The organism is Citrobacter sp. wls710 (assembly GCF_005281115.1).
GTDB classification, from domain to species: domain Bacteria; phylum Pseudomonadota; class Gammaproteobacteria; order Enterobacterales; family Enterobacteriaceae; genus Citrobacter; species Citrobacter werkmanii.
In genome coordinates, this window is sequence record NZ_SZXD01000034.1 from 112,982 (window position 1) to 170,652 (window position 57,671).

The 57,671-nt window shown below is 51.2% G+C and carries 54 protein-coding genes, 2 tRNA genes and 1 pseudogene (2 of these 57 running past the window's edge); 31 read left to right on the forward strand and 26 right to left on the reverse strand.

Annotation, left to right across the window (positions count from 1 at the left end; all coding sequences use genetic code 11):
- Both FDX14_RS15845 and sodB read left to right on the forward strand, forming a co-directional pair.
- Positions 1 to 254: the 3' end of a C40 family peptidase gene (locus FDX14_RS15845; protein ID WP_061381405.1), read on the forward strand. It extends 574 nt beyond the left edge of the window; 254 of the gene's 828 nt are visible here — the last part of the coding sequence; the start codon falls outside the window, past its left edge; the stop codon is at positions 252 to 254.
- Positions 255 to 381: 127 nt separating this feature from the next.
- Positions 382 to 963 carry a superoxide dismutase [Fe] gene (gene sodB, locus FDX14_RS15850; protein WP_003029205.1) on the forward strand — a complete coding sequence of 194 codons (582 nt, stop codon included), beginning with the start codon at positions 382 to 384 and terminating at the stop codon, positions 961 to 963.
- A 39-nt stretch (positions 964 to 1,002) separates the two neighbouring features.
- Here sodB and FDX14_RS15855 read toward each other — a convergent pair whose 3' ends face one another.
- Positions 1,003 to 2,172, reverse strand: coding sequence for an MFS transporter (locus FDX14_RS15855; protein WP_137349812.1), 1,170 nt, complete (start codon positions 2,170 to 2,172; stop codon positions 1,003 to 1,005).
- Positions 2,173 to 2,347: 175 nt separating this feature from the next.
- Entirely contained in the window at positions 2,348 to 2,437 is a 90-nt protein-coding gene (gene cydH / locus FDX14_RS15860) for a cytochrome bd-I accessory subunit CydH (RefSeq protein ID WP_003029209.1), read from the reverse strand.
- A gap of 297 nt (positions 2,438 to 2,734) precedes the next feature.
- Between cydH and purR the strand changes: the two genes are divergently transcribed.
- Complete coding sequence (purR, locus tag FDX14_RS15865; protein WP_038640368.1) at positions 2,735 to 3,760, forward strand: HTH-type transcriptional repressor PurR; 1,026 nt, start codon at positions 2,735 to 2,737, stop codon at positions 3,758 to 3,760.
- Here the strand turns inward: purR and punR are convergent.
- Positions 3,757 to 4,689 (reverse strand): DNA-binding transcriptional activator PunR, encoded by a 933-nt coding sequence (gene punR / locus FDX14_RS15870; protein WP_038640367.1) that lies wholly within the window; start codon positions 4,687 to 4,689, stop codon positions 3,757 to 3,759. The two genes, purR and punR, sit on opposite strands and share 4 nt — an antisense overlap.
- Positions 4,690 to 4,802: 113 nt before the next feature.
- Between punR and punC the strand changes: the two genes are divergently transcribed.
- Together punC and cfa are read left to right on the forward strand one after the other, a co-directional pair.
- Positions 4,803 to 6,008, forward strand: coding sequence for a purine nucleoside transporter PunC (gene punC / locus FDX14_RS15875; protein ID WP_137349889.1), 1,206 nt, complete (start codon positions 4,803 to 4,805; stop codon positions 6,006 to 6,008).
- 291 nt (positions 6,009 to 6,299) lie between these two features.
- Positions 6,300 to 7,448 carry a cyclopropane fatty acyl phospholipid synthase gene (gene cfa / locus FDX14_RS15880; RefSeq protein WP_137349813.1) on the forward strand — a complete coding sequence of 383 codons (1,149 nt, stop codon included), beginning with the start codon at positions 6,300 to 6,302 and terminating at the stop codon, positions 7,446 to 7,448.
- 37 nt (positions 7,449 to 7,485) lie between these two features.
- On the opposite strand, the gene FDX14_RS15885 is transcribed toward cfa, so the two are convergent.
- A complete protein-coding gene (locus tag FDX14_RS15885) occupies positions 7,486 to 8,127 on the reverse strand; it encodes a riboflavin synthase subunit alpha (protein ID WP_137349814.1) in 642 nt (213 codons plus the stop codon).
- A gap of 217 nt (positions 8,128 to 8,344) precedes the next feature.
- Here FDX14_RS15885 and mdtK point away from each other — a divergent pair, with 217 nt between their 5' ends.
- A complete protein-coding gene (mdtK, locus tag FDX14_RS15890) occupies positions 8,345 to 9,718 on the forward strand; it encodes a multidrug efflux MATE transporter MdtK (protein WP_042308660.1) in 1,374 nt (457 codons plus the stop codon).
- Positions 9,719 to 9,756: 38 nt separating this feature from the next.
- Here the strand turns inward: mdtK and FDX14_RS15895 are convergent, their stop codons facing one another.
- Entirely contained in the window at positions 9,757 to 10,455 is a 699-nt protein-coding gene (locus tag FDX14_RS15895) for an RluA family pseudouridine synthase (protein ID WP_137349815.1), read from the reverse strand.
- Between the two features lie 134 nt (positions 10,456 to 10,589).
- On the opposite strand from FDX14_RS15895, the gene FDX14_RS15900 reads away from it, so the two are divergent.
- The 7 genes from FDX14_RS15900 (at position 10,590) to FDX14_RS15930 (ending at position 16,909) form a co-directional block, all read left to right on the forward strand.
- Positions 10,590 to 11,381, forward strand: coding sequence for a PhzF family phenazine biosynthesis protein (locus FDX14_RS15900; protein WP_042308665.1), 792 nt, complete (start codon positions 10,590 to 10,592; stop codon positions 11,379 to 11,381).
- 39 nt (positions 11,382 to 11,420) lie between these two features.
- A complete protein-coding gene (locus tag FDX14_RS15905) occupies positions 11,421 to 11,729 on the forward strand; it encodes a monooxygenase (RefSeq protein WP_061381411.1) in 309 nt (102 codons plus the stop codon).
- Between the two features lie 178 nt (positions 11,730 to 11,907).
- The gene (locus FDX14_RS15910) at positions 11,908 to 12,303 is read left to right on the forward strand and encodes a RidA family protein (protein WP_137349816.1); all 396 of its coding nucleotides are present in this window, start codon (positions 11,908 to 11,910) and stop codon (positions 12,301 to 12,303) included.
- A 27-nt stretch (positions 12,304 to 12,330) separates the two neighbouring features.
- Positions 12,331 to 13,299, forward strand: a complete 969-nt coding sequence (locus tag FDX14_RS15915) for a threo-3-hydroxy-L-aspartate ammonia-lyase (protein ID WP_042308671.1) — start codon at positions 12,331 to 12,333, stop codon at positions 13,297 to 13,299.
- 124 nt (positions 13,300 to 13,423) lie between these two features.
- On the forward strand, positions 13,424 to 14,065 hold the full coding sequence (locus FDX14_RS15920) for a helix-turn-helix transcriptional regulator (protein ID WP_137349817.1): 642 nt from the start codon (positions 13,424 to 13,426) through the stop codon (positions 14,063 to 14,065).
- A 403-nt stretch (positions 14,066 to 14,468) separates the two neighbouring features.
- Entirely contained in the window at positions 14,469 to 14,963 is a 495-nt protein-coding gene (locus tag FDX14_RS15925; protein WP_042308675.1) for a putative pterin-binding protein, read from the forward strand.
- A 17-nt stretch (positions 14,964 to 14,980) separates the two neighbouring features.
- Entirely contained in the window at positions 14,981 to 16,909 is a 1,929-nt protein-coding gene (locus tag FDX14_RS15930; RefSeq protein ID WP_061381413.1) for a putative bifunctional diguanylate cyclase/phosphodiesterase, read from the forward strand.
- An 88-nt stretch (positions 16,910 to 16,997) separates the two neighbouring features.
- Here FDX14_RS15930 and FDX14_RS15935 read toward each other — a convergent pair whose 3' ends face one another.
- Together FDX14_RS15935 and FDX14_RS15940 are read right to left on the reverse strand one after the other, a co-directional pair.
- Positions 16,998 to 18,200 (reverse strand): glycoside hydrolase family 88 protein, encoded by a 1,203-nt coding sequence (locus tag FDX14_RS15935; protein ID WP_042308679.1) that lies wholly within the window; start codon positions 18,198 to 18,200, stop codon positions 16,998 to 17,000.
- A 16-nt stretch (positions 18,201 to 18,216) separates the two neighbouring features.
- Complete coding sequence (locus tag FDX14_RS15940; RefSeq protein ID WP_061381414.1) at positions 18,217 to 19,494, reverse strand: oligosaccharide MFS transporter; 1,278 nt, start codon at positions 19,492 to 19,494, stop codon at positions 18,217 to 18,219.
- Positions 19,495 to 19,779: 285 nt separating this feature from the next.
- Here FDX14_RS15940 and FDX14_RS15945 point away from each other — a divergent pair, with 285 nt between their 5' ends.
- The 8 genes from FDX14_RS15945 to FDX14_RS15980 all read left to right on the forward strand — a co-directional run bounded on the left by FDX14_RS15945 (position 19,780) and on the right by FDX14_RS15980 (position 28,137).
- The gene (locus tag FDX14_RS15945) at positions 19,780 to 20,643 is read left to right on the forward strand and encodes an AraC family transcriptional regulator (RefSeq protein WP_042308683.1); all 864 of its coding nucleotides are present in this window, start codon (positions 19,780 to 19,782) and stop codon (positions 20,641 to 20,643) included.
- Between the two features lie 149 nt (positions 20,644 to 20,792).
- Positions 20,793 to 21,902: an AI-2E family transporter gene (locus FDX14_RS15950; protein ID WP_042308685.1), complete on the forward strand. Its 1,110-nt coding sequence runs from the start codon at positions 20,793 to 20,795 to the stop codon at positions 21,900 to 21,902.
- 118 nt (positions 21,903 to 22,020) lie between these two features.
- Positions 22,021 to 23,805: a diguanylate cyclase gene (locus FDX14_RS15955; protein WP_137349818.1), complete on the forward strand. Its 1,785-nt coding sequence runs from the start codon at positions 22,021 to 22,023 to the stop codon at positions 23,803 to 23,805.
- 218 nt (positions 23,806 to 24,023) lie between these two features.
- Complete coding sequence (gene trpS, locus FDX14_RS15960) at positions 24,024 to 25,028, forward strand: tryptophan--tRNA ligase (protein WP_061381415.1); 1,005 nt, start codon at positions 24,024 to 24,026, stop codon at positions 25,026 to 25,028.
- Between the two features lie 401 nt (positions 25,029 to 25,429).
- A tRNA-Val gene (locus FDX14_RS15965) sits at positions 25,430 to 25,506 on the forward strand.
- A 4-nt stretch (positions 25,507 to 25,510) separates the two neighbouring features.
- Positions 25,511 to 25,587: transfer RNA gene (locus FDX14_RS15970), tRNA-Val, on the forward strand.
- Between the two features lie 215 nt (positions 25,588 to 25,802).
- On the forward strand, positions 25,803 to 27,410 hold the full coding sequence (locus FDX14_RS15975; protein WP_137349819.1) for an FAD-NAD(P)-binding protein: 1,608 nt from the start codon (positions 25,803 to 25,805) through the stop codon (positions 27,408 to 27,410).
- A 4-nt stretch (positions 27,411 to 27,414) separates the two neighbouring features.
- Positions 27,415 to 28,137, forward strand: coding sequence for a substrate-binding domain-containing protein (locus FDX14_RS15980; protein WP_042308694.1), 723 nt, complete (start codon positions 27,415 to 27,417; stop codon positions 28,135 to 28,137).
- Here FDX14_RS15980 and FDX14_RS15985 read toward each other — a convergent pair.
- From FDX14_RS15985 to puuE, 4 genes are all read right to left on the reverse strand, one after another.
- Positions 28,124 to 28,876: an ABC transporter ATP-binding protein gene (locus FDX14_RS15985; protein WP_137349820.1), complete on the reverse strand. Its 753-nt coding sequence runs from the start codon at positions 28,874 to 28,876 to the stop codon at positions 28,124 to 28,126. The two genes, FDX14_RS15980 and FDX14_RS15985, sit on opposite strands and share 14 nt — an antisense overlap.
- Entirely contained in the window at positions 28,873 to 29,877 is a 1,005-nt protein-coding gene (locus FDX14_RS15990) for a FecCD family ABC transporter permease (RefSeq protein WP_137349821.1), read from the reverse strand. The genes FDX14_RS15985 and FDX14_RS15990 overlap by 4 nt, the downstream gene beginning before the upstream one ends.
- Positions 29,864 to 30,919, reverse strand: coding sequence for an ABC transporter substrate-binding protein (locus FDX14_RS15995; RefSeq protein ID WP_137349822.1), 1,056 nt, complete (start codon positions 30,917 to 30,919; stop codon positions 29,864 to 29,866). Before FDX14_RS15995 ends, FDX14_RS15990 begins: the two co-directional genes overlap by 14 nt.
- Positions 30,920 to 31,095: 176 nt before the next feature.
- Positions 31,096 to 32,358, reverse strand: a complete 1,263-nt coding sequence (gene puuE / locus FDX14_RS16000; protein WP_042308703.1) for a 4-aminobutyrate transaminase — start codon at positions 32,356 to 32,358, stop codon at positions 31,096 to 31,098.
- A 106-nt stretch (positions 32,359 to 32,464) separates the two neighbouring features.
- Between puuE and pdxR the strand changes: the two genes are divergently transcribed.
- A complete protein-coding gene (gene pdxR, locus FDX14_RS16005; protein ID WP_137349823.1) occupies positions 32,465 to 33,940 on the forward strand; it encodes a MocR-like pyridoxine biosynthesis transcription factor PdxR in 1,476 nt (491 codons plus the stop codon).
- A 36-nt stretch (positions 33,941 to 33,976) separates the two neighbouring features.
- Here the strand turns inward: pdxR and FDX14_RS16010 are convergent, their stop codons facing one another.
- The 4 genes from FDX14_RS16010 to FDX14_RS16025 all read right to left on the reverse strand — a co-directional run bounded on the left by FDX14_RS16010 (position 33,977) and on the right by FDX14_RS16025 (position 39,077).
- Positions 33,977 to 35,185, reverse strand: a complete 1,209-nt coding sequence (locus tag FDX14_RS16010; RefSeq protein ID WP_137349824.1) for a cytochrome c — start codon at positions 35,183 to 35,185, stop codon at positions 33,977 to 33,979.
- A gap of 3 nt (positions 35,186 to 35,188) precedes the next feature.
- Positions 35,189 to 37,081, reverse strand: coding sequence for an NAD(P)-binding protein (locus tag FDX14_RS16015; RefSeq protein ID WP_137349825.1), 1,893 nt, complete (start codon positions 37,079 to 37,081; stop codon positions 35,189 to 35,191).
- Between the two features lie 83 nt (positions 37,082 to 37,164).
- Positions 37,165 to 37,638: an ester cyclase gene (locus tag FDX14_RS16020; RefSeq protein ID WP_137349826.1), complete on the reverse strand. Its 474-nt coding sequence runs from the start codon at positions 37,636 to 37,638 to the stop codon at positions 37,165 to 37,167.
- 11 nt (positions 37,639 to 37,649) lie between these two features.
- A complete protein-coding gene (locus FDX14_RS16025) occupies positions 37,650 to 39,077 on the reverse strand; it encodes a gamma-aminobutyraldehyde dehydrogenase (protein ID WP_137349827.1) in 1,428 nt (475 codons plus the stop codon).
- Positions 39,078 to 39,391: 314 nt separating this feature from the next.
- Here FDX14_RS16025 and FDX14_RS16030 point away from each other — a divergent pair, with 314 nt between their 5' ends.
- Positions 39,392 to 40,117, forward strand: a complete 726-nt coding sequence (locus FDX14_RS16030; RefSeq protein ID WP_042308714.1) for a FadR/GntR family transcriptional regulator — start codon at positions 39,392 to 39,394, stop codon at positions 40,115 to 40,117.
- 24 nt (positions 40,118 to 40,141) lie between these two features.
- Positions 40,142 to 40,840 carry a cache domain-containing protein gene (locus FDX14_RS16035; protein ID WP_042308717.1) on the forward strand — a complete coding sequence of 233 codons (699 nt, stop codon included), beginning with the start codon at positions 40,142 to 40,144 and terminating at the stop codon, positions 40,838 to 40,840.
- Between the two features lie 19 nt (positions 40,841 to 40,859).
- On the opposite strand, the gene FDX14_RS16040 is transcribed toward FDX14_RS16035, so the two are convergent.
- Complete coding sequence (locus tag FDX14_RS16040; RefSeq protein WP_042308718.1) at positions 40,860 to 42,341, reverse strand: APC family permease; 1,482 nt, start codon at positions 42,339 to 42,341, stop codon at positions 40,860 to 40,862.
- 332 nt (positions 42,342 to 42,673) lie between these two features.
- On the opposite strand from FDX14_RS16040, the gene FDX14_RS16045 reads away from it, so the two are divergent.
- Positions 42,674 to 42,814, forward strand: a complete 141-nt coding sequence (locus FDX14_RS16045; protein WP_003832695.1) for a hypothetical protein — start codon at positions 42,674 to 42,676, stop codon at positions 42,812 to 42,814.
- Between the two features lie 53 nt (positions 42,815 to 42,867).
- On the opposite strand, the gene FDX14_RS16050 is transcribed toward FDX14_RS16045, so the two are convergent.
- Positions 42,868 to 43,761, reverse strand: coding sequence for a LysR family transcriptional regulator (locus FDX14_RS16050; protein WP_042308719.1), 894 nt, complete (start codon positions 43,759 to 43,761; stop codon positions 42,868 to 42,870).
- Positions 43,762 to 43,973: 212 nt separating this feature from the next.
- Between FDX14_RS16050 and FDX14_RS16055 the strand changes: the two genes are divergently transcribed.
- From FDX14_RS16055 to FDX14_RS16070, 4 genes are read left to right on the forward strand one after another with little or no spacing between them, the layout of a single operon-like run.
- The gene (locus FDX14_RS16055) at positions 43,974 to 44,807 is read left to right on the forward strand and encodes an ABC transporter substrate-binding protein (RefSeq protein WP_061381427.1); all 834 of its coding nucleotides are present in this window, start codon (positions 43,974 to 43,976) and stop codon (positions 44,805 to 44,807) included.
- Between the two features lies 1 nt (position 44,808).
- Entirely contained in the window at positions 44,809 to 45,627 is an 819-nt protein-coding gene (locus tag FDX14_RS16060) for an amino acid ABC transporter ATP-binding protein (RefSeq protein WP_137349828.1), read from the forward strand.
- Complete coding sequence (locus tag FDX14_RS16065; RefSeq protein ID WP_137349829.1) at positions 45,627 to 46,412, forward strand: amino acid ABC transporter permease; 786 nt, start codon at positions 45,627 to 45,629, stop codon at positions 46,410 to 46,412. Before FDX14_RS16060 ends, FDX14_RS16065 begins: the two co-directional genes overlap by 1 nt.
- The gene (locus FDX14_RS16070; RefSeq protein ID WP_061381430.1) at positions 46,402 to 47,079 is read left to right on the forward strand and encodes an amino acid ABC transporter permease; all 678 of its coding nucleotides are present in this window, start codon (positions 46,402 to 46,404) and stop codon (positions 47,077 to 47,079) included. The genes FDX14_RS16065 and FDX14_RS16070 overlap by 11 nt, the downstream gene beginning before the upstream one ends.
- A gap of 9 nt (positions 47,080 to 47,088) precedes the next feature.
- Here the strand turns inward: FDX14_RS16070 and ydhT are convergent, their stop codons facing one another.
- The 9 genes and pseudogenes from ydhT to ttrS all read right to left on the reverse strand — a co-directional run bounded on the left by ydhT (position 47,089) and on the right by ttrS (position 55,998).
- Positions 47,089 to 47,901 (reverse strand): protein YdhT, encoded by an 813-nt coding sequence (ydhT, locus tag FDX14_RS16075; protein WP_137349830.1) that lies wholly within the window; start codon positions 47,899 to 47,901, stop codon positions 47,089 to 47,091.
- 3 nt (positions 47,902 to 47,904) lie between these two features.
- Positions 47,905 to 48,690 (reverse strand): thiosulfate reductase cytochrome B subunit, encoded by a 786-nt coding sequence (gene phsC / locus FDX14_RS16080; RefSeq protein WP_137349831.1) that lies wholly within the window; start codon positions 48,688 to 48,690, stop codon positions 47,905 to 47,907.
- A complete protein-coding gene (locus tag FDX14_RS16085) occupies positions 48,687 to 49,355 on the reverse strand; it encodes a 4Fe-4S dicluster domain-containing protein (RefSeq protein WP_042308731.1) in 669 nt (222 codons plus the stop codon). The genes phsC and FDX14_RS16085 overlap by 4 nt, the downstream gene beginning before the upstream one ends.
- Before the next feature lie 64 nt (positions 49,356 to 49,419).
- Positions 49,420 to 50,085, reverse strand: a complete 666-nt coding sequence (locus FDX14_RS16090; protein ID WP_042308733.1) for a YdhW family putative oxidoreductase system protein — start codon at positions 50,083 to 50,085, stop codon at positions 49,420 to 49,422.
- Positions 50,086 to 50,095: 10 nt separating this feature from the next.
- A pseudogene (locus FDX14_RS16095) lies at positions 50,096 to 52,188 on the reverse strand (aldehyde ferredoxin oxidoreductase).
- Positions 52,189 to 52,301: 113 nt separating this feature from the next.
- Complete coding sequence (locus FDX14_RS16100; RefSeq protein ID WP_038640293.1) at positions 52,302 to 52,928, reverse strand: ferredoxin-like protein; 627 nt, start codon at positions 52,926 to 52,928, stop codon at positions 52,302 to 52,304.
- Between the two features lie 475 nt (positions 52,929 to 53,403).
- Positions 53,404 to 53,613: a fumarate hydratase FumD gene (fumD, locus tag FDX14_RS16105; protein WP_137349832.1), complete on the reverse strand. Its 210-nt coding sequence runs from the start codon at positions 53,611 to 53,613 to the stop codon at positions 53,404 to 53,406.
- Between the two features lie 92 nt (positions 53,614 to 53,705).
- Positions 53,706 to 54,290, reverse strand: coding sequence for a tetrathionate respiration response regulator TtrR (ttrR, locus tag FDX14_RS16110; RefSeq protein ID WP_079224388.1), 585 nt, complete (start codon positions 54,288 to 54,290; stop codon positions 53,706 to 53,708).
- A complete protein-coding gene (ttrS, locus tag FDX14_RS16115; RefSeq protein ID WP_137349890.1) occupies positions 54,265 to 55,998 on the reverse strand; it encodes a tetrathionate respiration histidine kinase TtrS in 1,734 nt (577 codons plus the stop codon). The genes ttrR and ttrS overlap by 26 nt, the downstream gene beginning before the upstream one ends.
- Before the next feature lie 227 nt (positions 55,999 to 56,225).
- On the opposite strand from ttrS, the gene ttrB reads away from it, so the two are divergent.
- Entirely contained in the window at positions 56,226 to 56,960 is a 735-nt protein-coding gene (ttrB, locus tag FDX14_RS16120) for a tetrathionate reductase subunit TtrB (RefSeq protein ID WP_042308740.1), read from the forward strand.
- A protein-coding gene (gene ttrC / locus FDX14_RS16125; protein ID WP_137349833.1) for a tetrathionate reductase subunit TtrC crosses the window boundary here: on the forward strand, positions 56,961 to 57,671 show its 5' portion. The gene runs 312 nt beyond the window's last position; 711 of the gene's 1,023 nt are visible here — the first part of the coding sequence; the start codon lies at positions 56,961 to 56,963; its stop codon lies beyond the right edge, outside the window.

The following is a 57,671-nucleotide window of genomic DNA, read 5'->3' on the forward strand; positions in this document are numbered from 1 at the left end:
CGGCGAATGAAATGTACCACCTGCGCGACGCCGCACCGATTGAACGTGGCGAGCTGAAAAACGGTGATTTGGTTTTCTTCCGCACGCAAGGTCGCGGCACAGCCGATCACGTTGGTGTTTACGTTGGAAACGGTAAATTTATTCAGTCACCACGCAGCGGTCAGGAAATTCAAATCACCTCTCTGAGCGAAGATTACTGGCAGCGCCACTATGTGGGCGCTCGTCGGGTAATGACACCGAAAACAATTCGCTAAAAACTTACCCTACAGAACATGCTGTAGGGTAAGTTCTTCTTTTGCATAACCTTTCAATTTGCTACCCTATCCTTACTCACAATGAGGCTATTGTGTGTACTCAATATAAATAATAAGGAGAGAAGCAATGTCGTTTGAATTACCTGCATTACCGTATGCCAAAGATGCTCTGGCACCGCACATTTCTGCCGAAACGCTGGAATACCACTATGGCAAACACCATCAAACCTACGTGACCAATCTGAACAACCTGATCAAAGGCACGGCGTTTGAAGGTAAATCACTGGAAGAGATCGTGCGTAGCTCTGAAGGCGGTGTATTCAATAATGCTGCACAGGTATGGAACCACACGTTCTACTGGAACTGCCTGGCGCCGAACGCAGGTGGCGAACCGACCGGTAAACTGGCCGATGCAATTGCCGCCTCCTTTGGCAGCTTTGCGGATTTCAAAGCGCAATTCACCGATGCCGCGATCAAAAACTTCGGTTCTGGCTGGACCTGGCTGGTTAAAGGAACGGATGGCAAACTGGCTATCGTTTCCACTTCCAACGCAGGTACTCCGCTGACGACCGACGCGACGCCGCTGATGACCGTTGACGTATGGGAACACGCCTACTACATCGATTATCGCAATGCCCGTCCTGGCTACCTGGAACACTTCTGGGCGCTGGTGAACTGGGAATTTGTTGCGAAGAACTTCGCAGCATAAAATGATAACGCAGAAGGGATCCCCTTCTGCGTTTTAGCCTTAGCTTGAGGCCGTGCAGAGTTCTTCAGGTTGTCTTCTTGCCGAGATAAAGACCAGCAGTAACGCAAGCCCCGCCACAATCGCTCCCATCACCGGCACAAAACTGTAGCCCAGGCCACCGGAAATCACCGCCCCACCGGCTGCCGCACCTAACGCATTCCCCAGGTTAAACGCGCCAATGTTGACTGACGATGATAACCCTGGCGCTTCGCTGGCAACGCGCATCACCCGCATCTGCAACGGCGGAACCACCGCAAACGTCGCCGCGCCCCAGACTACCATACTGACCGCCGCCCCCAGTTCATTACGCGCCAGGAGGGGAATAGCCAGCATAATAAACATCAACAACAGCAAAAAGCCTTTAAGCGTACCGTTGACAGAACGATCCGCCAGTTTGCCGCCAAGATAGTTACCGATCGAGAAACCGACGCCAATTAATACCAGCATTCCGGTCACAAACGCCGGTGTGGCATGGGTAATGCTGTGCAGCACTGGCGAAATGTAAGTATAAAGCGTGAACATCGCGCCAGCGCCCAGCACGGTGGTCAGCAGAGCCGACAGCACCTGTGGGCGCATAAGTACCGCCAGTTCGCTGCGGACATCGGGGCGCGCTCCTGCCCCACCTTTTGGTAATGAGAAGAACAGGCTGACCATAGCGATGACGCCCAGACCCGCCGTCGCCATAAACGACATCCGCCAGCCGATAGTTTCACCAAGCCACGTCGCCGCCGGAACGCCGCCAATATTGGCAATCGTTAACCCCATGAACATGGTTGCCACGGCGCTAGCCTGCTTATGTTTAGGTACCACGCTTGCGGCGACCACCGAGCCGAGACCAAAAAATGCCCCGTGGTTAAGACTGGTCAAAATACGCGACAGCATCAGCGTGGTGTAATCCGGTGAAATAGCTGAAAGCACGTTGCCCAGCGTAAAAATTGCCATCAGGAATATCAACGCATTACGTCGCGCACGATGTGACAGCAGCAGGGTCATCAGCGGAGCCCCCACCATAACGCCAACCGCATACGCGCTGATCAGCATCCCGGCCGCGGGAATCGAGACATCCACCCCTTTGGCAATCACGGGCAATAATCCCATTGGCGAAAATTCGGTGGTGCCAATGCCAAACGCGCCGATCGCCAGCGCCAGTAAGGGATAATTGATTTTCATATATCGACTCCGTAACGTCGAGCCGTGGCGCGACATAAAATAAGAGTCAAAAGCATGACATTGATCGCAAAATTAATAAAGTTAACAAAATTGCAAAAGACTTTTGCTTATTCGCAAACAATAGAGGGGAAACAGATGCGGAGAGGATGAGGGAGAGCTAACTCCCTCGGGGAAATCAATGCAGCGCTGCGGTCAGGCCACCCGCGACGATCAAACCCAGAACAATAATGGTAGTCACTAACGAAAATTTCAGATCGGTGCTCATCAAGTTTTCTCCTTTTTATTCCCACACAAAAAGTGATATTGCGCATTTTTACACACTTGAAAGCAAAAATCTCTCACGATTTATATTGATAACTGCTTTTAACTCTTCCCCTTTTCGTTAAGATCAGACAAAATTCCACGCTTACTTGATTAGCGTACCGGCCATTGACCCCTTCCTGACGTTCCGTGTCGTTTTCCCGGCGTGCCGCAACCCCTACGTTGCGTTAAGGGTGTGTGAAGGCAAACGTTTACCTGGAGTATTCTCAGGAGCTTAGGATATGGTCTGGAGTGAGATGTAATGGCAACAATTAAAGATGTAGCGAAGCGAGCAAACGTTTCCACTACAACCGTATCACACGTAATTAACAAGACGCGCTTTGTCGCGGAAGAAACGCGTAATGCGGTTTGGGCGGCGATCAAAGAGCTGCACTACTCTCCAAGCGCAGTAGCGCGCAGCCTGAAGGTGAATCACACCAAGTCTATCGGCTTGCTGGCGACCAGCAGTGAAGCGGCCTATTTCGCCGAAATTATCGAAGCCGTTGAGAAAAACTGTTTCCAGAAAGGCTATACCCTGATTCTGGGTAACGCATGGAACAGTCTTGAAAAACAGCAGGCCTATCTGTCGATGATGGCGCAAAAGCGCGTTGATGGTCTGCTGGTGATGTGTTCTGAGTATCCGGAATCTCTGCTTTCGATGCTCGAAGAGTATCGCCATATTCCGATGGTTGTGATGGACTGGGGCGAAGCTAAAGCTGATTTTACCGATACGGTCATTGATAACGCTTTCGAGGGCGGTTACATGGCGGGTCGGTATCTGATAGAACGCGGCCATCGCGAAATTGGCGCGATCCCGGGCCCTATGGAGCGGAACACCGGGGCCGGTCGTCTGGCTGGCTTTATGAAAGCGATGGAAGAAGCGCTGATTAAGGTTCCCGAAAACTGGATTGTACAGGGCGATTTTGAACCTGAATCTGGTTATCGCGCCATGCAGCAAATTCTTTCACAGTCGCATCGTCCGACCGCCGTCTTCTGCGGTGGCGATATCATGGCGATGGGCGCGCTGTGCGCTGCTGACGAGATGGGACTGCGCGTACCACAGGATGTCTCGCTCATCGGTTATGATAACGTGCGCAACGCCCGCTTCTTCACGCCAGCACTGACGACCATTCATCAGCCTAAGGACTCACTGGGTGAAACGGCCTTCAACATGCTGTTAGACCGTATCGTGAATAAACGCGAAGAGTCGCAGTCGATCGAGGTTCATCCGCGTCTGGTAGAGCGCCGCTCCGTTGCTGACGGTCCATTCCGCGATTATCGTCGTTAAGCCTGTTGTGCGGGGGCCTCATCTGGCTCCCGCAGCCATTCTTTATTCAGCGTTTCGCTATCCCCCAAATAATCCAGCAACCAACTCAGTGCTGGCGAGGTATCGTTCTGTTGCCATGTCAGACAACACGCGGCATCAGGAAAGGGATTCTCCAACTGCAGCGAGACCCATTTACCGCTATCAATCCACGGCTTGGCAAAATGTGTTGGTACCATGCCCACACACAATCCCGCAGATAAACAGGTCGCGGAAGATTCCCAGTCAGGAACCACAACGCGCTTTTGGTTATCCAGTAACCAGGTAATACGCTTCGGCAATGTACGTGAGGTATCTTCGCGCACCAGCGACGGCCAGTTGCGCAACGTATCATCGCTTAGCGGCCCCGACATTGACGCCAGCGGATGATGACTGGCCACCACGCAGCTCCAGCTCAGCATGCCCATGTCGCGGAAGGTATAGCGCCCCCCTACCGGGATGGCCTGTGTGGCGCCAATAGCCAGCTCTACACGCCCATCGGAAAGCGCATCCCAGACGCCATTAAACACTTCCTGAAAAACCAGCAGTTCCACATCGTCAAAGTGGCGATAGAAATCTACAATCATCTGTCGGGTACGTTCGGGACGGACAATGTTATCTACCGCGATTGCCAGTTGTCCTCGCCAGCCGTTGGCGATTTGTTGACATTGCTGACGAGTGATCTGCATTTTTTTGATAACAGAGCGCCCTTCTTTTAAAAACCACGCACCAGCAGGCGTTAATTCCACATCGCGATGACGTCGCTCAAAAAGCGGTACAGCCAGCCACTCCTCCAGTTGGCGCACGGTGTAGCTTACCGCCGAAGGTACGCGGTGCAGCTCCTGCGCGGCTGAACTAAAACTGCCGTTACGCGCAACCGCATCAACCACTTCAAGTGAATATTCCGACCACATATTCTGCCTGCAAAAAATTTGAAATCAGTAAGCAAATATTAGCGTTTCACAGCGAGAATTACACTCACTACACTCAGCGGCATTGTTCTACTGCTAAAAAAAGAGAAATGATGATGCAACCTGGGAAAGGTTTTTTAGTCTGGTTGGCGGGTCTTAGCGTGCTTGGCTTTCTGGCGACGGATATGTATCTGCCCGCCTTTGCCACGATTCAGTCCGATCTGCAAACACCTGCCTCTGCCGTCAGCGCCAGCCTAAGTTTGTTTTTAGCGGGTTTCGCCGTCGCGCAACTTCTGTGGGGACCGCTCTCAGACCACTATGGTCGTAAACCGATTTTACTGCTGGGTTTATCTATCTTTGCGCTGGGTAGTCTGGGTATGCTGTGGGTTGAAAACGCCACAGGGTTGTTGGTATTGCGCTTTATTCAGGCTGTTGGCGTCTGTGCCGCGTCGGTTATCTGGCAGGCGCTGGTCACCGACTACTACCCATCACAAAAAGTAAACCGCATCTTTGCCACCATTATGCCGCTGGTCGGGTTATCTCCGGCTCTCGCGCCGTTATTAGGTAGCTGGATTCTGGTCCATTTCTCCTGGCAGGCCATTTTCGCGACCTTGTTTGCTATTACCCTGATTCTGATGCTTCCGGCCCTGCGTTTAAAACCGACGGTTAAAGCACGCGACGACAGCCAGGATAAACTGACTTTCGCCACACTGTTGCGCTCGAAAGCATACCGTGGAAACGTACTCATTTATGCCGCCTGTTCCGCAAGCTTTTTCGCATGGCTGACAGGGTCACCGTTCATTCTTAGCGAAATGGGCTACAGCCCGGCAGTGATTGGCCTGAGCTATGTTCCACAAACTATCGCTTTCTTAATTGGTGGTTACGGCTGCCGTGCGGCGCTGCAAAAATGGCAAGGCCGCCAGCTGCTGCCATGGTTACTGATACTTTATGCCATTAGCGTTGTAGCCACCTGGGCTACCGGCTTTATTCATCATGTTGCCCTGGCTGAAATCCTGATCCCATTCTGCGTAATGGCGATCGCGAACGGCGCAATCTACCCTATCGTTGTCGCTCAGGCGTTACGTCCTTTCCCACAGGCCACAGGGCGCGCAGCTGCATTGCAAAATACGCTGCAACTGGGTTTATGCTTCCTGGCAAGCCTTGTGGTGTCATGGTTGATCGCCACCCCGCTGCTCACCACCACCAGCGTGATGCTGACTACTGTGCTGCTGGCAGGCATGGGTTACAAAATGCAATCGCAGACCGATAACGCCTCACAAACAGAGGACCAGGGGCAAATTGCCCATAGTGAGTCTCACTAATAATTGTTGCGGGCAATTAGTTAGCCCGCTAACAATTTTCTATTGAATCGTCAAAAAATCAGGCTTATACTGATTTCCAGTTGTTACAAAAACGATAATTTTTAGGTATTAACGGGGACAAGAACGTTCCCGTTTTTCCACGGATGGCCTTTTCGGTAAGGGTTTCTCCCTTCCTCTGTTCTACGTCGGATTAAAGATTCGCGGATTAATTCCGTGAGATTTCTCACAAAGCCCAAAAAAAGCGTCTACGCTGTTTTAAGGTTCTGATCACCGACCAGTGATGGAGAAGCTATGAGTTCATCGTGTATAGAAGACGTCAGCGTACCGGATGATGACTGGTACCGCATCACCAATGAATTATTGAGCCGTGCAGGTATTACCATTAATGGTTCGGCAGCGGCGGATATTCGCGTCAAAAACCCCGATTTTTTCAAACGCGTACTGCAGGAAGGATCGTTGGGTTTGGGTGAGAGTTATATGGACGGCTGGTGGGAGTGCGATCGGCTGGACATATTTTTCACCAAAGTGTTGCGCGCCGGGCTTGAAAATCAACTCCCCCGCCACTTCAAAGATACCTTACGTATCGCCACGGCACGGCTGTTCAATTTACAGACCAAAAAACGCGCATGGGTTGTCGGCAAAGAACATTACGATCTGGGCAACGACCTGTTTACCCGCATGCTTGATCCCTACATGCAGTATTCCTGCGCCTACTGGAAAGATGCCGATACCCTGGAATCTGCCCAACAGGCGAAGTTAAAAATGATTGCCGAAAAATTGCTGTTGAAGCCGGGTATGCGGGTGCTTGATATTGGTTGTGGCTGGGGTGGCTTGTCCCATTTTATGGCATCGCAATACGGTGTGAGCGTGGTAGGTGTGACCATCTCGGCAGAGCAGCAGAAAATGGCGCAAGCGCGTTGCGCGGGACTGGATGTCACCATTTTGCTGCAAGATTACCGCGACCTGAACGATAAATTTGATCGCATTGTCTCCGTCGGCATGTTTGAGCATGTTGGTCCGAAAAACTACAAAACCTATTTCGATGTTGTCGATCGTAATTTAAAACCGGACGGTCTCTTTTTGCTGCACAGTATCGGTTCGAATAAAACCGACAATAATGTTGATCCGTGGATTAATAAATACATCTTCCCGAACGGCTGTTTACCGTCAGTTCGCCAGATTGCCAACGCCAGCGAGCCGCATTTTGTGATGGAAGACTGGCATAATTTTGGCGCAGATTACGACACCACGCTGATGGCATGGCACGAGCGCTTCATGCGTTCCTGGCCTGAAATCGCCGATAACTATACCGAGCGTTTTAAACGGATGTTCAGCTATTACCTGAACGCCTGCGCCGGTGCGTTTCGTGCTCGCGATATCCAGCTTTGGCAGGTGGTTTTCTCCCGCGGTGTTGAGCACGGCCTGCGCGTCCCCCGCTAATGTCTATCGTCTACCGCCCCCGTGCTAACGGCCGGACTCAGGCCTCGCCCGCTACGTTACTGATGGCGCTTTCGCGCGCAGCCAGTACACGTTCAACGGTATCAACAACCGCCTGCGTTTGCGGATCGATTTCGATATTAACCCGCGCACCCAGCTTTTTCTTACCCAGCGTCGTACGCTCCAGCGTTTCCGGGATCAAATGCACGCAAAAGCGCGTTGGCGTGACTTCGCCGACCGTCAGGCTGATGCCGTCAATGCCGATAAATCCCTTGTACAGGATATATTTCATCAGCGATGGGTCCTGAACTTTAAACCATACCTGCCGGTTATTTTCCGAAGTCAAAATTTTAGACACCTCGGCGGTGGTCATAATATGGCCCGACATTAAATGCCCGCCAATCTCATCGCTGAATTTTGCCGCACGCTCAACGTTAACCATATCCCCGACCTTCAGGTCGCCCAGGTTGGTGATACGCAGCGTCTCTTTCATCAGATCGAAGCTTATGTGGTTACCGTTGATTTCGGTTACCGTCAGGCAACAGCCATTGTGGGCAACCGATGCGCCGGTCTCCAGCGCATCCAGCATATATTCAGGCAACTCCACGACATGCGTACGAAAATTTGGTTTTTCATCAATGGACACCAATTTTGCGGTGCCCTGCACAATACCCGTAAACATACTTCTCACTCCTGAACTCAATTAAGACATCTCTGCCCAGCACAATAGCAGGTGGAAATTCAGGTTGCCAGCAGTGCGCCACCGCTGCCTGTTTTTTCACTGGAGAATTACGTATTCCTCGCTACAATAGACTGAAATTTCCCCAGCTTTTTCTCCTTGCTGCCATATAAGGCGGCTTTTTTAGTCTCTCAAATAACAACAATATAGTGGTGTACACGTGCAAAAGTATGTAAGTGAAGCGCGTCAGTTATTAGCTCTGGCAATTCCGGTGATTCTTGCGCAAATCGCTCAAACCGCAATGGGATTCGTCGATACCGTCATGGCGGGCGGATACAGCGCGACGGATATGGCGGCCGTTGCCATTGGTACGTCCATCTGGCTGCCAGCTATTCTGTTTGGCCACGGACTCCTGCTGGCGTTGACGCCGGTCATTGCCCAACTCAATGGTTCTGGCCGCCGCGATCGTATCGCCCATCAGGTACGCCAGGGATTCTGGCTGGCTGGTAGCGTCTCCGTTTTGATTATGGTCGTGCTGTGGAATGCGGGATACATTATCCGCTCCATGCACAACATCGACCCGGCGCTGGCCGATAAAGCCGTCGGTTATCTGCGCGCATTGCTATGGGGTGCGCCGGGGTATTTATTTTTCCAGGTAGCCCGTAACCAGTGCGAAGGGCTGGCCAAGACTAAACCGGCAATGGTGATGGGGTTTATCGGCCTGCTGGTGAACATCCCGGTTAACTATGTTTTCATCTATGGACATTTAGGTATGCCGGAACTTGGCGGCGTGGGCTGTGGCGTGGCCACGGCAGCGGTTTACTGGGTAATGTTTGCCGCCATGCTGTCTTACGTCAAACACGCGCGTTCAATGCGTGATATCCGTAATGAGCGAGGCTTCCAGAAGCCAGACACTGCGGTGATGAAGCGTCTCGTGCAGCTGGGTTTACCCATCGCGCTGGCGTTATTTTTCGAAGTGACGCTGTTTGCTGTGGTTGCGCTGCTGGTTTCCCCGCTGGGGATCGTCGATGTGGCCGGGCACCAAATCGCGCTGAACTTTAGTTCGTTAATGTTCGTTCTGCCGATGTCGCTGGCGGCCGCTGTCACTATTCGTGTCGGTTATCGTTTGGGTCAGGGTTCCACGCTGGAGGCGCAAACGGCGGCCCGAACCGGTCTGGGCGTTGGTGTCTGCATGGCGGTTGTGACGGCGGTTTTCACCGTGACCTTCCGTGAACACATTGCCCTGCTCTACAACGATAACCCGGAAGTGGTCGCTCTGGCGGCGCAGCTCATGTTACTGGCCGCGGTGTATCAAATATCGGACTCTATCCAGGTTATTGGCAGCGGTGTTCTGCGCGGTTACAAAGACACGCGCTCTATCTTCTTTATCACCTTTACAGCCTACTGGGTGCTGGGTCTGCCAAGCGGCTATATTCTGGCGCTCACCGATCTGGTGGTCGACAGGATGGGACCTGCGGGTTTCTGGATGGGCTTTATTATCGGTCTTACCTCTGCGGCCGTCTTAATGATGCTGCGGATGCGTTATCTGCAACGCCAGCCGTCAGCCGTCATTTTGCAGCGCGCGGCACGCTAACCGCACAATAGCCGCCGTCTGGCGGCTTTTTTACACCTTCAGAAGGGACTGGCGTTTTCGGCATTCACCCATTGTTCGCTGACAGGATGCCTGAAACGCAATGCACTGGCATGCAGCATCAGTCGCGGGGTGAGCTCAGTGCCTGGCAGCAGACGCCCGCCATACAAATCGCACCCTAAAATAGGATGTCCCAACTGCTGACAGTGGATCCGTAGTTGATGGGTACGCCCGGTTTCAGGCGTCAGTTGTACGCGCGTTAAGGGGAGTAATTCCCCGTTCTCCTGGCGATGAACAAAACGCTCAACAACCTGATAGCGCGAGCGCGCAGGCTTGCCGTTAACGGCGCAAATCGTCATCAGCGGAAACAGCGCCGGATCTTTGCTAATCGCTGCGTCAATAATCCCTGCATCGTTTTCCACATGCCCGCATAGCAGTGCGCTGTATACCTTCGTCACCATGCGCTGACTAAACTGCTGGCACAGCGCGGCGTTGATAGCCTTGTTACGGGCCACCACCATTAGCCCGGAGGTGCCGAAATCAAGCCGATGGACCAGCGTGCAACCGGGAAAAATCTGTACCAGCCGGTGATGTACCGAATCGAGATTGTGCGGATTTTTCCCCGACAAGCTGAGCAGCCCGGTGGGTTTATTGATAAGCAGCAAATGCTCGTCCTGATAGAGAATCTCTATCAGGTCATAACAAGGCGGGGCAATAAAGGTATCAAGAATGGTAGACATCAGGCGGCCAGGATGGAGTGTGGGCACGGATGATAACGAATTTTCACTGTACTGGCGAATAGGCTCGCTTAACTCATGGCACTCATTGCATGGTAGAGTGGGCGTTATCCGGCAAGCGAAGAGAGGGTTACACTGTGCAACAAATCGATTTTTATATGGTAGATGCCTTTAGCACCACGACGTTTGGCGGTAATGCCGCCGCAGTATGTCCGCTCGCAGACTGGTTGCCCGATGAAACATTATTAAAAATGGCGCAGCAGCATAACCAGTCGGAGACCGCTTTCTTTGTCGCCAATGATAATGGCTTTGAGCTACGTTGGTTTACCACACAGGGAGAAATCAATTTGTGTGGGCATGCCACGCTTGCCGCAGCGCATGTCATTTTTGAACATCTGGATTACCCGGACACAACTCTCCATTTTGCCACCCGATTTGTGGGTCCGCTGACGGTCACACGCAGCGGTCAATGGCTGACGCTTGATTTTCCTGCCTGGCAAAGCGACCCTGTCGTACCGCCCGCCTTATTGTTGGAAACTTTAGGCATCGCCGAATGTAAAGAAGTTCGCGTGGCGCGCGACTATATGGTCGTAATGGAGAACCAGCGCCAGGTCGAGGCTGTACGCCCGAATATCCACGCCATGATCCCGCTAGGGAAAATGGTTTGTATCACCGCGCCAGGTGACGGGGAATACGATTTCGTCAGCCGTTTCTTCTGCCCGGGCGAAGCCGTCGCGGAGGATCCTGTCACAGGTTCGGCGCATAGCATGCTCATTCCTTACTGGGCAGAGAAACTGAACAAAACACAAATGCTGGCGCGTCAGGTATCTGGGCGCGGTGGGGATTTACGCTGCCAACTGGCGGGTTCTCGCGTTTATATTGGTGGGCAGGCAACAACTTACCTGACGGGTAAAGTGCTGCTACGCTAACCCTCTTACCCGTTACATAACCCAATCCAGGGAGGAAGTATGTCTAACAAACTGCTGCAGATTCACTTTAATTTTCATGGCCCGTTTGGCTCCGAGATGTCGCAACAACTTGTTGAACTGGCCGAATCCATCAATCAGGAGCCGGGCTTTATCTGGAAAATCTGGACCGAGAACGAAGCAAATCATGAAGCCGGTGGCATCTATCTGTTTCAGGATCAAGACACCGCGCTGGCTTATGTTAAAAAGCATACAGCCCGTCTGAAGCACCTGGGGATAGAAGAGGTGTTTTTCAAAATCTTCGATATCAATGAGCCGTTGAGTAAGATTAACCACGGTCATATTGGCTAACGTTTTTAGCTTAAACGCCTTGTTCCGGGGCTATATAGCGGGTGCCACGTTTGCTTTAGTTCACAAAATCAGCAGCCATGAAAACTATCACTAGCCGACCGGAGCATGAAGGCGTATAAATAATACAAACAGTATTAATTCATACAAAATGAATCATCAAAAACCAAGGAGATCGCTTATGTCCCCAGACATTACGCTCAACGCTTCACCAGGCAGTTTTCCCCCGGCAGGTCATTACTCGCACAGTACAACGGCAGGTGGTTTTGTGTTCATTTCTGGACAGCTGCCAGTCACCCAGGATGGCGAAAAAAAAACCGATGCGTCTTTTGAAGAACAAACCAGATTGGCCCTGCAAAATGTCGATGCCTGTCTGGCAGGTGCTGGAGTCTCGCGTCAGCACCTGGTTTCAGTACGCGTCTATGTCACGGATATTAACCAGTGGCCGACATTTAACAGGATCTATGGTGAGTGGATCGGTGATTTTCTCCCTGCCCGTGCTGTCGCTGGAGTTGCCGAACTTCATTACGGTTTTGCCGTAGAAATCGAAGCGATGGCTTTGGCCCCACAGGCCTGATTTATAACTGTATACAGGTGAATAAAAATGACTGATATGACACTGCCTGATTATAACGATATTGTCGCTGCGGCAGAGCGCATCGCAGATTATGCCAACAAAACGCCGGTGATGACGTCGCGTACGGTTAATGAAGAATTTGGCGCTGAAGTCTTCTTTAAATGCGAAAACTTCCAGAGAATGGGCGCGTTCAAATTTCGCGGCGCTATGAATGCGCTACGCCAGTTCACGCCACAACAACGGACTGCGGGCGTCGTGACCTTTTCTTCGGGAAATCATGCACAAGCCATCGCCTTGTCGGCAAAATTGTTAGGAATCCCGGCGACAATTATCATGCCGCATGATGCCCCGGCTGCCAAAGTTGCCGCGACCAAAGGGTATGGCGGAAATGTCGTGATTTACGATCGCTATACTGAAGACAGAGAAAAAATTGGTCAGAATCTGGCTGAGAAACAAGGGCTAACGCTGATCCCTCCTTACGATCATCCGCACGTTATTGCGGGCCAGGGTACCGCAACGAAAGAGTTGATTGAGGAAGTGGGACCGTTAGACGCCCTTTTCGTATGTCTGGGTGGCGGCGGTCTGCTATCCGGTTCCGCGCTGGCAGCGAGACATCTCTCCCCTGACTGTATGATCTATGGCGTAGAACCTGAGGCAGGCAATGACGGTCAGCAGTCTTTTCGCAGCGGCAGCATTGTTCATATTGATACACCGAAAACCATAGCCGATGGCGCGCAAACTCAACACCTTGGGCAGTATACGTTTGCGATTATTCAGCAAAACGTGAACGATATTCTGACTGTCTCAGACACTGAATTAGTCACTGCGATGAAATTTATTGCAGAACGAATGAAAATCGTCGTAGAGCCAACTGGCTGTCTGGGTTTTGCCGCCGCCAGAGCACGCAAATCTGAACTCCAGGGTAAGAGAATCGGCATTATTATCAGCGGTGGAAACGTGGACATCAGCCGCTATGGTGCATTCCTGGCCGGATGATAAGCAAGGTATCTGCCATGCAGATACCTTATTCCTGTCTGTTTATTCCAGTCTGGAAAAGCGATCCCCGCTCACTGTAAACTGCTCGCAATCATGGCAAAAGGCATCACTGCAGGAGACTGGCATGCCAAAAACCGACAATAACTCGCTTCTCAGCCAACTTGATACTATCGCCAGAGGGTTAAGCGAAACCTTTTCTCCCTTTTGTGAAGTGGTTGTTCATGACCTCAAAAAACCTGAACATGCCATTTTGTCCATCCATAATAATCTTTCCGGACGTAAACCTGGCCAACCAGCAACAGAACTGGGTCTGGCACGCATAGCATCGCCAGACTTTCCCAACATCATCGCTAACTACAGCAATCAATTTGCTGATGGACGTCCGGTAAAAAGCACCTCCATTGGCATCAAGGGTGAGGACGGTAAATACGTCGCGGCACTGTGCCTTAATGTTGATATGACGTTGTTTCGCGGTATGCAGAGCGCGCTTGCGCGATTTACTGAAACCGAAAACTCCCCCATAAAGGAGCATATCGATCCCGGTAGTAACGAAGTTATTCGCCAACGTATCGATGACTTTGCCGCCAAACGCGCGACCACGGCGCGCGCACTCAAACCTGAAGACCGTAAGTTATTGATTCAACAACTCCGTAAAGAAGGCCTACTGAACGTACGAAAATCAATGGATACCGTGGCGCAGCATTTAGGCGTATCGCGAGCCACCGCTTACCTGTATGCCCGCCAGTCAACACAGATGCACGAATAAGCTGATTCAGGCAGGCATACCTGCCACAACTTGCCGGTCAATGATTACTGGAACGAAGCACGCCCATATGCAGAGGGCTGCTTTGCTGCCAGGAATTATCATCCAACGAAAAAACGGCACCTTATGACTGCATAAAAATAAACCTTGGCATTCGTAGGTATTTATTTGCGCTGACTGAATAGATAGCTTATTTTTAAACTGACGGGGTAAATTTTAGCGGTACTTTAAATGACGACATCGATCTTACTTAATCAAAGCATAAAACACCACCACGCTAACCCACTGATTTCATTGAATGAAAAAATAAATAACCGTACCGTAAAATAATATCCATACAGTATATATAAATAGCATAATATCTAAATTATAATCTTTTTACATCCAGTAGTCAGGTGAGGCCAGAATGCGGTTATTAGTCATGTTGTTAAGCTTAGTCGTCTCTACACAGCTCTGGGCAGGTGAACTTTCCAAACCTACGGGCCAGGTCCTTCTAACAGTGTCCGGTAATATAGAAAATACAAATGAAGACGGGAAAGCCACTTTTGATACCGCCAGCCTCGAGAAACTGGGCATGGTAAGTTTTCAGACCACCTCCCCTTGGTATAATGGACGCACGACTTTTACGGGTATTCCACTACAAAAGCTCATGGATTTTGTTGGGGCGAAAGGCTCGGTTGTAAAAGTTACTGCACTCAATGACTACACCACCGTTATCCCTCTCGATGATTTCAAGAAGTACAATGTCATTCTTGCTTTAAAAATCAACGGAAAATACATGCGAATTCGAGATAAAGGCCCGTTATTCATTGTGTATCCCTATGACAGCATACCTGAACTAAATAATCAGATTTATTACTCAAGATCAGCCTGGCAGGTCAGTAGAATGGATATTGAGTAAGCGTTCAGAGGAACATCATGAACAGAATACTGGCTGGCATCATATTTTTTCTTTTTATATCTACTGGGTATATTTCTTTCTTAGTCCATGAAAGACAGCAAGAGTTACAGAAACTGACTCACTACACCGATTCATGGTCCGCTGCACAAATGGTATCACAATATTACCGATTCGAATCATTGCTTGGTCTTTATACTATCGATAAAACGATGAACCTCGACGAGGTGCGCCTGCGCCTCGATATTATGCTTAGCCAGAGTGATTTGATAAAAGAAGGTGATTTGGGGCACTATATAGAGAGCAATCAAGCGCACAGTGAATTGGCGATCAAACTTGAAAACATCCTTAACTATCTGGATGTTAACCTCGAGAAAATGGACCGTTCAGAACTTCAGACATACCTGAAAAAAATGCATACGCTGGATTCGCAACTTGGCCGCCTTTCATCCGGTGCGTTAAATAAAGATGTAAACTCGATCAATAACGCCAACCTTAAAATTCAAACTCTGTACTATATTTACTCGGCGACATCTGTTCTGCTGATCATACTGAGTGCGATACTGGGTGTGCTGATATTCTTCCAGAACAGAAATATTCTGCGAGCGCATCTTCAGGTTAAGAGCCTTGCTGAAGAGCTGCAGAAATCTAAAGAAAAGTTGCAAATCCAGAATGCAAAACTGGAATATGACGTCTACCATGATTCACTTACTGATATGAATAACCGCCAATTTTTCTGGGGGAATTTAAATCAAACAATCGAGATGGCAGAAAAAAACAACGATTCTGTGACAGTGATGCTGTTTGATTTGGACCGATTCAAAGAGGTTAATGATACCTATGGTCATGATGCCGGTGATGTTTTATTACGCCAGATATCGGACCGTCTGATTTCGATGAGCCATACTTCAGATACGCTGTATCGCTTAGGTGGGGATGAGTTTGCGTTTCTCTCAAGTGGTCTGACGGAGAGCCAGGCCGTTTCGCGAGCCCAAAAGATATGTGATTTTATCAGCCAGCCCTACACTATTTATAACACAATTATAAACATAACTACCTGTGTTGGAATTGTTATATCAGAAACAGAGCGCCGCTCCGATTATCTTTATAAATTTGCAGATCTGGCCCTGTATGAAGCCAAAAATGAAGGTTCAGGCAAGATAAAAGTCTTCCGGCAATGGATGTTAGAAAAGCTGCAAGAAAGCAGAACGCTTGAGCATGATATGGCGATGGCCATAGTGAATAAAGAATTCGTGGTTTATTATCAGCCTATTGTGGATTCTTTTAGCCGGGAAATTTACAGTTATGAAGCCCTCATTCGTTGGATACATCCTCTAAAGGGTCTCCTGTCGCCGGATAGCTTTATTCCTGTTGCTGAAAAAACAGGCATGATTAACGAAATGGGGAAATCTGTACTAGAAATTGCCTGTACGGAAGCGGCGTCCTGGGCGATTCCGGCCAAAATTTCAGTCAATGTCTCGCCTGTCCAGCTAAGCAGCAAAGCCTTTGCCGGAATAGTGCAAACTATCCTGAAAGAAACAGGACTCCCCGCGCAACGCCTTGAACTGGAGGTCACTGAATCCTCTATTTTTACTGAGAGTAATACGCCGATGAATACACTTAACAAGCTCAGAGCTCTGGGGGTAAAAATCTCCATCGATGATTTTGGTACCGGGTATTCTTCTCTTTCGCGGTTGAGCCGGCTGGCCTTCGATAAAATAAAAATAGATAAGTCCTTTGTACATTCACTATCTACCCAGGACGATGCCCTTAATATTATCAAACTCATTACTGGCATGGCGAAATCCCTTAATATGAAGGCTGTTGCAGAAGGCGTTGAAACGCAAGAGCAACTGGAAAAACTTCAGGCACTGGGTTGCGATTTCGCACAAGGATATCTGTTTGGTAAACCTCAACCGGGAATTGATGGGAAAATCAGACACGGTTAAATCACGGCGGATATCCCTGGCAGCTAAAGTCGGGCAACAAAACTGTTGCCCGACTTTTAATATTTCATACGCTTAGTGATAATTGCCTCTACCAATAAGACGTCCAGCACTGGCGCACGCGAATTAACGCTTCAAGATAAAAATAGTCTCCCCAGGAACAACATTCATCAACGCCTTTACCAGCTGGCATATGATAAACCGAGTGCATCAGTAACCCTTCACATTCCGGTTCATCCGTAGAGAGATAGCGCTTCGTCAGCGATTGTACAATCCGCAAAGCCACTTCCTCATACTGCATCCGACCTGCATCTGTCGCCGGTAATGCTTTCGCTAGCTCCAGCAGACCACAGGCAGCGATAGCGGCAGCCGAACTGTCGCGTACGGCGCCAGTGTTATTCAAAGCCAGATCCCAGTGACAAATAGAGTCCTCAGGCAGGCGGTTGATAAAGTAATGACTCAGGCTGCGGGTCAGGCTGACGAACTCAGATTTTCCCGTATACAGATAGCTAAGCATGAATCCGTAAATCCCCCACGCCTGACCGCGTGCCCAGCATGAGCTATCGCTGTGTCCCTGGTGCGTATTGCCAAACCGCGGCTCACCGGTCACAACATCTATATAGTAGGTGTGATACGTCGATGCATCGGGCCGTACGATATATTTCGCTGCCTGCATGGCATGAGATAAGGCCGCGTCAGCAAAGACCAGATTCCCCGTCTGTTCGCTTGCCCAGTAGAGCAGCGGTAGATTCATATTACAGTCGATAATCATTCGTCCCTGCTGCTCCGGATCCGTCAGGTCTCCCCATGCCTGGATAATACCTGCCGTTGGGTTATAGCGTTGCATCATCATTTCAGCCGCATGCAAGGCGATATCGCGTGCGGCTGCGTTCCCGGTCAGTTGCCACGCGTTTACACACGACAATGAATACAGAAAGCCGAGGTCATGAGTATCTGTTTCAATACGGTTTACCAGACGATGAGCAAAAGAAGTAATGAATCGCTCAGCAGCCTGACGGTATTTACTATCGCCGGTTATCTCCCACAATAGCCAGAGCTGCCCTGTCCAGAAACTGTTTGTCCATTGGTTATTTTCAGCGGGTTGCCATTTCCCACCTTCACAGGCCTCATTGGGAAATTTATCGCCAAGCGCATACAGCGTTCGATCAATTCGTGACGAAATATACGGTATTGCTTTATCTAACTCTTTTTTCAATGCCTGACGATCAACCGGGGCGGCGTATGACACGCGCAAGGGTTCAGTAACGACATTAGCCGTTTTATTAGTAATCATAATTATCCTGTTATTACTATTTGGAAGTTTTAATAGTCTGAGAGCGCAATATATCAGCACGCGGTGTTAATATCTTTTTTCCCGCATGGCTACAAGAAAGCGTGAAAGCGGAAATTAGCGTAAACAGCAGTGCGCAGACACCCATAATTAAAAAGGTATGTGCAAACCCTATTTTATCGTATAAATAACCAGCAGGTGGCGCCACGACAACAGAACCAACATATACCATTGCCTGATAACCCAACAAATACATGGTGGCGTTAACGCGTTTGTGAAAATGTTCAGCGATATATTTAAATACAGAGATTAACAGTAACGCTATTTCCACACCGTAAAATGGTTTAATAATTGAAATCATAATTGGGTCGACTGTTAAACCAGAAAGGATCAGACGGCCCCCCACAACTAACCCGCACAGCAGCAACCCCTTCTTGGCACCATAATAGTTAACCAGCGTGGGAATAAACATCATCATCAGGAATTCAATACCAGCCTGGAGCGTCCCCAGGTAACCATACCAGGCATTGCCCTGCTCTTTGGTGGCAAAGAAAGAGACAAAGTAACGGGGAAATTGCTGTTCTGCTACAAACATCATCCACGCGACACCTGCGACATACAGACTAAACATCCAGAATTTTCGGTTTTGCATCAGCGCAATGACATCGGCAAAGACAATTTTATTTTCGGAGATAACCGAGTTATTTCGTAGCTGCTCATCACCAATCTTCAGGCTCAACAACACCAGCAGCATGACTACGGAGGTGGTACTGCTCAGTATAAAGTTGGCGGTTGGCGTGTAGTTGAACAATACGCCGGAAACCGAAGCCGCCAGCGCCCACCCGAGCGATCCCCACATTCGGATACGGCCAAACTCCAGGCCGTAAAGGCGACTGAAACGGTCGGCATAGGATTCTGCGGCAGCCACTCCCGCATACCATCCCAGGCTTAAATAGAATGCACCAATAATAATGCCGAGCATCGTATGACTCAGCAGTAAAGGCTGGTAAATAACCACAAAAAACGGTGCCATTAATGCCGAGGTGGCGCAGACAAAATAGAGAAGCCATTTGCTCATGCCTATTTTATCCATGATGTAACCATATACTGGTTTCATAACCACGGCAAACACACCATTAACCGCGAATACTGTACCAATTGTTACGCTATCAAGACCAACTTTTTGACTCAGCCATAATGCATATAAGCCGAAGCTGGATGACCAGGTAAAGAAATAGAGAAAAATAAAGCTGCTCATTTTGAGCTGCGCTAAACGAGTCGGGGCAATCGCGTTCATGATTCGGCTCCAGCATTATCTCGACAATGATAAGTATAAATAAAAAAAACCGAAGGTTTAATTGCAATCATAATCCACTACCTCTTATGAAGTATTTATAGACTCAGTACTACTGGCGACAACCAGGTGCTGACGGACGGAGGTTAGTCTTTTTGTTTCCTACAGCAGCGTGAGCATGTTCACAAAAACAGTTCGATTTTTAAGTTTGATTGGATTTACGGACAGATATTCAGCAATATCTTTAATATATAGCAGCAAAACTTAATTCTGTTGTCATGGTAAAAAATGAACGAGCCACAAAAACTTGAAAGAATTGCGATGGGGAATGAAGTGATTTCCTTTCAGCGTCCAATGGGCGCGAGTGTTCATTATTACCATTGGCATCAATGCATTGAGTTTTTATATATTTCAAAAGGGTACGGCATCGTCGTCGTTGATAAACAACACTATACAGCAAAGCCGGGCAGACTTTTTATTTTCCCACCGTTTCGCTTGCATAAGGTGCAGGTTGATGTTGCACCGAACAATCCGTCTTATCGTACGGCTATGCATATTGAGCACAATGAAGTAATCAGTGCCTTGCAGATGTTTCCCCGCCACCAGGCTCAGTTTGCAGCACTCTCTGGCACCCATGCTCCGGCACAAATTCACGATCTCAGTGAACATGCGGACTATATTGCCTATATCCTCGATCGGTTTGAATCACTTAAGGGCAACGGGTATCAATCGGCCAGTGATGTTGCTTTTCTGGTAATGCAACTTCTGGACTTTCTTCCCCTGCAACCGCGGAGTGTAGTGCACCAACAGCAGACCGTGGCGGCCCGCATTATGCAGTGGATAGAAGAGCATTATCAGCAGAAATTTTCACTCGATGATTTAGCTGCGGATATTGGTTTTTCACGCAGCTATACCTCGCGAATTTTCCGTCAACAAACCGGTGGCGGGATCCAGGAATATATACTCACCCGCAGGATTAAAAAAAGCTGCGATTTATTGCGCTACTCATCACTGAACGTGACGGAGATTGCCGAGCATGTGGGTTTTACGGAAATGACCTATTTCATTACCTGTTTTAGAAAAATGATGGGGCAATCTCCTTTGCAATACCGCAAACAATACGATGAAGACACTGGCCACGATACGGCGTAAAGAACGTCATTTTTATCGCATTGACGGACACTGTCTAATCAAACCCGAGTCCATACCCGCCTGGTATTAAGCAGAGATCTTCAGCAAAAGTTGGTAAATCCTCAGAACGGTTCTATAGTCGGGACTGCTTCTCATTACAGGATTCACCGATGCGATTTAACGGACTGACCAAAGGTTTCTTCATTTTCATACTAGCCCTCGTTACCTGGGCGTTCTTCGATGTGCTGTCCCCCTACTTTTCCGCCATTTTGTGGGCCGCGATATTAACGACTATCTTTAACCCGGTAAAAAACAGGCTGCGCAGCGCACTTGGCGAACGCAACGGGCTGGCATCGTTAATAACCATCGCCATTATCTGTCTGATTGTCTTTATCCCGCTTATGGTGATCCTGTCATCGCTGGCCATTGAACTCAATGTGGTGTACACCAAACTGCAACAAAACGACACGCAGTTTCCCGAAGTCGTCACCACTATTCTTTCGTATCTTCCTGGCTGGGCGAGAGGATTCCTCGCAGAACACAATCTGGATAATGTTGCAGAAATCCAGAAAAAGCTGTCCGACATTGTGTTGCAAGGCGGGCAGTACCTTGCGGGCAGCGCATTCCTGATCGGTAAAGGGACATTCGGCTTTGCCATCAGCTTTGGCATCATGCTGTATCTGCTGTTTTTCTTGTTAAAAGATGGACCTTATCTGGTGCGCCAGATTCTGGACTCATTACCACTTTCTGATTTTGCCAAACAGCATTTGTTCGCCAAATTTGTCGGCGTAACGCGCGCAACCGTCAAGGGCACAGCAGTTGTGGCTTTAGTTCAGGGGATTCTTGGCGGCATCGCGTTTGCGATTGTGGATATCGACGGCAGCGTTCTGTGGGGCGCATTAATGGCGTTTCTGTCTCTGGTGCCTGCCGTCGGCTCGGCGATCGTCTGGGTACCCGCGGCCATATTCCTCTTCGCTACGCACCAACTGTGGCAAGGGCTGTTTATCGTCGGGTTCTTCGTGATTATCGTCGGGCTGGTAGACAACATCCTGCGCCCGCTTTTGGTAGGAAAAGACACCAAAATGCCGGACTACCTGATTCTGATAACCACCCTCGGCGGGATGGAGATTTACGGTATCAATGGGTTTGTGATTGGCCCCCTGATCGCCGCGCTATTCATTACCTGCTGGAACCTGTTTTCCGGGCGCGATCATGCAGGTAACGTGGAAGGAATCGACGAAGCCTTTATGGAAGAAGGAAAAAATCCTCCAGATTTATGATGTCAGGACGATAACAGAAGGCGGCCCTGGGCCGCCTTTTTTATTTTCACGCAAAATCATACGTTTCCTATAATTTCAATCATGCTAATTGATTAATCGTCGCAGAAGGATGTCATCAGTGCGAATAGCCACAATCACCAACTGGGCCTACAGCGCGACGGTATGCCTGACCATCGCCTCCGGCGTTGTCATGCTGATGGCGTCCAACGCCGATAACACCGAACGCCAGGTGGTGGAACAACGTTACAAATTTGATCAACTGACCGAAGAAGTGGAGCTCGACGCCTGGTCGCTGTCCGATATGGCGCGTCTCTACGTGGTCAGTAAAGACCCGGACGCTTTGAACAACTATCGCCAGAAAGAGGCGTCACTGAAAGCCGTTGAGCATCGCCTGGCGGCGTTGAAAGCTGCCGGAGCTACAGGTGAAGAGCTGGCGCTATTGCATGAAGGATTGCAGATTGTTGATGCCCTGCAGGACGAACAAGCTGCGGCGCTGGCCAGCGTCGCGCGGGGAGAACACACACAAGCTATTGCCCTGCTCTTCAGCAAAACCTATGAACAGGAACTGGAGCAGGCACAGGACCGGATCGACCATTTCCGCCAGTTGCTCGACAATCGTGTACTCAATGCCATTGAAGATGCCACTCAGGCGTCACGTACACTACGCACAGCCTCTGAAGTGATGGTCGGTCTTACGGCGCTGCTGTTTTTGTTCGTTCTTGGATTTATATTGAAGCGCCGCGTGCTGCGCCCGGTGGTGCGTTTGAGCGATGTAGTAAACCGTCTGGCATCGCAAGATTATGCTGTCGAGACCCCCAGCTTTAACCAGATCGATGAAATTGGCGATATGGCCCAGGCGATCCGGATTTTTCGCGAGAACGGCCTGGCCCGTCAGCGGCTGGAGAAAGAGAGAGACGCCGACTGGGGGATCCGTGAGCTGTTGGCGCGTATGACGCAGCGTCTGCAGGGGTGCGAGAGTTTTGCCGATGTCATTAATGTGGCAGAACTTTTCGCGCCAAATATAGCCCCAGGTATTGCCGGCCGACTGTACATACTGGATCGGGAACCCTGGCAAATGCGCTGCGTTGCGCAGTGGCTCTCACCAGAGGGCAAAGCCGATGCGTTCCACCCGGACGAATGCTGGGCAGTACGCCGCGGCCAGAGCCATCCACCGGTACAAGGCGAACCGGATATCGCCTGCTACCATCTGCCAGAGTCGTGCCAGCGGCATACCTTATGCGTTCCGCTGATTGCCCAGGGGGAAGCCATCGGCCTGCTCTCATTCCAGAATCTCAGCGAGGATTCCACCTCATCTCGCGCATACCTTGAGCTGATGGCGGAAGCACTCGGCCTGGCATTAGCCAACCAACGCTTGCGCGATGCGCTGCTGGAGAAAGCGCTGTACGACCCACTAACCGGTCTGCGCAATCGTCATAATCTTGAAGATACTCTCCGTACCCAGATGAGCCAGGCAGTTCGTACCAAAGAACCGATCAGTTGCCTGATGATCGATATCGACCATTTCAAAAACATCAATGACCGCTTTGGCCATGAGGCAGGCGATAGTGTGATAAAAAGTATCGCTGCCATTATTCAGCGCGTCGTCCACGACAGCGGCATGGCTTTCCGTTACGGGGGGGAAGAGTTTCTCGTACTGCTGGCAGGTGCAGATGAACAGACGGCCAATAGCTTTGCGACGGACATTTACAACGGTGTACGCGAATTGTCACTGCGCTTTGGCGTATCCGATATTGGTCATGTGGATGTCTCTATCGGTGTTGCCAGCTACCCGCAGCATGCCCAGAGCGATAATCTACTGCGTGCCGCAGACGTAGCGCTGTATCGCGCAAAAGAACTGGGGCGTTCACGCATTGTGAGCTTTGGCATGCTGGAAGCAAGCTGAATTATGTCAGCTGTCGGCGCATTGCTTTACCTCCACTTCAGGTAGTGGTAAGTTGACAGCATGAACACCAAACACGATATCAACGGTTTTACTCATAACCTGTGGTGGCAGCCTTCTTAAAGGCGGTCAGAATGTGTTTTCCCCATTTCAAATAACCGCCGAAAGGCGGTTATTTGCATTTGAAGACCCCTTTCGGTTTTACGCTTAAGGAGTCTTATATGAGCAACAAAACCATCATCCTCACAGGCGATCGTCCTACTGGTCCGCTGCACCTCGGCCACTATGTTGGCTCGTTGCGCCAACGCGCCACGCTGCAACACGATTATCGGCAGTTTATATTAGTCGCAGACCTGCAAGGACTGACCGATAACGGCAGTACACCACAAAAGATCCAAAACAACATTCCCGAAGTGCTGGCTGACTATCTCGCCGCGGGTATAGACCCTTCACTCACCACCATCTGTTTGCAATCGGCCTTGCCCGCCCTTGCCGAACTGACCGCGCTTTATATGAACATCGTTACTGTGGCGCGCGTGGAGCGTAATCCTACGGTCAAAAACGAAATTGCGCAGAAAGGATTCGCACGCTCGTTACCGGTTGGTTTTCTGGTTTATCCCATCAGTCAGGCGGCAGATATTTCAGCCTTCAAAGCTGAAGTGGTTCCGGTCGGCGACGATCAACTGCCAATGATCGAACAGACCAATGAAATCGTGCATAAGATGAATAGCCTGTTACCTGCCCCAGTATTGTCGCATTGCAAAGCGTTGCTGAGTGAAACCAGTCGTCTGCCCGGTATCGACGGTAACGCCAAGATGTCGAAGTCCCTTGGTAATACAATTCTGTTGTCCGCCAGCGAGGAAACTATTCATCGCGCCGTCAGCGCAATGTTCACCGACCCTAACCACTTGAAAGTGTCCGATCCGGGGCAAATTGACGGCAATATCGTATTCACCTACCTCGACGCATTTCACCCAGATAAAATCAAAGTGGCGGAGATGAAAGCGCATTATCAGCGCGGCGGATTAGGTGACAGGACATGCAAAAATGAGCTGGAGATGTGCTTGCAAGAACTCATCGCGCCGATGCGTGAGCGTCGGGCAACTTACATTCAGGATAAAGGCATGCTGATGGCGATGCTGAAAAAAGGGAGTCAACAGGCGCACGAAATCACACAGCAGACATTAAGAGAAGTGAAACAAGGCCTGGGTTTACCGGTGTTCTGAATACGAATAGAAAAATACAGGATTACTGATAACTCCCGCTAAACTTAAAAAATGTGGTTACGCTTAAGTTTTTCAATGGCATAACCGCTACTAAGAGAGTGAGATGTAACTATCTTACTATTACGCCTCATTATAAAAAGTTCGAATTCTCTTCTTTACGCCTGCCTGGGTCCGTGCCCATGCAGGCTTTTTTTTCACTATCAGCTTTTCGGATATCAGTTAACCACTAATGCCCAGTCCATCGCCCCCTGAGTAAAAAACACGCTGCAAAATCAACAAAATATAATCAACTTGCTTAATTACTCTGCAAACGCGTGAGATCGGGAAGAAAAATGCTATTTCCCTCTTGCCTCATTCGGTCTGTGCCGCTAATATTCGTCCCCGTTGTCACCTACAACGTTGCGTTCATAGCTCAGTTGGTTAGAGCACCACCTTGACATGGTGGGGGTCGTTGGTTCGAGTCCAATTGAACGCACCATATTGCGTCCGTAGCTCAGTTGGTTAGAGCACCACCTTGACATGGTGGGGGTCGGTGGTTCGAGTCCACTCGGACGCACCATATCATCTTTGATGTGGTGCTTTTCTCCTCATTCTATTCTCGATAATATCCCCCAATTTTTGTTGCCGTCCTGAACGACTTCGAAATTCTTACTGTCTATCCCGTTTGTCTCCAGCGCTGTTATCGACCACACTTATCCTGCTTCGCTTGTTTTTGGCACAATGCCGACACAGAACATCGATCACAGGGCATAAAAATAATATCAGGTGGATAAGATGAACAAGATCGCTATCGTCGGTACGGGACCGACAGGAATCTATACGTTACTCGCGCTCCTAAAGCATCAAACCCCGCTTTCAATTAGTCTCTACGAACAATCAAATGAAGCTGGGGTTGGCATGCCCTATAGCGATGAAGAAAACTCGCGATTGATGCTGGCAAATATCGCCAGTATTGAAATTCCCCCTATTACCTCTTCTTATCTCGACTGGTTACGCCAACAGAGCGTTGAACATTTAGCCCGTTATGGCGTGAAACACGACTCACTGCATGAGCGACAATTTCTGCCGCGAATTCTGCTTGGTGAATATTTTCGTGACCAGTTTTTACGCCTTGTAGACCTTGCGGACAAACAGGGGTTTAACGTCACCGTACACGAGTCCTGTCAGGTCAAGGATGTCAAAGCCACAACGGATGGCGTTGTTATTTGCAGCGATCATAACGACCCGGAGCATTTTGATCTTGCTGTCATCGCCACGGGTCACGTCTGGCCTGACGCACAAAGCGCGTCACGTACCTTCTTCCCGAGTCCGTGGACTGGACTAATGGAGGCCAAAATCCCGGCATGTAATGTAGGAATTTTGGGTACATCGCTGAGCGCTATCGATGCGGCTATGGCTGTCGTAGTACAACACGGTAGGTTTGTATTAGATGATGCGCAAGGTGTTCATTTCGAAAGAAATGAAGGCAGTCAGGATCTCAACATTCTCCTCATGTCCCGTTCTGGCATTCTACCGGAAGCCGATTTTTACTGCCCTCTCCCCTACGAACCACTCTCCATTGTGACTACTGAGGCTCTGGAACAGTGTATTGCAGATGGTCCTGCTGGGCTGCTGGACAGGATCTTTATGCTCATAGCCAAAGAAATTGAGCTGGCTGACCCTATCTGGAGCAAAGAAGTCGCCCTTTCTTCCCTGAACGCCGACAGCTTTACGGATGTCTGGTTCGCTGCCCGTAAAAAGCACGATCCGTTTCGCTGGGCTGCAGCCAATCTTGAAGAGGTCGAACGCAATAAACGTGACAAACATACGGTTGCCTGGCGTTACGCTATTCTGCGACTGCATGAGGCCGTACAGGAAATTGTTCCGTGGCTGGATGAGAAAGACAGAGAGCGGTTTGACAATGGACTTGCTCGCGTCTTTATCGATAACTATGCAGCCATTCCTTCACAATCGATCCGTAGATTACTGGCACTGCGTGAGGCCGGGATCCTGAATATTCGCGCGCTCGGTCAGGATTATCAGTTAGAGCAAAAAGAAAAAATGACGGTAATACGCGCTCAGGGCGAAACCTATGAGTTTGACGTTTTTATCGATGCCAGAGGCCAGAAAGCGTTAAAAATTAAAGATCTGCCATTTCCATCGCTACGGGATCAACTGCAGTCCACGAGTGAGGAAATACCGGATGTCGGCGATGACTATACGTTACAGGCGCCTGATATCGTCCGGGGACGCATTGCGCTCGCCGCACTTCCCTGGCTGATGCACGATCAACCTTTCGTGCAAGGGCTTACTGCCTGCGCAGAAATTGGGCAGTGCGTCGCGCAAGCCATTTCCCGGCCAGCCACGCGTCTTCGTCGACGCTTACCCTATTACGAGGCTTGACGCGATGTCTTCTTCCATCACTCTACTTGCTGCCGGCAGTTTACGCCCGGCACTGACTCCGTTGATAACCCATTTCACGCGCATCAGTGGAACAGATGTAAAGGTGGAATATGGTCCAGCCGGTTTATTGCGTGAGCGGATTGAGGCAGGTGAACCCTGTGCGCTGTTTGCTTCGGCCAATCGGGAGCATCCGCAGCGCCTTCTGGCTGAGCATATAGCCCTCTCGACGCATACCTTTTGCTGGAACCAGCTGGGTCTGGTTACCACCCGGACCGGTGAATGGCTGGATTTGCTACGAAACCCTGCCCTGCGCATTGGTACCTCTACGCCCGGCTGTGATCCTTCCGGAGATTATACCTGGGCATTTTTTGACAAGCTGGATGCGCTGGAGACGGGCCTCGGGCAGCAGTTGCGCGAAAGGGCCATTCCCCTGGTTGGTGGTCGCGACACCGTGAGGATCCCGCAGGGAGAACTTGCCAGCGCCTGGGTCCTGCGTCAGGGACTGGCCGATCTGTTTATCGGCTACGCGCATTATGCAAAAACGCTCCGCGCACTCCCCGACGTTCGTTATATAGCGATTCCGGCTGAATATAACATTCAATGTGAATACCAGCTGGCGGTGCTGGAAACGTCCAAAGATGCGCTGGCGCTGGTTGAGTTTATACTCGGCAACGGCGGCCAGGAATTTCTGATCGCCGCTGGTTTTGTATCACTTACCGACGAATAGAAAACAGCGGCGCAATAAACGGCGTCTGGTAATGGTCAACGTTCACTTTTCGCAGCGGTAATCCGTAGGCCTGGGACAGATTATCTTCCGTCACGATGCTGTCCGTCGGCCCTGCCCGCCATTTTCCTTCAGGAAGCAGCAGCAGCGTATGCGTGGCTATCTGTAGCGCATGCTGCGGATCGTGGGTTGAAAACAGCACGCTGCAGCCTTGTTGGCGAGCCAGATCGCTGATGAGCTGCAGCACCACCTGCTGATTAGCGAGATCCAGCGCGGAACACGGTTCATCAAGCAATAACGTCTGACATTCCGTGACCAATGCCCGGGCTATCATCACTAACTGTTGTTGCCCGCCAGAAAGTGAACCAAACGAGCAGGCGCCAAGATGTGCGATATTAAGTTGCTCCAGCGCCTGCGCTGCCCTTTTTTGATCCTGCTGGCTGGGCTGCGCAAATAACTTCACGTGCTGTGCCCGCCCCATCAGCACCACATCGCTAACCGTATAGGGAAACGGCAGATGACAATGTTGCGCCACAATCCCAATTCCACCGTCATTTTCAATACTGCCGTCCAAAGTAGGCAACGTGCCGGCTAGCGTATCGAGCAGCGTAGTTTTACCCAGACCGTTACGTCCCAGCACCGCCCAGATCTCACCTTTCCGGCAACTGAATGTGAGCGGCTCAAATAGCGGTACACGATGCCCGTAAGTCAGCTGATTTACGCGCAGTGCGACAGATTTCATTGTTTCCTCCGACGGGTGGTGTGGATGAGTAAAAAAGCGAACAGCGGCGCACCAAATAATGCAGTGATGATCCCCAGCGGGATCTCCGCAGGCAGCAGGGTGCGCGCAATATCATCCACCACAATCATAAAACCGCCCCCCAGCCAGAAGGCACAAGGGAGCAACCGACGATGATCGACCCCCACCAGCAAACGTGCCAGATGCGGGATAACCAGCCCGACCCAGGCAATACTGCCGCTGACCGCCACCTGAGCGGCGACTAAAAAAGCGCAGCACACCAGAACGCTGCGTCGCAGAGGAACCACCGCCACGCCCAGCGCTCTGGCATCTTTGTCATTCAGCGATAGCAGATTTATCCGCCAGCGTAACTGATACAAAACCGTCGCGGCGATACCCACCGGAATCGCCAACAGCAGAACTTTATGCCAGTTGGCCGTCGCAAAACTACCCAGCAGCCAGAACACAATGTTCGGTAACGTCTCTTCGGTATCCGCCTGATACTGAATCAGACTCACCAGTGCGGCAAAGAAACCGCTTAGAATAATACCCGACAGGATCAGCACCAGCGTATTCTCCAGCCCCTGCAATGTAGCGATGGCATACACCAGAATCAGCGCCGTCAGACCGAAGAAAAACGTTGAACCCATCATCAGCCACGGCGACAGACCGAGCAGAATCGCCAGCGTACCGCCAAAAGCAGCCCCCGACGTTACGCCGATAATATGCGGATCGACCAGTGGATTATGAAATACCCCTTGCAGCGTCGCACCGCATAAACCCAACGCGCCCCCCGCCAGCAACGCGATCAGAATTCGTGGTAACCGCACCGTCCAGACAATCTGGCTGGCAATCCCTTCGGCATCGCTATAGTGCGTCAGATGGTAAAATACCTCGCTTAACGACAGCGGATATTGCCCGAGGCACAGTGAGCTGACGCCCAGTAATAAAACCGCCGCCATTAGCAGTGGCTGCTGGGGGAAAATGCGGTTAATTAGCTGCATCAGACTGCCAGTTCACACGATAAAAACGCTGATAGTAGTCTTGCGCCTGCGCATCGACATCCACGTCTTTATAGGCGTCCGGATACAGTTTTTTGGCCATCCACAGTTCACCTATCGCCAATGCTTCCGGCATCGGATACCCCCAGGCTTTGGCGTATTCCGGCATCAGCCAGATACGATGATTTTTCACCGCATCGATTCCCTGCCAGTTGGGATCGTTTTGGATCTCCGTCACCACCTGCGGGTAACGGTCCTGAACAAAAATCACCTGCGGATTCCACGCCAATACCTGCTCAAGCGCGACCTGACGGGCGCCTTTCACACTGGCCGCCGCCACGTTTAATCCTCCCGCATGCTGCATCATCAGTCCCGTATACTTCCCGGAGCCGTAAGTCATCAGGTCGGGGTTAGCCATATAAATACGCACCTTTTGCGCATCAGGAATGTTGGCAACTGGCGCGTTGAACTTTGCCCGCGCCGCAAAAACGTAATCGATCAACGTCTCTGCCTGCGCTTTGCGCCCCACAACATCCGCAATCAGGCGAATCCCCTGTTTTAACCCTTCGTTGTAGACCTGCTCTTCATCGGCCATAGTCGGATTCATTTTATTCTGCTGACCATCAGCATCCTGACGCAATGAGATAGCGACCACCGGAATACCGGCGTTCTGAATCTGCTGAATCATCTCCGCAGGCGCATAGTTGGCAACAAAGACGACCTGTGGGTGAATCGCCAGCAGGCTCTCGATATTCACGCTGGTGAGATCGCCCGGCGTCGGCAATGTCGTTATCTTTGGCATAAAACGCGCGAATTCAGGCCCGAGCTGTTTTTTCCAGCTCGACATGACACCAACAATGTCTTGCTGGGCGTTGAGTTGCACCAGAATATTCAGCGTCTGATGTTGCAGCACAACCACGTTGTCGACATGGTCTGGAATCGTGATCTGACGACCAAGCTGATCGGTAATCGTACGCTCGGCCTGCGCGGAGAACGCCACCAGGAAGCTGGCGCAAACCAGCACAAAAGAACGGAGAGTTAACATGGGGTACCATCTGGATGAGGAATAAAAACGATATATATTAAATTATATAACGATATAACTGGCAACCCATTACCGATAATTACCGCGCTGCACACGAGGAAGATCAATTTTTGTGGGCAAAAATAAAGCCGACGGCAATGACCACCGTCGGCTTTCGTTGATACTGAGCGGCTAGACTATTTCGTCGCAGCTTTAATGATATCAAGCGCTTTGGCGAACTGATCCTGCGGAATTGTCAGCGGGTAAAGGAAACGAATAACGTTGCCGTACTGACCACAGGTTAACAGCAATAATCCCTGCTCAAGGGCTTTCTTCTGCACGCGTTGCGCGACCGCAGCGCTGGGCTCGCCCGTCGCTGCATCACAAAATTCAGCAGCAACCATTGAGCCTAAGCCGCGCACTTCGGCCAGTTCAGGACACCATCCTTGCGCGTCAGTCAGGGTGGCGCGCAGTTGTTCACCGAGAGCCGCTGCCCGTTGGCACAACTGCTCATCACGAATAATATCCAGTACCGCATGAGCCGCCGCAATCGACAACGGGTTGCCAGCGTAGGTACCACCCAGCCCACCCGGCGCAGGCGCATCCATAATTTCTGCCTTGCCTACCACCCCAGACAACGGCATCCCACCCGCAAGGCTTTTCGCCATCGTCATCAGGTCCGCTTTGTCGGCGTAGTGATCCATCGCAAACAGTTTACCCGTGCGAGCAAAACCACTTTGCACCTCATCGGCAATCATCACGATGCCATGCTCATCACAGATACGGCGGATCCCGGCAACAAACTCCGACGGCGCTACCACAAAGCCCCCTTCGCCCTGGACCGGTTCGAAGATAATCGCCGCAACCTGGGTTGGATCGATGTCGGCTTTAAACAGGCGTTCAATCGCTTTTAGCGAATCCGCCGTGGAGATACCCTGCAACTCAGAAGGATATGGCGCATGGTAAACGGAACCAGGGAACGGGCCGAACCCTTTTTTATAAGGCGCTACTTTGCCGGTCAGCGCCATCGTCATGTAAGTACGTCCATGAAAACCGCCGCCAAAAGCGATAACACCGGGACGACCGGTATGCGCGCGGGCGATTTTTACCGCATTTTCCACGGCTTCGGCACCGGTAGTGAAGAATGTGGTTTTGCGTTTACCGTCAATCGGCGCAACGGCGTTGATTTTCTCAGCCAGAGACACATAGCTTTCGTACGGTACAATCTGATAAGCCGTGTGGGTAAAAGCCTGCAGTTGGGCTTCAACCGCCTGCACCAGACGAGGATGACGGTGCCCGGTGTTCAGCACGGCAATCCCGGCGGCAAAATCAATATACTGATTGCCCTCAATATCGGTAATCGTGCTGTTTTCTGCCGACTGGGCGTAAAAGTCACACATGACACCCACGCCACGCGGGGTGGCATCCAGACGACGTTGTTGCAGGTTTTTATTGTTCATTCGCTACACCTTGTCCATAACTACATTTCAGTTGAATTACCCTTTAAATTTAGACGCCATCTGGTACTTTAATCGAGAGCCAAATCGTTTTATTTTAAGGATCCAAATGCGTTCACTTGCCGGAGATGTGATCAAGCAAGCATTTAGCCAGCAGACAGATGAAAAACTGCATCGTCGTCTGTATGCCGCCATTTGTAATTGCATCCTTGAGGGCAGCCTGAAACCGGCTACCCGCATGCCTCCCTCACGGGATCTGGCGGGCGAACTGACGTTATCGCGTAACACCGTCTTGCGGGTTTACGAGCAGTTGCAGGCCGAGGGCTATATCTCTGCGCGCACCAGCAGCGGCACATTCGTTACCGACAGCGTGCTCGACAATCTCGATCTACGCCCCAACAAAGAGCCAGTGGCTGTTGCGCTTGAGGATCACACCCGCTTATCTGCCCGCTGCCTTGAACTGCTGGGGCATGCCAGCGCCAGTCCCCGGCAATGGGGAGCCTTTATTCCTGGCGTGCCTGATGTTCAGCATTTTCCTCACCGGGTGCTCAAAAAAATCCAGGATCGGCTGGCAAGGCGACTACGCCCGGAGTTTCTCACTTACGATGCCGTAGGCGGGGTGAGTGAATTGAAAGAAGCGCTGGCAGACTATCTGCGCACCGCCCGGGGTGTACGTTGTTCGCCTGATCAAATTCTGATTACTGAAGGTATTCACCAGGCGCTGGATCTGGTAACGCGCGCTTTGTGCAATCCGGGTGACAGTGCCTGGATTGAGGAGCCAGGCTATTGGGGGATAAAAAACATTCTACGCATCAACGCGGTTAACTTTTCGGCAATCCCGGTTGATGAACAAGGTATGATTCCCCCAGGCCCAACAGAACCCGCACCGAAGCTGATTTTTGTGACACCGTCACATCAGTATCCTCTCGGTTCGGTAATGAGCCTGAGCCGTCGGCAACAGCTTCTTTTGCGCGCCCGCGAAACGCGAAGCTGGATAGTAGAAGATGATTACGATAGCGAGTTTCGCTTTTCCGGCCAGCCTATTCCGTCATTACAGGGACTGGAGGAAGAGACACCGGTTATCTACATCGGAACATTCAGCAAGACACTCTATCCCGCACTGCGACTCGGGTATGTGGTACTGCCCAAACCGCTAGCCGCACCGCTAAAAAAGGTACATAACGACCTCTATCGCGGCGGACATTTATTGATTCAGGCCGCGCTGGCGGAGTTTATCCGCGAGGGATATTACGCGGCGCATATTCGGAAAATGCGCCAGTTGTACAGCCGTCGTCGACAGATGCTGGTGGAACTTATCACCCGCCAACTTGGCGAACATTACCTTGGCTCCTTCAGCAGTAACGCCGGGCTGCATATGATTTTACAGTTACCCGCCGGAAGCGATGACATCGCCATTGCTCAGCAGGCGAATGCGCAAGATTTGCTGGTGCGTCCGCTGTCTCGCTACTACGTGAATGAAGAGAAATGCAGCGGCCTGCTGCTGGGGTTTGCCAGTATAGAAGAACATGAAATGGCGGCGGCGTTTACCCGACTCGCGACTATTATCAGGGAAAACGCCGTATAAGCACTGCCGGATGGCGGTGCTTATACGGCATGCTGTTTAATGTGACGCTTTTTTAACGCCAGCCAGATCCTGCTGGCTTACTTCACCATTCCCTTCCCCCCAACTTTTACGCACGTAGTTAATTACGTCGCGCATTTCGTTGTCGGTTAACATGCCGCCGTAGGCTGGCATCTTAAAGGAGACGCTGCCCCGTGTTGTCGGTGTTTCTGCACCATAGGCAATCACTCTGTACAGCGGCGTCGGGTCATCCACCATCACCAGCGGATTGTGGATCAACGAAGGTGCATTATCATCCGTACCTTTGCCTTCCAGACCGTGACACGTTGAGCAGTAGCGGTTATAGGTCACTTTGCCCGCCTCGGCTGAATTCGACCAGGATGCCGTAGTCGCTGCGCTACGCCCCGCTTCAGGCTTCGTACTTTTCAGGCTCAGCAGATATTGTGCGATCGCCGTGGCATCTTCGTCCGTCAGATACTGTGTACTTTGAGTAACGACTTCAGCCATCGAACCAGAAACCGCGGCATGCTTGCTTTTACCGGTCAGCAACAGCGATTTTAACTCCAACTCCGACATTCCGGTGCCCCGCAACGACGGTGCATACCAGCCGTCGATCATCGCGCCGCTCAGATACTCGGGATCGGCATTGCTATACGCTTTTTCGTTCATCGCCACACCTCTCGGTGTATGGCATGAACCGCAGTGTCCCGGGCCTTCCACCAGATAAGCGCCTCGTTTCACCAGGGCCGCATTTTCATCCGTTTTCGCGCTCGCAGCAGCCGTCTCTGGCGCGTCGGTAAACAACCAGTTCCAGATATGCAGCGGCCAGCGGGCGGAGAGTAGCCACGGAATGGCATTCTCTTTATTGGGTTGTGCCGACGGCGTGACGTCATGCATAAAATAGCGGTACAGCGCCTGAACATCCTCGTCAGAAAGCTTCGCGTAAGAGGGATAAGGCATAGCCGGATAGAGCGGATGACCATCTTTGGCAATCCCCTGACGGACCGCCTTTTCAAAATCCTCGTATGAGTAGCTACCAATCCCCTGCGTCTTATCCGGAGTAATATTGGTCGAATAAATATCCCCTAGTGGAGTGGGAAACTTTTTGCCCCCTGCCATCGCCGCGCCACCTTCCGTCGTGTGACAGGCTACGCAGTCAGAAATCCTCGCGATGTATTCGCCATGAGTTTCAGCCGCAGAAACCGTGGCGGTAAATAAACAGGCGGCAAGAACGGTTACATTACGCATAGATCACCCCATCTCCTTGAGTTCATTAACCGCTCGCCATGCCTGATCGATCGCCGTATGAGCATAAGCCCCCCAGTCAGAATCGGAGTTAGCAATGGTAATACGACCGACAGGCTTGCGCGCCCGCTCGATAATCTCGGGCATTTTATCCATATCGTCGAACAGCGAGTTAGGGTAATACGCATAGCCATGCGCCCAGCGGTTAACCGTAATGGCGGCAATATCGCGTTGATTATCAAAGCCTGTTGAGCCAAACATCTCCTGCAACTGGGAGCGAATCATCTCTTCATGCGCCGCAAACGTAGTCCCCAGCAAATAGGCCCGCCCCAAACGGAACTGCTCTCTTGCCGAGAGGTTACTGCCAGGATATGTGGGCACGTAAACCATATGAATCACCATCGGATCGTCTGGTGAGGCTGGGTGTTGATACCCGCCGATACTGACCGGATAGTCGAGTTTGACCCGGCTGTAAGGGGCTGCCGGAGAGTAAAATTCATGCACGCCAAGCTGTTTAAATGCCTGCCAGTTTTTAACCACCACGTTGGTGTATACCAGCGGCGCTTTCACGTTCAGTTTGAGATCTGCCTGCTGCTGTTCCGGCATCTCTGGTACCAGATACGGAATCAACATGTTATAACCTGCCATAATGGTGTTCTTACCACGAACGCGATGCATTTTGCCGTCGCGCAGATAGCTAACAACAACACCACCCTGTACGTTGGCGGCGTTAATCACCGTGCTGTTCAGGCGCAGACGCGTAGTGTTTTCCGGCAGGTCCAGTTTTTCATAATGCAGTCTGGCGAGGACCGAGTCCTCCATGGTAGTGCCCGGTAGCGCATCCGGCAGCATATATCTGACCAGCAGTCGGGCCAGGCCGGCATTCCCATCCGGAAAATGGTAAACATACGGTTCTTCGAGGTCGGCCAGCGACTCTCCATCCAGCGGGGGTAATCCCAGTGCTTCCATACCCGGTAAGGCGCACGCCCGGGCATCGCTACAGGAAATCCCTTCAATGCCGATGGCAAAGAAGTCGTTAGAACGCTGCTGAAAATAGAGCAGCGCCATTTTGCTCAAACCGACTTTTGTCGCCAGAAATTCGCTGTAGCTGTGGGTATCCAGCCATTCAGTTTTCTCATCAACCGTCATACCTGGAAGGTAGTCCGCAGGACGTACATGCAGATCGATTAACGCTTTTCTGTCGTTTTCGCTTAGCGGAAAATCATTGATAAAGTCTTCGATCTTGCGTCCATTCAGTCTGTCCGGCGGAATATCATCAGATACCGCACGTCCCGGATCGCCACTGACGATTTTTGTTTCGCCAAAATTCTTTTTATCGAAGAAAACGCCGCGACTGAGCTGCCAGTCGGGATAGAAGTTTACGTCAAAACTCTCTTTCAACCGCGTGACGCTGACGCCCACGGTCTCCATCAGCTTTTGCACTTCCGGACTGAAATTATGCGCAGGCGACTGGAATGCTTCGCTGCCGCCATAGCCGAGTAGTTTCTTGCCCGAGCTGGTAAACTCGTTCCGTTTGGCATGCCCCCCAAAATCGTCATGATTATCGAGGATCAGAATCCGGCTATTTTGCCCGGCAAGTTGACGCCAAAAACAACCGGCAGCCAGGCCGCTGATACCGCCGCCCACAATCACCAGATCGTACTCTTCCTCAATAGGCAGAGCGTTTAAATCAAAATGTTTATGCTCACGGCCCACGGCATGCGCCATTTCAAACGATCCCGGATGATTGCCCCGCAGCCCCGTCAGCGCAGGCGGATAATAACTTCCATCTATAAATGCGTTTTCCTTCCCTGCCGCCCTGACCCATTCCAGCGGGGTAAGCCCCGCCGCAACGGTCACCGCGACGCCGTTGAGAAAATCACGTCTGGTAATTGCCATTACTTTTTTCCTTATTGCTACACTGCCCTTAACACGACACAAATAAGAGGCATTCCCTCCTCAACAAAAAGGGGGATCGCCATCTATTTCACTGGCTTTAATTCTTCATCCAGTTTTTTAGAATCATAATAATCACCCTGCCAGGTGATTTTTCCTGCTTTAACATGAATATAGCTAACACCTTCAAATCTTATCAGATTATTTGTCGGTGGGCTCCCTGCCCATTCACCACTATTTTTTCCTGAGAACTGCCAACGAAAAGCCACGGTATCCTCGTCATAAACGGGTTTGCCGATCATTTTCCAGGTCAGGTCCGGGACCGCCTTAATAAAGGCGCCAATCACCTCTGTTTCTGCTTTTTCCCTGCCGGTAATCGGTTCTCCCGCGGCGGCATCATAATAGACTGCATCATCTGCAAGATATTGAGCCGCTCGCGAAGCATCATGCGCATTCCACGCCGCCATATACTCTTTCACGGTATTCAGCGAGGAACTTTCTGCCAGGCTATAGCCCGAGAGCATCACCAATGAAAGCACCGCCACTTTTAATGTTTTCATCACCACCCTCTCTATTCAGAAATGTCGCACATGATATGTTTCACCCGAGTGTATTCTTCGAGCGAATAGGATGAGAGATCTTTGCCATAACCCGATTTTTTGAAGCCGCCGTGTGGCATTTCGGCGCACAGGGGAATATGGCTGTTAATCCATACCGTGCCAAAATCAAGGTCAATGCTGAAGCGCTGCGCGCGACTGTGATTGCTGGTCCAGACGCTCGCCGCCAGACCATATTCCACATCATTGGCCTTAAGTAATGCATCTTCATCGCCAGAAAACGACTGAATAGTCATTACTGGACCAAATACTTCATGCTGGATAGCTTCATCGTGCTGTTGCAGACCAGAGACGAGCGTCGGCTCAAAATAGAAGCCTGGGCCAGATCCGGCGCGCCCGCCGGTCTCAATTTTTGCATGTGCCGGTAAACGCTCGATAAAGCCTTTCACTTGCTCGAGTTGATTCCGGCTATTCAAAGCGCCATACAATGCCTCCTGATCTTCTGGCGGCCCAAATTTAATACTCTTTGTTTTCTGTACCAGTTTTCCCAGGAATTCAGCGTAGACGGACTGTTCGACCAGAATACGCGTGGCCGCCGTGCAGTCCTGCCCGGCATTGAAAAAGCCAGCCGTGACAATCGTCGCAATCGCCTTGTCCATATCCGCATCGGCAAATACCACCGCGGGCGCCTTCCCACCTAATTCCAGATGCGCCCGGGTCAGGTTCGCCGCTGCCGAGGCCGCAACCTGCAGACCTGCACGGACCGAACCGGTAATCGAAACCAGTGAGGCTTTCGGGTTTGAGACCACCAGAGAACCGGTACTGGCTTTGCCTAAAACCACGTTAAATGCCCCTCTCGGGAACAAGGGCGCCGCCAGTTCCGCCAACAGCAGCGTACTGACCGGCGTGGTGTCGCTTGGCTTTAACACTACCGTGTTACCTGCAGCCAGTGCCGGCGCAATCTTCCATACCGCCATCATAAACGGGTAATTCCACGGCGTAACTTGCCCGACAATGCCCAGCGGTTCCCGGCGAATAGTCGAGGTATATCCAGCGGAATATTCGCCTGCTGCCTTGCCTTCAAGACAACGTGCAGCCCCGGCAAAAAAACGGATGGCATCGCAGGATGCCGCGATCTCTTCCTTCTCAATAAAATGGCGAAGCTGACCGGTCTCCTGGCTCTGGGCATTGACCAGTCGCTCCACATTGCGTTCTATTTCGTCCGCAAGGCGCAATAACGCTATTTGTCGCTGGGCCGGTGTCGATTTTCTCCAGATGCTAAACGCCGCTTCAGCTGCAGAGTAGGCCTGCTCCACCTCTACCGCGCTGGCATTAGGAGATAATGCGTACGTTTCACCGTCAACCGGACTCACCAGTTCGAAGGTCTCTTCGCTGCCGCCTGCTACATATTGCCCATTAATAAAATGCTTCAGGGTTTTCATGCCTGTCTCCCGCTCATTAATACATAAAGAATCTTATGTAATATATATATTGTAAAAACTTTTCAAATACGCAACATTGACACTATGATAAGCCTCGCATTTTTAACTTATTTTTTACATTATTCAGGGTAAGGCTTGCCACTGGTAGCTGACGCGGCGCGCGCAGCTCCAGAGGTTATCGGGACACACATCCGTCTGTGCGGCAAATTTTGCGCATGGGCATGTAAAATAACGCGGCCATTCTTACCTTCCTTGCCCAGCGGGCATGTGTTAGAAAGGGTCGTTGTTTCAGGGAATTGAGTGCAGAAAAGATTATGATTACTCACGCAGTCATATTTGCGCCTATCGGGCAGGTCAGTCGTTCAGACCAGATAGTGCAACGCCTTTCAAACGCTATTATCACGGGATTGTTGGAGCCGAAAGAACAGCTTCCCAACGAAACTGATTTGGCAAAGATGATGGGTGTCTCACATATCACTATCAGAGAAGCGCTAAACACGCTTCGGGCTAATAATCTTATCCATACTGTTCGTGGTCGTAATGGTGGCAGCTTCGTTTGCGAAAATATCGATGGCAAAAATAGCCCTCTGCATCCGTTCAAAGCGATCAGTACCGATTATCTTTCGGATCTGGGGGAAATGCATTGCGCCATCATCAGCCATAGCGCAAGACTTGCCTCCAGACGAATGACCGGCGCGGATATCGCCAAATTTCGCGAGTTTGTTGAGGTGCTTAGAAAGGCAAAATCACCTGAGCTGATGACCCAGGCCGATATGCGATGCCTGCTGGCGATAGCCGCCAGTTCACATTCGGCACGGCTGGCGAACCAGGAGCTTCAGGTGCAAGCTGAATGGGCATCGTTGGTGGCGATTCTCTATCGCACGGACAGCATTCATGCCGAAATTATCGCGCTTTATTCAGCGCTGGCCGATGCGCTGGCAGCCCACAACGAGGCGGAATCAGTACAGCTTGCCACGCGGATCATCGACACCTTTACCTATTACCTTATCGAAAAAAAGCTGAAATATAACTCGAACTGACAACCCGTGAAGGCAGGACAGACAATGAGCTCTTCGACATCCTTAAGCGCATTAATCCATAAAATTGATGATATTACCGTCTCTACCGTAGATTCTACCGTGGCGCTGGCGAGGAGCATCCATGAGGCGATTGCCGGAATACAGAAAGCTTCAGCCGAGGTTGTCCTCGATCCCTCTGTGAGATCCACCGTTCAAGGGCATATTAAGCGCACGCTCAATGACAACCATTACTGCTCTGGAGCCGGATTTGCCAGCCATATAGAGAGCACTACCACCACCAAAGAGTATTGGCTTTTGGAGTGGTGGTATAAGAAAGATAATGGTTTGAGCCAGGCTCACCTCGATTTGGATCAGGCCACGCAGCAACGACTGGATTTCAGAACCTTCGAGTGGTTTAAACATTCGCCACCGGCAGGGAAAGCTTATATCCACGGCCCGTACGTCGATTATATCTGCAATATCTCCTATACCCTGACTTCGGCAGTGCCGGTCTACTACAACGATCAGTTCCTTGGCGTCGCCGCCGTCGATCTGCTGGTCAGCCAAATCGAAGCCGAACTGCTCTCCTGCGCTCATCCTGACTACGTCATACTGACCAATCTGGAAAACAGGATTATCTTCTCCAGTTGGCCTCGCTTTCGCGTGGGGGAGTTACTGTCACCCGCCAACAGCACCGTGGTATATCAGAGCGACTACTTTATCCTTTATCACTATCAAAACTAAGGGCCCGAAGGCCCTTGTTTTAGTTATCCTGCCCCATATTGAGCTTATTGGCGTAAGCAATAGCATCATTTTCCGGCGCCGCAGAGCGCCCAAACGGTCGGGTCAGGAACATATAGATAAGCCCCGACCCAACGACAATCGCCAGTCCGAACAGCACTGTCCAACGGTCAATGAAGTCGCTGCTATCTGCCGGTTGAGCCAGCAACCAGATCCCACATAATCCATAGGCTAAGGCCAGTACGTTTACAATCACGCCCCAACCGCCAATGGTCCACTCCCCGGCCGGTTTCCAGCCCTTCAGACGCTGACGTAATGCAGCAAGCACGACCATCTGGAACGAGATATAGATACCGATTACGGCAAACGCGGTAATACGCGACAGGTTGTCTGGCTGGAAATAGACCCAAACGCAGATGATCACCGGCAGTAGGCAACTGACGACCATCGCATTATCCGGAACGCCGTTTTTCGAGATTTTGGACATCCATTCACTTCCCGGCAGCATTCTGTCGCGGGAGAAAGAAAAAATGAGACGACTTAACGCAGCCTGTAGAGACAAAATGCACGATAACATCGCCACAATCGCGACGATGATAAAGATAGTTGCGCCTGTTTCCCCCAAGGCTTCATTGAGAATGGCGGGGATTGGATCGGACGTTTTACCATTCACGATACTGACCAGATTCGGTGAAGCCAGCAGATAACCCATCACGGAAATGATGGCGGAAATCGCACCAAATACGATGCTTAAAATCATCGCGACCGGGATCTTTTTGCTCGGGTTCTGCACCTCTTCCGCTACGTTACCGCAGGCTTCAAAGCCAAAGAACATAAACAGCCCCATCAGCGCGGCGGACATAAACGCGGTGGAGTAGCTTCCGTCCTGAGCAAGCACGCCCATCGAGTCGAAGATGACGGAGAAAGGCTGAGAACGGTGAAAGATCAGCAGATAAATTCCCAGCGCAATCACGCTGACAATTTCACACCAGAAGCCAATTTTGGCGACCCTGGCCAGGTTTTTGGTCCCGGACATATTAACAGCCATCATCAACAGCAGTAGCAGGACAGATGTCAGCAACATGGTGGCAGGCGTTTGACCATAGTGGAACAGCGACTCAACAAACGTCGAGGTATATTCCGCAATTGACGTAATGGTGACCACCAGCGCCCACAGGTAAATCCAGGCGGCAATCCAGGCATATTTCTTGCCCCATAATCTTCTCGCCCAGGGATACAGTCCACCAGTTATCGGATACTGGGAAGCGACCTCACCAAACACCAACGCCACTAAAAGCTGGCCACATGCGACGATTAAGATCCACCATACTGCGGGCGGCCCCGCCAGCGTTACGGCCAGCGCAAACAGCGAATAGACGGCAGTGAGCGGCGAAAGGTAGGTAAAACCCAACGCGAAGTTAGAAATTAAACCGATTGAGCGATTGAACTGTTCTTTGCCATCTTTTTGAAAATTATCGTTTTTCTTATCAGGTGTCTGTTCCATATATCTTTCTCTTTTGTGGAATAGTCGCAGGGTTGAACAATTAATGTATAAAAGATATTAAGTTATATGTATAGTGATTTTGTCACGCATTTGTTAAAAATGATCGCGCATCACGTTAATGAAAAAGTAGAGATAAAACGGTAGAACGCGCTGGCGTTTAGCGGTATTTATGACCAACAGCTCTTCGCAGCCGCCATCTGTGGGCCACGCTGCCGGAAAAATATGCGCATCTGATTTAAGTTCGGGGCTAAGTAGCAATAATCGCTGCTGTTAAGCAACATTTTTGCAATATAATAGTGTGATGTTAAACGCTGAACCTGAGCAGGTGAATGATGGAAATTGATCTCGATAATCTGGTCTTTGATGGACTGGAAGAAGCGCAAGAGCGTAATGCTGAACGTCTGGAAGATGCAGATAAGAAAGCGCAGGAAATTATTGCTGATAATGACTGCGGCGACGCCTGCAAAATCTGATTTCCGAACCGGCGCAATGCCGGTTTTTTTATCGCCTGTTAACCCTTCCCATTTCAGCCCGTATACCGTAAAGCCTCAATCAATTTGGCAAAAGCGGCGGTGTGCTGCCTGCGGCTGGGGTAGTACATATAATAGCCCTGGAAAGGTTCGCACCAGTCCTCCAGCACTTTTTCCAGCGCACCGTCAGTCACCGCCTGTTCGACAGTGTCTTCCGGCACAAATGCCAGCCCCATCCCGGCAATCGCCGCGCTAATCCGCGGGGGGAGATTGTTAAAAATAAGCTGCCCTTCAACCCGCACGCGCAAATCTTGTCCGCCTTTGCTAAATTCCCAGGCATATAGCCCGCCCAACGTCGGCATGCGCATGTTGATGCAGTTATGGTTTTGCAGATCGTGTGGGGTGAGTGGTTTACCATGGCGGGCAAAATAAGCGGGTGAACCGACCACCACCATGCGCCAGTCCGGGCCAATTCTGACAGCAACCATATCTTTTGCCACCTGCTCGCCGAGACGAATACCCGCGTCATAACGGCCAGCCACAATATCCGTCAGGCTGTTGTCGAGGGTCATTTCCACTTTCACTTCAGGATAAGCCTGCAAAAAAGGCGCCAGCGCGGGCCAGACGGTCGATTGCAACGCATGTTCACCCAAAGTAAGGCGAATGTTACCCGCCACCCGCTGACGGATGTCGGTTAATGCCAGTAGTTCCGTTTCAATGTCATCAAAACGCGGACTGATACTGTTGATGAGCCGTTCTCCGGCTTCAGTCGGCGCGACGCTGCGCGTGGTGCGGGTAAGGAGTCGGACATCCAGCCGCTCTTCGAGTCCACGTATCGCATGGCTTAACGCTGACTGCGAGACCCCGAGCTTTGCCGCAGCCCGCGTAAAACTCCGCTCGCGGGCGACGATAATGAGATAATAAAGATCGTTAAAATTATCACGCAGCATGCTTGTCCCCAGCCCTTAACTTTATTGACCTATGGTACAGGTCATGAGGGTAATCACGTAGCGTTTGTGAACGTTCGCGCACATCACTCCTGATCTCCCCCCCTTCACTAATAACATTTTGTATATAGATAAGAATTTTTTCTTATTTTGTCTGAATCGTAAGTTATGGGAGCGTAAAAAGCACAAACCAAAAACTACAGGGATTTCATACAATGATGGCAACGAAAATTCACAGCGCTAAAAAAACACTTCTGGCACTCAGCGTGCTACTGGCCTCTGGCATTAGCGTTTCGCAGGCTCAGGCCGACCAATTGGCCGATATCAAAGCCGCAGGCGTAGTCAAAGTGGCGACATTCGACGCCAATCCGCCGTTCGGTTCAGTTGATGCAAAAACGCATAAGATTGTCGGCTACGACGTCGATTTTGCCGAAGCGCTGGCCAAATCCCTGGGGGTAAAACTGGAGTTGGTAGCCACCAATCCGGCCAACCGTATTCCGTTATTACAATCCGGTAAAGCCGATTTAATCGTAGCGGATATCACGATCACACCTGAGCGCGCACAGGTGATCGATTTCTCCGTGCCCTATTTTGTCACCGGCCAGCAGTTCCTTGTACCGGCAAAATCTCCGGACAAGCTCGATGAATACGGCAAAGCGCGAATCGGTGCGGTAAAAGGGACTACCGGTGAGCAGGCGTTACATCAGCGCTTCCCGCAGTCGCGCGTACTGGCCTATGACGATATTCCCCTGGCATTAACCGCATTACGCAACGGTAATGTGCAGGCCATCACCCAGGACAGCACAATTCTGGCGGGCTTGTTAAGCGGTGCGCCGGATAAAGCAGATTTCAAAATTTTGCCGGACCTGCTGAGTAAAGAAGAGATCGGCGTGGGGGTAAAAAAAGGCGAACCCGCGCTGTTAAAAGCCGTCAACGATGAACTCTTGAAGCTGGAGTCTACCGGTCAGGCGGCAAAAATTTATGATGTGTGGTTCGGCCCTGAAACCAAAAACCCGCAGCCCCGCGCCTTTAAAATAGAAGCCAAGTAATATGCTCTCAGCTCTTTTTCATCGTTCCGCAGCTTCGGCTGCGGATTCTACCCAATTGGGTCAGGCAAGCGTCAAACTGCACAATGTGCTTAAACAGTATGACGCTCATACCGTACTTAACGGTGTCAGCCTGGCAGTTGAACCTGGTGAAGTGGTGACCATTTTGGGTCCCTCTGGCTCTGGAAAATCCACTCTTATACGTCTTATCAACCAGCTTGAGTCGCTCAGCGGTGGCGAAATTTTCATTGATGGTAAACCAATTAGTCAGTTGCGCGGGGCGGCACTACGCCAGTTACGCAGCCGTATTGGTTTCGTATTTCAGCAATTCAATCTCTATTCGCATCTGACCGCGCTGCAAAACATTGCGCTGGCACTGGAATATGTTCACGGCTGGAACAAGGCGGAAGCAAAAGGCCGGGCACTCGAATTACTGGATCAAGTAGGACTGATCGAGAAAGCCGATGCCTATGCCGCTCAGTTATCCGGCGGGCAGCAACAGCGCGTTGCCATTGCCCGCGCACTGGCTTCATCGCCACAAATCATTTTGTTTGATGAACCCACCTCCGCGCTGGATCCAGAAATGATCGGCGAAGTGTTACAAGTGATGAAAAATCTGGCTCACAGCGGTATCACGATGATCGTCGTGACTCATGAAATGCACTTCGCCCGTGAGATTGCCGATCGTGTGGTATTCATTGATGGCGGCGATATACTGGAGGTCGCCTCGCCGGAGGATTTCTTCACCCGCCCACAACATCCCAGAACCCAGCGTTTCCTGAAAAAAGTGCTCGACCCGTTACACCAGGAGTTACCGTTATAATGCATCTAATGGACTGGCAGGGGGTGCTGAGCGGGCAACCTCTACAATGGATAATTTCCGGTTTTCTCACCACGCTATGGGTGACGCTGGCAGGCGTCGCGCTTGCCACTCTCTTTGCTCTCCTACTACTCGGCTTACGTTTGACAGGCAATCGCATTGCCACCGCGGTGGTCGGCATGTGGGTCTCAGTGTTTCGCAACACGCCTTTACTGGTGCAACTGATGTTCTGGTATTTCGCCGCATGGAATTGGCTACCCCGTGACGTGATTACCTTTATTAATGCTGAACACCCATGGTCAGTTCTGCCGGGTGACGTCTGGTGGTTAACGCCGGAGTTTCTTTGTTCTGCCTGGGGGCTGGGTGTTTTTACTTCAGCCTTTTTGGTCGAGGAGATTGCCTCTGGTTTGCAGGCGGTTTCTGCCGGACAACGCGAGGCGGCCATTGCTCAGGGCTTTTCCGCCTGGGCGGTTTTTCGTCACATTCTCCTTCCCCAAGGGCTGGCGAACGCATGGCAGCCGATCGTTGGGCAATATCTCAACCTGATGAAACTCTCCTCGCTTGCCAGCGGTATTGGATTTGCAGAGTTGACCTATCAGGTGCGGCAAATTGAGAGCTATAACGCGCATGCACTGGAAGCCTTTGCCGTTGGAACAGCCCTCTATCTGTTTATCGGCATCGTGCTAGGCATGCTGCTTACGCGTCTTGGTCCGAAATCTGCGTCAGGTAAACAGTTCAGGATAAGAACGCGTCCATTAAGTTTCAGGAGCATCCCACATGATCGCTAATATTTCGGTCATTACTGACAATCTGGACTATCTCCTGTGGGGACGCGTGACCGAAGGCCAACCCGGCGGCGTGCTACTTACTTTGCTGATGGCCATCGGCGCGGCATTGCTGGCACTGCCCGGGGGGATAGTTCTTGCCTGCTGCGCCTGGCGTTTTCCGGGCGCGGTTCGCAAAGGACTGTTTATCTGGGCCGAGTTTATTCGCGGCATTCCGTTAATCTTTGTGATTTTCTGGATGTGGTATTTGCTCCCCATGCTGACAGGAAGCGATCTGCCTGGCGCAGTTACCGTGACGTTAGCACTGGCATGGTTCACTGCCGCCTCGGTGATGCACTCGGTGTATGCCGGAATTAGCGCGTTACCTGGCGGGCAATATGAAGCGGCAGTAGTGCAGGGTTTTCGCCCATACCAGGCCCTGTGGCTTATTTTGTTGCCGCAAGTGCTGCGCAACACTATGCCGTCATTGACAGGGATTTTTATTGGACTACTGAAGGACACGTCGCTGGCGTTTATTGTCAATGTGCCAGAACTCACGACGGTTGCCGGTCAGGTTAATAGCCGGGTGCAAATCTATCCGGCAGCCATTTTTATCTTTACCGGACTGGTCTATTACCTGCTGTGCTTTAGCCTGGAAAAAATCACCCAGCGACGGTTCGCGCTAAAATGACCTCAAGGCTCAACATTCCACGAACTGGTGGTCTTCGTTGAGCCGATATTTCACGCCAGCCCGAATATTATTTTCGCCTTCAACCGCAAGCGCAAAACGCATTCTTTTGCCATCATGATAGGCCAGCGCCGCGCATCCGCCAGGACCGAGTATTATCGAATCGACATTGCCAGTACTGGCAACAACGGCGTTCTCTCCACTGGCAATAATATGGATATTATCTGCACAATTGGCGATTTTCGATTCCGCGCCGAAACAGGCTAGCTGGGTTAAATCACCGCTGCAGGCAATACGGTTTCTGTCACCCAGTGCACTGATGCGTACACGCATGCCGGTACTGGCGATACGCGTCCCGTCGCCCACGCTACTGATACGCGCTGAATTTCCCGCGACCGCAATTCGTCCGCGATCGCCTGAGCTGCCGATATGCGCGTTATAGCCTACGCTGCCTATACGTACGCTGTAACCTGCACTGGCAATCTGTGCGGCATAGCCGGCGCTGGCGATTTTAACGTTATCATCCGCACAGCCAAAGCTGACATTATCTTCCGCACTCGCCAGCGGCCTACCTGTTTCCCCCACCGTTTGCACGCGGGAAATATTTCCCATCGCCCGGATATCCTGCCGGACAAAACTCTCCTCTTCCCGCCATTTTGACCAACCATATTCCACCAGACTATTTGCCCAGTCGATGTACCCTTCCCGCTGGAGCGCACGATGTACATCGGCATAACTTCCCCCGGCGGGAAAAGTACGTAGAAACCAGCGATACATTACGGGCCCAACGCGCCAGGCCCGTAAGTCATCACGCGTAATCATCATCGCTTAATGCCGGTGATAGCCATCCACCATGCACTTGAAGGTTTCGCCCGGCGTGCGCCCCGTAGTGCAAAGATACAGATGCCCAAAAATGAAAAACAGACTGACTATTGCCAACGCAAAGTGCGCCTGTAACAACCAGTAACGCACGCCCGGGAACAGATCGCCGACTACCGCCGGATAGAGCGATAACAGACCCGATATCAATAACAGCGGCAGCAAACCATACATCACGCCAACATAGGCCGCCTGCTGTAGCGGATTGAATTTCGAACGTGGCGATGCCGGGAATGGATGTGACTCTCCCTGCATAATGCCAAACAGGTAAAAACGCGTTTGTCTTTGCGCTCGTCCGATCCAACCCTGGCGCTGAATAATATAGTGATGTCCGTTGCCGCCAATCAGGTTGATCAGGACAAAACCAATCCAACAGGCGAGCAGCAAAAAGCCACAGACCTCGTGTACGGTAAGCAGGCTTTTCATCACCGACGCGCTGACGGCCGAGAAGTGATTGACGAGTCCACTCACCAGAAGAAGCAGAAACAGCAGCGCATTCGACCAGTGCCACAAACGAACGGCCTTCGAGTATAAGTAGACCTTCTCACCGTGCCCTGCCGACGCTTTATGCGCGGCACGAAAGCGCAGCATGGCGTGTAGCGCCAGCACCAGCCACATTCCCACCAGCATTAATCCGGCGATGACCAACCACACAGGCCAGTAGTCAGGTGAAAACATAGGGACATATTGCGCAAGCTGGGCGTGAAACTGTTCGGCATTCTGCGACGCGTTCATACATTTTCCTTTTTAATCAAATGTTGACCGAACCGACGATACAGATGGGGTTTCCCGGCGCCTGCAAGTTGATACTCGTAATACTTGTTTTCCCGCAGCCAGGTCTGAATCTCCGGGCTATCTTCACGACCAAAAATCAGCGCGTGTTCCGGGCAGGCGTTAACACAGATCGGAGGGAAACCTTTCGCCAGACGTGATTCAGCGCAAAAGTCGCATTTATCAGCCACTTTGGTGCGCGGATTGAGATAGCGTACCTGATAAGGGCACGCGCCTATGCAGTAACTGCAGCCGATACACGAAGACGTATCTACCCGCACAATGCCATTCTCATCTCGCCAGGAGGCGCCGGTTGGACAGACCTCGATACAGGGCGCATCATCACAATGCTGGCAGGACTGACGAAAATAGTGATACAGCGTTTCGTTGTCGTTATCCGAAACCGGAATATGCGCTATCGACAAACGGCTGCCCTGGTCAGGAACATGATTGGTTTTCCTGCATGCGCGGGCGCAAATATTACAGCCATTACACAGAGATTCGTCGTGGATCATGACATAACGAACGCCTTTAGTGCTCCTGGGACTTGCTAACAAACTTTGACCTGGGCCGGTAAAAAAAATCACCGTCCCCATGCCAATGACAAATTTACGTCGGGTGAAGGACATCGGGTTATCCTCTAATGCTGTGACAGTGGTCGTCCACACATTCCATGACATCAACCTGAAGAATTCAGGGGTTCTGATACTGCTCAACCTCAAACCATTCGCACAGGCCGTACGCTTTGCCATAACTCATAAAACGTTCGCTAAACAAATAAGGCTCCGCATTTGACGATTCCACAGTGCGTATATCTGCGTAATCCGGGTGCGTTTCCATTGCCGAGAGCGCCGCTGCAACCTGCTGAGATTCAAAGCTATACGGCGGTTGCGTCAACATCGCGACCTTATAGGGACGCGGATACGTTTGACAGTCGAAGCGTACCGCCTCGGCAATCGCGCGACAGATGTCGTTTTCCACCACCTGCACACACATGCTGGCGTAGTTTGCCGTCATGGTTTGCGTTGAAAAGAAATATGCCTCTTCAGCGCCGTGCACACAGGTAATATCCGCCCCATTCGCACCGTGACACAGGGTATCCAGCAACACGGTAAGGTCGGTTTCAGGAACCGAATACGGTGGCTGCAGGAAGGCACTGCGTGCCACCAATTGACCCGCTGCTGAATGCTGGCGGATAAACTCCGCCACTATCGACTCCGGGCTGGCAGGTTCCTGAACCTGCGTCGCGTTCACCTGTTCTGCAGGCAGCTGTAGCGCCTGCAGCCAGTGTCTCTTTTGGCTATCTACCTCATCAGGAAACGCCTCAATGGGTGCCTGAACGTTGCTCACGTTAGTCATCTCGCGTTCCTTACGCTGGCAACAGATCTTGTGCCGCCAGATCGGCTGCCACATCCTCAAGTCCTAGTCGATTCAGCGTTTCGCGCGTAGGGCAGCCCAGCTCCGGATCCCAGCCCATTTCCTGATAGAACATCGTCAGTGACAGGCGCATGTCCTCCCGGTCCATCTTGTCGGTCCCCTCGGTGAAGACCGGGATCTTCGGATCTTTATCAAACACCCAGGAGCAGATGAGATCATGCTCATTGCGCATATCTTTGGTTTGCATCAGTTTGACCGTATAGGCGCGATGCAGGGTAAAGATACGTTCAGCGGCCAGATCCAGACTCGCCTGCGTGGTTTCATCGCCAGTAACTGCCTGGAAGAATTTCGCTTCCAGATCCAAATCTCCGCGATAATTACGGCTCTTGAGCGGCGAAACCGTCATCGGCCAGACCCAGTTGCATAGCGTGACCGCGTTATGCAAACAGACTTTCAGCAACGTCCATTTGGCATATTTGATCTTCGCGGCATTGATCGGGGTGTAGTTTTTGGTTTCGTCGTATGCATCCTGCGAACCAAACAGTTCGCCCGCCACTTCGCGCTGTAATTTCAGCGGCAAACCGGAACCGATGAAGTTAATATGGGTATGCGTCATGCAGTCACGGTTAAACATACAGTTGGTGATCGCCCCAACCTGTGCTGAAGCCTCGTTAGCGTGGTGGACAGGAAAACCAAACGGCGACCACAGTTTGTTTTTGGCATAACCCCAGTACTCTTCGCCCAAATCCCAGCGTTCAGCAATGGCATATGATCCGTCTGCAAGGTGGCTGAGTTCCCCCACGCGATGCGCCAGCCGATAGTAAAAATCCTTAATAAAATTAGGATCGCCCGCTTCCAGTTGATCCCAGCGGATCTCCGCGTACTCTTCCGCCGGCAGTACGCGCTTAAAAACGCCTTTTGAGTAGCAATAAGTAAAATCACGGTGCAACTGCCCGTAGTTACACCAGATGCCATAATCGTCGAACAGGTTCAGACCAATCAGGTTTCCCACCACCCGCCCATCGTCTTTATCGTCAAAATCTTTCGGGCCATTGGGGAAAATGGTGGTGTGCACAAAGTTCGCCACGCAGGTGTTGCCACCGGTACTCGGTACGCCAAAATCTTTCACCCGCGGGACATTGAGCTGTGACATACAACGAATGGGGCATGAATGGCAGCCGCTCATTTTTACCGTGTATTTCTCAGCGGCAGGTCCGAGATCGAACACGGATTTATAGGTACGGAAACCGACGGTATTCTGGTTGCCCGGCGGGATTTCACCCGTTTCGATTGGCCCTCCTTCCGCCGCTCCCCAGAACAGTCCCTTGCGGGCCGTCCAGCGCGAGTTTGGCGAAGAGTATTCTGCCCAAGCCTGCGGGGTGCTTGGTACAACGTGGTTGTTGTTGGCGCCGATAAGCTCGGTCATCATATAGTCATTGAGCCGCTTCATCTCTTTGCGGTCGGCGATATTGACCCCTTTGGTCCCTTCTACCGCAATAGCCTTCAGATTTTTCGAGCCCATCACCGCGCCAGTACCGGCGCCGCCGCTGTGGTTGCGGTGCAGGAGAGCGGTACCAGATTTTCCCCCGCCTGGCCAATCGCGGCGACGCAAGTCTCAGGGCTGGTAATGCGGCAAATCTCTTCGGTTGTGGCGCGCGTGCCCTTGCCCCACAGGAAATCGGCTTTTTCGATGCTGACCTTATCGTCTTTAATATTGATCCAAACAGGTGACGCGGACTTACCTTCGATAATAATGGCGTCATAACCGGCAAATTTCATCTGTGCGGCGAAGAAACCGCCCATGTGGGCATCTACGACTAAATTACCTTTGGTAAATGTTGACAAGGAGGTGATATTGACGCGGGAGCTACAGGGTGCGCCCGAGCCGGTTAATGGCCCGGTGGCGAAAACCAGTTTATTCCCTTCATCAAAAGGCATGGTGCCTGGCGGGACTTCGTCGTACATAATTTTATACCCAAAGCCCATCCCACCGATAAATTTCTTAAATTTACTGGAATCTTCATGGGTGATATTACCCGTGGTGAGATTGATCCGTAAAATATTACCTGTCCAACCATTAGCCATCATGTTTTCCTTTGCAAGAAGGTTTAATAGATATACCCGTCAGGCAGCTTTTTTATTCAAAACCGCGCTATTTTTGGCAATTAATGACGCGTATCAGGCATGCCTGCCCTCTATCAAACGGTAATATCTTTCCACTCGATAATTTTTAATGCCCCAGTAGGACAAGCATTGGCGCATTCCCCGCATAACACACATTTTGAGGATTTTTTCGTTTCCGTGTTAACGGTCGCCATCATCCACGGGCAGGCTGTGGTACAAGCGCTACAACCAATGCAACGTTTGTGGTCTACGGCAATACAGCCGTCTTCCTGCTTCCAGGTAATGGCGCCAATTGGGCAGACCTTCATGCATTGCGGATCTTTGCATTGGCGGCAGGTATCCGCGGTATAGTTTAAATCACCATACAGTCCGCCACCGGACCCGACGCCATCATCGCCAAAGAAGTAATTACGATGAATTTTGATGCGGGAAAAGAAGGTGCCAACGGCCCCATCGTTATAATTGGTACAGGAAATCTCGCAGCGATGACAACCGGTACAGCGTGCTCGCTGCGTTACCAGCACCCCTTTCGGCGTATTGATAAGGCCAACTGTACCGCTGTCGATATCTTCCTGCTTACAACCAAAAAGTGATAACAACGCGGGTGCAATGGTCAGTCCTGCCAGACCCTTTCCGGATATACGTAAAAATTCCAGCCGCGTTAAACCACAATCTAAAAATGGACGATCAACCTGGTTCATTTATTTCGCATCCTCTTCGCAAACGCAGTAGCAGCAACACATCCAGGCTAATTTTTGCACGCAGATCGGCCGATTCGGCCATTAATGTTGCCAACAACACGTGAATATTTGCCCTAACCTGATCGTATAAATGACGGTGGTTAAACTGAATGAATCTAATCCTTTAGGGTTAGGCACAAAGATAATGTGGTTATTTAGGGATCGTCGTTTTGATCGTCATCAATTAAAAAACGGAAGAGAAATAATTAATGCGGAGTGAGATTTATTATCATTAAGATAAGTTGAAATAACATTTCATATGGCGTGCAAATATTTGTGACTCTACTCGCATATATATTTTTATATATCAATCGATATACAGCAAAATATACAGCGGTGTGTTTCTTTAATTGCAGTCCTGAATTATATATATTGATAGAATAACGTGACGAGAATAAGAGGATGGCGCAAGAAACTACCCTCCTCTTTTGATGGATTATCCGGCCAATGCTTTAATAACGGTCTCAATGGCTTGTTTTTCTAGCTCAGTGCGCTTTACACGCTGGTTGGCGAGGGTGGTTCTCAGCACACCAGCAATGACGATATGCTTTGGCTCTTGTCCCAGATCGCGCATTTCCAGTACTACTTTACCGACTACTCTGCACATTTCACGGTACAACTCGTCGTCTTTGGTCTGATTTCCCATATTTGCCCGCTCGTCATTAACTCAAACCAACAGCATATATCACTCTGGCTAATTAGACAAAATTCAATGAAAATCAAACAAATGTCATAAATCTACTGGATCCGCTGTAGTCGGTTTACCAACTCAGCAAGGCTCCGCGCCTGCATTTTTTCCATCACCCGCGCGCGATGAACTTCAACCGTACGCACCGCAATATTCATGGCGTCAGCAATTTCCCGATTCATTAACCCTTTTGCTACCAGTTGCGCCAACTCTCGTTCCTTTGGCGTGAGCATCTGATAGCAGGCCACGATCTCTTGTCGCGAGAAGGCGGCGTGAGAAATCTGCAACGCATGCTCTAACGCCGCCTGAAGCGGCTCGGCGGACACCGGCTTTTGCAAAAAATCGACCGCGCCACGTTTCATTTGTTCAACCGCCATCGGCACATCGCCATGCCCGGTGAGGAACACCACTGCCAACGAACTTTCTCGTTGGCGCATCGCTTCATGCACAGCGTGCCCATCCATTACCGGCATACGCATATCCAGCAACAGTACGCCGACCTGATACAGGTTTGCCTCAGCGAGGAATGTTTCGCCTTGCTCCCAACAACATACCTCGTATCCCAGGCTTTCCAGTAAAAACGCACAGGCCTGAGTGACGGCAATGTCGTCATCCAGCAGATGAATTATTGCCACTACGGCCTCCCTCCCGGTTTTGCTTAAAATGTAATGTCACCACCACGCCCGCTTTTTCATCAGGAGCCTGATGATTTTTGATCCCAATCTCTCCATTCGCGTAACGCACCAGCCGCTGACAAATGGCTAATCCCAGCCCCATGCCCTCTTTACGGGTGGTCATAAACGGCTGAAAAGCCTGGTACAACTGTGCCTCATCAATACCGCCAGCGTTATCTTGCACCCAAATACGCACATCACCATCCTCACGCTGGGCGCTGAACCACACCGTGGTTGCCCCTGCCTGGGCCGCATTAAGCACCAGATTGGCCAGCACCTGCTCAAGCAGAACGCTCGGCAGCGTTAGCGTTAACGTCTTATTTACCTGAGCTTGCAGCGCTACCGCCGGAAATTGCTGGGGCATACGCAATAATTGCCAGACGTGATGAATAGCATCATGCACGTTGACGGCTCGCCAGTCATCGGTCATCACCGGATTACCCTGCGCCTGACTGACCCACTGGCGCAGATTGTGCAATGTGTCAGCCCCCCGCTGCGCCTGGGCATCAATGTTCTCCAGCGCAGGTAACAACGGATGCTGCTTATCCTGACCGCGTAGGCGGATCAAACAGCCCTGCGCATAATGGCGGATAGCCGACAGCGGCTGATTGAGTTCGTGGGCAAACCCGGAGGTCATCTCACCAAGCACACTCATTTGGCGAGCGGTTTCCAGCGCCTGTTCTTGTTTGCGCAGCAGAATGCTGTTCCGCTCCAGTTGCCTGCCGCGACGACGAACCAGCAGCATCACCCAGATATAATTGAGCGTCAGCAGCAACAGCACAACGGCCACAGCCCCCATAGCGAGCCGGTGCTGGATAAACCAACTTTTGACGTCCAGCCAAAGCTGGCGCTGCTGCGGATGCTGGCGGACATCACGCAGCAACGCTTCTACCTCGCGTGTTGAGGCAGGCGCTCCCCAGCGAAACGTTGCATTCTGCGGCGCATTGAACAGCACCCGTGTGACGCGATCGGCCAACTCGTCGCTCACTGCAGGCAGTGCCGCAAACGACCAGTCAGGATACAGTGGCGTACTGGTTAAACAGGGAATCGAGGTTGGATGGTTGAGTACAGCCCTAAAGTCCGTTTTATGAATGAGCCCTTCCTCATCCATGTTTTCCAGCAGACACACCGGCACAATCACCGCCTGCACGGCTTTTTCGCGTAATAGATAGAGTAAGGCATCGGCAGGAAAACCGGTAAACATCAGGCGTAAATCGCGCTCCGGGCGCAGACCAGCATCGCTAAGTGCTTTATACCCCAACAAATAGCCGCCAAAAGCCTGAGCATCAATGGCGCCAACCGTTTTACCGATCAGATCATGCGCGGAAGCGATCCCACTATCGCGCCTGACGAGAATCGCGCTGCCAATCACGTTACTGGCGGCTTTGCCTCCACGGGTAGAACGTAACGACGCCAGCCAGCGTAACGCAGAACGGCTGTTTAGCTGTACAAACTGCGCCGGATTGGTGACCACAAACTGTACCGTGCCACGATTCACTGCCTCCTGCATCTGCCGTAGGTCCAACGGTTGTATATGAAACTGCTCACCGGGAATTTGCTGATTCAACAGGGTTTCCAACGGCTGCCAGTGCTGACGTGTGGAGATCTCCCCACGCATTGCCAACACGCCAATGTTCCATGTCTGCGCCGCAACCGTGCCGCTTAGCATCCACAGCGACGCCAGCACCGTCAGGCATCTTACTACGTTGCGTCCCACTCAATTATCCCTGTCAATTATGTTGTTTTAGATCAACAACAAGCCGGGTATGTGGTTAACCACAATAGAGTACCCCCCGTCACGATTTTTACACTGTAAATCATTGGAATTCTTTATTCATCACACTCAAATCAACGGCGTGACCAATGTTTCGTTGTTGAACCGTGACGGGAGAAAATATGGACAGCAGTAAACGGCAGTTTCTCCAGCAACTGGGCGTCCTGACCGCTGGCGCTTCACTGGTTCCGCTGGCTCAGGCGCAATTCCCCTTCTCGCCTGAACGCCATGAAGGCTCACTCAAGCATCGCTACGCCATGCTGATTGACCTGCGACGCTGTATTGGCTGCCAGGCCTGTACCGTCAGTTGCGCCATTGAGAACCAGACGCCGCAGGGGGATTTCAGAACCCTCGTTAACCAGTATCAGGTGCAGTTGACAGGCCAGCAAAGCGTCACCAACGTCCTGCTGCCGCGCCTGTGCAACCATTGCGATAATCCACCTTGCGTACCCGTTTGTCCGGTGCAGGCCACCTTCCAACGCGAAGACGGCATCGTAGTCGTCGACAACACCCGCTGCGTGGGTTGCGCTTACTGCGTGCAGGCCTGTCCATATGATGCGCGGTTCATCAACCACGAAACGCAAACCGCCGATAAATGCACTTTTTGCGTACACCGCCTGGAAGCGGGCCTGCTCCCGGCCTGCGTAGAATCCTGCGTCGGCGGCGCACGTATCATTGGCGATATCAAAGATCCGCACAGCCGGATTTCTCAAATGCTGCACGAACACCATGAGGCCATCAAGGTGCTGAAACCCGAAAGCGGAACATCACCGCACGTGTTTTATCTGGGTCTGGATGAAGCGTTTGTCACCCCGTTAATGGGACGTGCTCAACCCGCTCTCTGGCAGGAGGTTTAAATGAACCATTCACTGATTATCGAAGAGGTTCTGGCCCATCCACAGCATGTAAGCTGGTTACCCTGGGCCGTACAGTATTTCTTTTTCATCGGTATTGCCGCCTGCGCCGCGCTGTTCGCCTGCGTGCTGCACTGGCGTAAACAGAAGACGGCAGAACTGGAAAACCTGACGCTGTTAATCGCCCTGACCTGTGCAATAGCCGCCCCGTTGGCGCTGACCGCTGATTTACACCAAACCGCCCGCGTCTGGCATTTTTATGCTTATCCGACGCCATGGTCCTGGATGCCATGGGGCGCACTGTTTTTACCGCTGTTTACCGGCTTCCTGGGCCTGTGGTTTCTGGCACAGCACGTTAAGCAGTTAACACTTAAAAGTTACAGTGTAACTAAATGGTTGGCCGTCGGTAGCGCCTTGTCTGCTATCGGACTACTGGTTTACACCGGTCGCGAAGTGTCGGTGGTGCAGGCGCGTCCCGTCTGGTTCAGCTACGCCTTTCCGGTTGCAATGTTCCTCAGCGCGCTGCAAACGTTCCTCGCCTTGCTCATCGCTGCAACAAAAAGTGAAGGATCTTTGCTGCGCAAACTGGCGTGGGGACAAATTGTCGCCTTGAGCGCGCTGGCTATCGTGGTGGCAATTTGGGTGAGCAGTAATACGCTATCCGGTTCAGCAATCCGCCAGTGGCTGGATGTCGCCTCTTCGGCACGGCACTAC

Excerpts from the sequence above, each read along its gene's own strand:
- sodB (WP_003029205.1), top strand. The coding sequence starts at position 382 with ATGTCGTTTGAATTACCTGCATTACCGTATGCCAAAGATGCTCTGGCA.
- FDX14_RS15855 (WP_137349812.1), bottom strand. The coding sequence starts at position 2,172 with ATGAAAATCAATTATCCCTTACTGGCGCTGGCGATCGGCGCGTTTGGC.
- cydH (WP_003029209.1), bottom strand. The coding sequence starts at position 2,437 with ATGAGCACCGATCTGAAATTTTCGTTAGTGACTACCATTATTGTTCTG.
- purR (WP_038640368.1), top strand. The coding sequence starts at position 2,735 with ATGGCAACAATTAAAGATGTAGCGAAGCGAGCAAACGTTTCCACTACA.
- punR (WP_038640367.1), bottom strand. The coding sequence starts at position 4,689 with ATGTGGTCGGAATATTCACTTGAAGTGGTTGATGCGGTTGCGCGTAAC.
- punC (WP_137349889.1), top strand. The coding sequence starts at position 4,803 with ATGCAACCTGGGAAAGGTTTTTTAGTCTGGTTGGCGGGTCTTAGCGTG.
- cfa (WP_137349813.1), top strand. The coding sequence starts at position 6,300 with ATGAGTTCATCGTGTATAGAAGACGTCAGCGTACCGGATGATGACTGG.
- FDX14_RS15885 (WP_137349814.1), bottom strand. The coding sequence starts at position 8,127 with ATGTTTACGGGTATTGTGCAGGGCACCGCAAAATTGGTGTCCATTGAT.
- FDX14_RS15895 (WP_137349815.1), bottom strand. The coding sequence starts at position 10,455 with ATGTCTACCATTCTTGATACCTTTATTGCCCCGCCTTGTTATGACCTG.
- FDX14_RS15905 (WP_061381411.1), top strand. The coding sequence starts at position 11,421 with ATGTCTAACAAACTGCTGCAGATTCACTTTAATTTTCATGGCCCGTTT.
- FDX14_RS15910 (WP_137349816.1), top strand. The coding sequence starts at position 11,908 with ATGTCCCCAGACATTACGCTCAACGCTTCACCAGGCAGTTTTCCCCCG.
- FDX14_RS15915 (WP_042308671.1), top strand. The coding sequence starts at position 12,331 with ATGACTGATATGACACTGCCTGATTATAACGATATTGTCGCTGCGGCA.
- FDX14_RS15920 (WP_137349817.1), top strand. The coding sequence starts at position 13,424 with ATGCCAAAAACCGACAATAACTCGCTTCTCAGCCAACTTGATACTATC.
- FDX14_RS15925 (WP_042308675.1), top strand. The coding sequence starts at position 14,469 with ATGCGGTTATTAGTCATGTTGTTAAGCTTAGTCGTCTCTACACAGCTC.
- FDX14_RS15930 (WP_061381413.1), top strand. The coding sequence starts at position 14,981 with ATGAACAGAATACTGGCTGGCATCATATTTTTTCTTTTTATATCTACT.
- FDX14_RS15935 (WP_042308679.1), bottom strand. The coding sequence starts at position 18,200 with ATGATTACTAATAAAACGGCTAATGTCGTTACTGAACCCTTGCGCGTG.
- FDX14_RS15940 (WP_061381414.1), bottom strand. The coding sequence starts at position 19,494 with ATGAACGCGATTGCCCCGACTCGTTTAGCGCAGCTCAAAATGAGCAGC.
- FDX14_RS15945 (WP_042308683.1), top strand. The coding sequence starts at position 19,780 with ATGAACGAGCCACAAAAACTTGAAAGAATTGCGATGGGGAATGAAGTG.
- FDX14_RS15950 (WP_042308685.1), top strand. The coding sequence starts at position 20,793 with ATGCGATTTAACGGACTGACCAAAGGTTTCTTCATTTTCATACTAGCC.
- trpS (WP_061381415.1), top strand. The coding sequence starts at position 24,024 with ATGAGCAACAAAACCATCATCCTCACAGGCGATCGTCCTACTGGTCCG.
- FDX14_RS15975 (WP_137349819.1), top strand. The coding sequence starts at position 25,803 with ATGAACAAGATCGCTATCGTCGGTACGGGACCGACAGGAATCTATACG.
- FDX14_RS15980 (WP_042308694.1), top strand. The coding sequence starts at position 27,415 with ATGTCTTCTTCCATCACTCTACTTGCTGCCGGCAGTTTACGCCCGGCA.
- FDX14_RS15985 (WP_137349820.1), bottom strand. The coding sequence starts at position 28,876 with ATGAAATCTGTCGCACTGCGCGTAAATCAGCTGACTTACGGGCATCGT.
- FDX14_RS15990 (WP_137349821.1), bottom strand. The coding sequence starts at position 29,877 with ATGCAGCTAATTAACCGCATTTTCCCCCAGCAGCCACTGCTAATGGCG.
- FDX14_RS15995 (WP_137349822.1), bottom strand. The coding sequence starts at position 30,919 with ATGTTAACTCTCCGTTCTTTTGTGCTGGTTTGCGCCAGCTTCCTGGTG.
- puuE (WP_042308703.1), bottom strand. The coding sequence starts at position 32,358 with ATGAACAATAAAAACCTGCAACAACGTCGTCTGGATGCCACCCCGCGT.
- pdxR (WP_137349823.1), top strand. The coding sequence starts at position 32,465 with ATGCGTTCACTTGCCGGAGATGTGATCAAGCAAGCATTTAGCCAGCAG.
- FDX14_RS16010 (WP_137349824.1), bottom strand. The coding sequence starts at position 35,185 with ATGCGTAATGTAACCGTTCTTGCCGCCTGTTTATTTACCGCCACGGTT.
- FDX14_RS16015 (WP_137349825.1), bottom strand. The coding sequence starts at position 37,081 with ATGGCAATTACCAGACGTGATTTTCTCAACGGCGTCGCGGTGACCGTT.
- FDX14_RS16020 (WP_137349826.1), bottom strand. The coding sequence starts at position 37,638 with ATGAAAACATTAAAAGTGGCGGTGCTTTCATTGGTGATGCTCTCGGGC.
- FDX14_RS16025 (WP_137349827.1), bottom strand. The coding sequence starts at position 39,077 with ATGAAAACCCTGAAGCATTTTATTAATGGGCAATATGTAGCAGGCGGC.
- FDX14_RS16030 (WP_042308714.1), top strand. The coding sequence starts at position 39,392 with ATGATTACTCACGCAGTCATATTTGCGCCTATCGGGCAGGTCAGTCGT.
- FDX14_RS16035 (WP_042308717.1), top strand. The coding sequence starts at position 40,142 with ATGAGCTCTTCGACATCCTTAAGCGCATTAATCCATAAAATTGATGAT.
- FDX14_RS16040 (WP_042308718.1), bottom strand. The coding sequence starts at position 42,341 with ATGGAACAGACACCTGATAAGAAAAACGATAATTTTCAAAAAGATGGC.
- FDX14_RS16045 (WP_003832695.1), top strand. The coding sequence starts at position 42,674 with ATGGAAATTGATCTCGATAATCTGGTCTTTGATGGACTGGAAGAAGCG.
- FDX14_RS16050 (WP_042308719.1), bottom strand. The coding sequence starts at position 43,761 with ATGCTGCGTGATAATTTTAACGATCTTTATTATCTCATTATCGTCGCC.
- FDX14_RS16055 (WP_061381427.1), top strand. The coding sequence starts at position 43,974 with ATGATGGCAACGAAAATTCACAGCGCTAAAAAAACACTTCTGGCACTC.
- FDX14_RS16060 (WP_137349828.1), top strand. The coding sequence starts at position 44,809 with ATGCTCTCAGCTCTTTTTCATCGTTCCGCAGCTTCGGCTGCGGATTCT.
- FDX14_RS16065 (WP_137349829.1), top strand. The coding sequence starts at position 45,627 with ATGCATCTAATGGACTGGCAGGGGGTGCTGAGCGGGCAACCTCTACAA.
- FDX14_RS16070 (WP_061381430.1), top strand. The coding sequence starts at position 46,402 with ATGATCGCTAATATTTCGGTCATTACTGACAATCTGGACTATCTCCTG.
- ydhT (WP_137349830.1), bottom strand. The coding sequence starts at position 47,901 with ATGATGATTACGCGTGATGACTTACGGGCCTGGCGCGTTGGGCCCGTA.
- phsC (WP_137349831.1), bottom strand. The coding sequence starts at position 48,690 with ATGAACGCGTCGCAGAATGCCGAACAGTTTCACGCCCAGCTTGCGCAA.
- FDX14_RS16085 (WP_042308731.1), bottom strand. The coding sequence starts at position 49,355 with ATGTCCTTCACCCGACGTAAATTTGTCATTGGCATGGGGACGGTGATT.
- FDX14_RS16090 (WP_042308733.1), bottom strand. The coding sequence starts at position 50,085 with ATGACTAACGTGAGCAACGTTCAGGCACCCATTGAGGCGTTTCCTGAT.
- FDX14_RS16100 (WP_038640293.1), bottom strand. The coding sequence starts at position 52,928 with ATGAACCAGGTTGATCGTCCATTTTTAGATTGTGGTTTAACGCGGCTG.
- fumD (WP_137349832.1), bottom strand. The coding sequence starts at position 53,613 with ATGGGAAATCAGACCAAAGACGACGAGTTGTACCGTGAAATGTGCAGA.
- ttrS (WP_137349890.1), bottom strand. The coding sequence starts at position 55,998 with ATGCTAAGCGGCACGGTTGCGGCGCAGACATGGAACATTGGCGTGTTG.
- ttrB (WP_042308740.1), top strand. The coding sequence starts at position 56,226 with ATGGACAGCAGTAAACGGCAGTTTCTCCAGCAACTGGGCGTCCTGACC.